Here is a 57,671-nt window from a genome sequence, read left to right as displayed (position 1 = left end):
TCCTAAACCAATATAGCTTAAGTTTTTTTTATCTGAAGCTTGCAATCCATTGTTATAATAGATTTTAGCAGAGTCTACAACAGATTGGTTTAAATAAACATTACCTAAAACAAAATTTGCTTCACCGTCTGAAGGTTTAGATTTAATAATCGATTTAAGTATTGTTTTTGCTTTATCAAACTGTTCTGCATCAATAGCTTTTTTTGCGTCATTGATGTCTTGCGCTGTTGCCGCAGTCGCCGAAGCTACTAATGCAAGACTAAAAATTTTAAATTTATTCATCTTTCTATCGTAATTAATTTATTCTTTATCTTTTATAATTTCATTTCTTATTTTAAGTTTTCTTCCTGGAGTTTTGTATGGAAGTAGACCTGATTTCAAAACGATTCTTTGTCCGATGTCACCAGCTATGAAAGAGGCAAATCCCATACCTAGTCCAGAGTAGCCCTGACAATTGATTATAAACAAATCACGTGCCAAAGGATATTTTCCAATTTCTAGGTCATTTTGAGTTGGGCTGTAATATTCATTACTGTTCAAACCTTTTACATAAAGAACGTTTATCTTATTAATTGTCTCCGTCATATCTGGAGTTGGCTGATAATACCAATTAATACCAATAACACCAATCATGCCTTCGTTTTCAGAAACAAATTTGATTACCTCATTATTTGTTTTAAATGAGAAAACTCCAGATTTCGGAACCTCTTTAACCTTTGCTAATTCTTTTATGTAACGAACTGTACTTGAGTTAGGATTATCAAAAACCAAACCTTTAATTTTTGGATCAGGTTTACCTTGAAGAAAATCGATTACACTTTTCAACGCAATAAGTGTATCATTATTGTTTTTACTCGAAATAAATGCAACAGCATCATGAGCAAAAGGTGTCACACGCGGATTTATTTTACTTTTTTCAAAGCGAGCTTTTTCTTCTGCGGTTAAATCTCTAGTTGTTATTGCTACTTTAGCCTTTTGATTCAACAGGTCATTAATCACTTCAGATTCCGATTTTGGTTTCACCGTAATTTTTGCATCATAGTAAGTCCCTTCAAAAACAGCAACCTGATCATCTACAATTTGTTTTACTGTTTCATCAACAGCAATATCAAGTGATCCTTTTAAAATGGTTTCTTTTTCGGCTTCATTCTTGTTTTTTTGGTTGCACATTACAAACAAAAAGACAAAAACTATCAACCCTAAAGCCTTACTATATTTTAACATACCTATTATTCTTTTGAATTAATTAATCTTAAAAATCTTATTGCAGAATATACGATAAGCAATCCTCCAAAAGCATATCTATATTTTGGTTCCATGTTAAGTGGGAGCTTTTCCCAAAACATAATCATTAAACCGAGTACAAGATAAATTAAAAAAAACAGTATTCCTAAAACAAGAAGAAATCGCTCTTTGAGCGATTTCTTCTGAATATTATTAAGCATATCTTTTAACATTATTCTGCAGATTGAATAGTAATAGGAAGAGAGTATAATACCCTAACTTTTTTACCATTTTGCTCGCCAGGAGTCCATTTTGGACATTTTTTAAGAACACGAATTGCTTCTGCTCCTGTACCGTAACCGATATCCCTTAAAACTTTAATGTCGGTTAATGAACCGTCTTTTTCAACTACAAACGTAACGTAAACTTTACCTTTTAATCCTTCTTCCTCTGGAGTTTTATAATTGTTTCCTACGAATTTGTAGAATTTATCAATTCCTCCTGGGAAATCTGGTTTTACCTCGATACCAGCTGTGTTATATACAGTGTTATCTTCTTGTACAACCTCTGATACTGGACCTTTTCCAACTGGCTCATCAACAGTTAAAACTGCATCTGGATCTCCTTTGATAGTTTCAGCACCAACTTTTTTGTCCTTCAAATCCACAATTTTTGGTGGATCTTCAGTTACTTCTTCCGCTTTTGCAACCACAGGTTTTACGAATTTAACCTGATCCACTTTTGGTGGTGGTGGTGGTGGTGGTGGTTGATTTGGTTTAATTTCCTCTTTTTTCTTCGGAGGTAATTTTACCGTTGCAATCTTAATATCGTTGTTTTCTTCCACTTCTTGAGAATCTGGTAAAAAACTCGCAATAAGAGGTGCAGCAACTGCGAAACTAAAAATAACAGAACCGATAATCAGTGCTTTCACTGTTGTTTTACCGTTCGATTTTCTTAGCTCGTATGCTCCATATATCTTATTACGTCCTTCGAATACGATATCAAGCCATTGATTTTTTATAATATCTAATTTCATATCTCTTGATTTTTAAGTTGATAAAATTTAAGATTGCTCTTACTTTTTATCAATCACTTTTGTCTCTTCTGGTGTAAACTCAGGAACGATAGCATAAGTATCTACGCCCGTAATTGCCATTTCATCCAAAATATCAACCAAATTTTTGTAATTTGATTTCTTAGTTGGTTTAATGATCACAATGATACCATTTTTAGGTTTCCCTAAACTTGCAGAATACGCTAAAACATTTTTCTTTTGTTTCAACAATTCTCTACGGATTCCATCTTTACCATAAGTAATGTCTTTAGGACCTACTTTAGGAGTAGCTAATAAACCCATATAGTAAACCATTTTGTTATCAGCACCTAACATTACTGTCATGGTACGATTCTCGTCTACTTTAGTGTCTTTATTATCTTTCTCATTCGGATCTTTATCTGGCAGAGACAAATCCATGGATTGAGGTTTTGACAACGAAGTAGTTAACATAAAGAATGTAATCAATAAGAATGCCAAATCTACCATCGCCGTTAAATCGACTTTTGAGCTTTGTTTTTTGCTTCTTACTTTACCGCCTTTACCACCACCGCCGTCGCCAGTATTTAATTCAGCCATTTTAGTGTATATTTTTTAATTAAAAGTCTCTACCTCTTTTACCTGTAACCAAGTTAAAAGAGTTGATTTTCTGATCTTGTAAGATATCCATAATTTTTTTAATTTTTGGATATTCTTCTTTAGCATCTCCTTTTATCGCAATCTGTAATTCTTTGTCATCCAAATCAATTGTAGCTCTTCTAGAAATAAGAAGCCATTCTTTCAATTGATTATCCAATGAATCCAAAGGAATTCCAGGTTGTTCTGCTTTGGTTCTGTCCGCCGCTTTCATGTCAATGATTTGCTTTAAACCTGCAATTGGCACACCAAAATCATCCATAAGAGAAAATTTCGTTTTATCTTCTTCTGTGAAGTTGATACCGTATTTTGCTCCCATTCCTTCAAGAGTTTTTTTACGAACCTCTCTACCTTTGATGTCAAAAAACACTTTTCCTTTTCCTACTGTAATAATAGCCAAATCTGTATCTGGCAATTTAGTTTGAGCAACAGAAGAAGGCATGTCTACAGGAAGTGCTTCTGGCACTTTAGCAGTAGCGGTCAAAATAAAGAACGTTAGCAAAAGGAATGCAACATCACACATCGCAGTCATATCTGTCGATGTCGACTTTTTTTTCATTTTTATTTTAGCCATTATCTTTTTATTTTATTTTTTTGATATTGAATATCAAAAATTAATTATTGTCTTAAACTTCCTCTGAATTTTCTGTAAGTATTCACGATTGTAGTACCAGCCTCATCGATAGAGTAAGTTAAATCGTCAATTTTAGCAGTAAAGAAGTTGTAAGAGATGATCGCTAATACAGAAGTAGAGATACCTGTTGCAGTGTTGATAAGTGCCTCAGAGATACCTGTTGCAAGAGCAGCCTGGTCTGGAGTTCCAGCAGAAGCTAACGCACCAAACGCTTTAATCATACCTGATACAGTTCCTAATAATCCTCCTAATGTTCCTAAAGATACTAAAGTAGAAATAATAGTCATGTTTTTCTCTAACATTGGCATTTCTAATGAAGTTGCCTCTTCGATTTCTTTGTGGATTACTTCAGAAGCTTCTTCACTGTTGAATCCTTCTTTTTTAACGTCTTGATATTTAATCAAAGCAGATTTAATTGCATTTGCAACAGAACCTTGTTGTTTGTCACATGAAGCGATAGCAGCCTCGATGTTTCCTTCCTTAATACTACCTTGAACATTTTTCATGAATGTATCTAAATTAGCTTTTCCAGCAGCTTTAGAGATAACAATAAATCTTTCAATAGAAAAAACAACAACCATTAAGAACATACCTAATAATGCTGGTACAATAAAACCTCCTTTGTATACCATTCCTAAAGTATTGATTGGGTGACCTGTTTCAGGATTCCCACCTTCAAAGTTAGCAGGAGAACCCATAACGAATTTCCAAATTAAAAACCCAACTAAGATACACGCTACAATAATGATCCCTGTAATCATTCCTCCCCCATTTGAAGTGCTCTCTTTTTTAACTTTAACGTTTGCCATTTTTTTTAATTTTAATAGTTTTAAATAATTTTTATTTTTTAGTTATATTTAACTTGTAGAGGAGCAAATTTATACGTTTAGTTTAAATAAAAAAACTTTTTTTAATTTAATTGACCGAAATTTAACTTCAATTTAAAAAATATCTCATTAAATTGGTCGCGTCATTTTTTAGATAAAACAAAAAATGCGACGATAATTAGAAAAATTACAACGTTTTAGTAAATATTCAAAGATTCCATTGATATCTTCTTAAAAAGTTGCGAATTTTTTTTTTATTAATTTTTCAATCAAAAAAGCCTTTTTCTTACTAAAAAAAACCATACTTAAAGTACCCAAAAACAAAGCTATACTTATATAATTACCTAAATTACAAATAAAAACATGAATAAAAAAGACAATTTTATTGAAGCTATAAAAACAGGGTATTCTTCAAAGGGTGATAATATCATCTTAGGAGGGGCAATACTTGACGGAGAGCCACTTGCAGAAGCACATGTTAAGATTCCGCTTAAAACTTTAAATCGCCATGGATTAATTGCTGGTGCAACAGGAACTGGAAAGACTAAAACAATTCAGGTTTTTTCTGAACAACTATCTAATGCAGGAATTCCTGTTTTAATGATGGATATTAAAGGTGATTTCAGTGGTATAGCTAAAGAAGGGAAAATACAAGACTTTATTACGGAGCGTCATACTAAAATGAACATACCTTATAATGTAGCTTCATTTCCTGTAGAATTAATGTCTCTATCAAAACAAAACGGAGTTCGCTTAAGAGCAACCGTTTCTGAGTTTGGGCCTGTATTGTTTTCTAGAATATTAGATCTTAATGACACTCAAGCTGGGGTTGTGGCGGTGATATTTAAATATTGCGATGATAATCAAATGCCTTTATTGGATTTAAAAGACATTAAAAAAGTCATCAATTATATTACTGAAGAAGGCAAAGATGAAATTGCTGCTAATTATGGTAAAATCTCAACTGCGACTACTGGAACAATCTTGAGAAAAATAATCGAATTGGAACAGCAAGGAGGCGATTTATTCTTTGGGGAATTATCTTTTGAAACTGATGATTTAATGCGAATCGATGAAAACGGAAAAGGCTATGTTAATATCATTCGCTTGACGGATATTCAAGACAAACCGAAATTATTTTCGACTTTTATGTTAAGTCTTTTGGCTGAAATTTATCAAAAAATGCCTGAAAAAGGAGATGCCGATCAGCCGGAACTGGTTATTTTTATTGATGAAGCGCATTTAATTTTCAACGAAGCAAGCAAAGCATTACTAGAGCAAATTGAAACTATTGTAAAATTGATTCGTTCAAAAGGTATCGGCGTTTATTTTGTGACTCAAAACCCAATGGATGTTCCAAGTGGTGTTTTGGCACAGTTGGGTTTAAAAATTCAGCATGCACTTAGAGCTTTTACGGCAAATGATCGTCAGGCAATTAAAAAAACGGCAGACAATTACCCTACTTCAGAATATTATAAAACAGACGAATTGCTTACCAGTTTAGGAATTGGCGAAGCTTTAGTTACCGCTCTAAATGAAAAAGGTATTCCGACGCCATTGGTTGCAACAATGATGCGCGCGCCAATGAGCAGAATGGATATTTTAACGAATGATGAAATAGACGAAATAAATACCAAATCGAAATTGGTTAAGAAGTATGCTGAAGAAATTGATCGTGAAAGTGCTTACGAAATATTAACTAAGAAAATCAATGAGGCAACTCAAGCTTCAGTTGAGCAAGAAGAACAGGCTCCTTCAAAATCTTCTAAAGCAGAACCAAGCACAGCAAGCGTTGTCGGAAAATCGGTTTTGAAAGTAGTTACAAGCGCTACCTTTATCAGAGGCGTTTTTGGTGTTTTGACTAAAATCTTTAAGAAATAAGAAAAAATTAAACCATATAAGTTATATAAGTCCATTTAATTTTACAAATACAAAACCCGACAGTTTAAAAAGCTGTCGGGTTTATTTTGCGTTTTATATTTACTTATATAACTTATATGGTTTAAAAATTTTATCTATTTTGTAATAATTCCAGAATCTTATTTTCGACTTCTGGCGAGTTCCATATATTTTCTATATTATCAAGTTTCAAAACTTCTTCCATAATTCCGTTTTGAAAATCACCAATTGCTAAAGCTTCTGCGTATGGTCTATCGCTAAAAGTGACACGGCTGTAAAGCGGAATCCATTTGTCTGGATGTTTATCTGAGAAAATTTTCTCTATTTTCTTTTGCAATAAGAATTTTTCATCGGCAGTTTTCGTACTCATTTCAAGAAAATTTCGATAAGAAAGCTCCGCAATCGCATCAGCATTTGGTTTTCTTGAAGTCTGATATTCAGCAAAAATCTTCTTCCAATCGTCTCCGTATTTTTCGATCATTTCATTCAGAACTGTAATATCCTCAAAACCCGCATTCATTCCTTGTCCATAAAACGGAACAATTGCGTGGCAAGCATCTCCAATCAAAGCAATTTTATTTTCAAAAGTCCAAGGAAAACATTTCATTGTAACTAAAGTACTGGTTGGATTTTTAAAGAAATCATTTGCCAGCTCTGGAATTACTTCTATAGAATCTGGAAAATTTTTCTCAAAGAAATCTTCTACCATTTTTCGATCCGTTAAAGATTCGAAAGAGTTTTTCCCTTCAAAAGGCATAAACAAAGTACAAGTAAAACTTCCGTCAAGATTAGGAAGTGCAATTAGCATATACTCGCCTCTTGGCCAAATATGGAATGAGTTTTTATCTAATTTATGTGTACCATCTGCGTTTGCAGGAATATTCAATTCTTTGTAGCCCATATTCAAAAACTCTTGCGAATAATTAAACATGCTTTGACGCTGCATTCTGTGACGAATTCTAGAAAAAGCACCATCGGCACCAAAAACCATATCAAATTTTCGTTCTTCCCACTCGCCTCTTTCACTTTCACCTATATGTAAGGTCGCATCGTTTAGCGTAACATCCCAAACTTTCTGTTCAAAATGAAATTCGGCTCCGGCTTCTTCAGCAAGATCAATCATTTTTCTGTTCAGCTTTCCTCTCGAAATGGAGTAAATCGATTCGCCTTCCTGTCCATAATTCTGAAAATTTAATTTATCTACCAAATGTATGGCGCGTTTGTCCATCGGAATTGCAATTTCACGAACCGAATCGCCAACACCAACAGCATCGAGCGCTTTCCAGCCACGATTGGACATCGCCAAATTAATGGAGCGTCCAGAGAAATTTATTTTTCTGATATCTGGGCTTCGATCATAAACATGAACAGTATGACCGGCTTTTTTAAGATAAATTGCTAACAGCGATCCTACAAGTCCAGAACCAACAACAGCAATTTTTAATGAAGTTTGCATCGAAGAAATCTAATATATTGGGACGTAAAAATAAGTAATAAATATAGATAAGCTTTAAAATAAGTAAATTATTTGCAGTAAGGACTCACAACCATTTCATTTTTTGTTAAGATTTTAAATGATTCTAAAAATATAACAAAATGTTATTTTATTCAATTTATTCGAATAAATTAAACATTTACTTTTGTTTTCACTTTTAACGCTATATTTAAGTCTACACCATGAACAGCGAAATTCTACAAACAGAAATCATTTTAGAAAACGAAAGAGTACTATTAATTCCATTTGAAAACCAAAGAAATATTGAACTCAAAGAAATAATCTTTGATCACGAAATTTGGAAATACATGGGAATGTATGTGAAAAATAACAACGACTTTGAAAACTATATCCAGAATACGTTAAAACAAAAAGCAGACGGAATTTGTTATCCGTTTTTAATTATTGATAAAGCAACCAATAAAGTTGCAGGCAGTACAAGGTATGGATATTTAAATCATGCGAGCCAAAAATGCGAAATTGGCTGGACTTGGTACGGAAAAGCGTTTCAAGGAACTGGTTTAAACAAGGCTTGCAAATTTGAATTGCTGCAATTTGGTTTTGAGAAAATTCAATTTAAAAGAATACAATTTAGTGCCGATCTTGAAAACGAAAGATCACAAAAAGCAATTGAAAAGCTGGGAGCGTTAAAAGAAGGTTTATTTAGAAATAATTATGTGGATTCTGAAGGAAAAAGTAAAGATGATGTTTATTACAGTATTATTTTAGAAGAATGGGAGAAAACTAAACGAGATTATTTTGGGAAGTTTCTATAAACCTCTCAATTAAAAATGTATTACTTTAGTCTACTATTTATAAACCTAAATAAAGCAGTAGACTAATTTAAAATGCAATTATACTCAGAACATTACGTAACTCAAAAAGCGGAAAGGTTTGTCAATAAAATTTGGTGTCTGGACAACAGCTTCGGCGAAAACCTGATTGAAAACAAACTCGTTTTACCAAACGGCTGTTTTAATCTCGCCATTGTTTCTGGAAATGCAATCGAAGTTCATACCAGTAAAAACAAATACCAAATGAACGAAGGCATTTACTTTTGCTCACAAATGACCAACAAAGTTCTAGTAAATATTCAGCCCAAAACTAAAGTTACCATCATTCAATTTCACGCTTGGATACTTTCCTTTTTTCCAAAATATGATTTGAGTAATTTTTCAGATTCGATTATTAAAATTGATGCTGAAGAATTACCCTTTAAAATTGATATTGAGTCTGAGATTGAAACTTTATTGAAAATGATAAACCTTTATTTTGACGATTTAGCGGCTTTGAATCCAAACAAAAATATAATAGAAAAAATCTGCGAAATCATTAGAATCAATGAAGAAGAAATCTCCGTTCTAGATATTAGCAAAACATTAAAATCTTCACAGCGTTTACTTCAAATTAAATTTAAAACGGCAACTGGACTTACTATTAAAAATTATATCCAAATTCTGAAATTCAGAAAATCGGTCGATCAAATGGTGAACGCGGATCTAGAAAAAATGACTTTAACCGAAATAGCACTTTACAATAAGTATTTTGATCAATCTCATTTTATAAAAAAGTTTAAAGACGTTACCAAAACGACTCCAAAAATGTTCGATCCTGATTTGTATTTTCTATCGCAAAAAAGATAAGATTTCGCTTTTGTACAATTTTAGGAATCTTGATTGGGTTATTTTTGTAAATCATCAATCAATCATAAAATGAAAATCAATCACATTCATTTTCAATTAAAAATTATCTTAATTGGAATAGTAGCTTTCTCTTTTCAAACTGCTTTTTCGCAAGAAGAAAAAAACTCCGAATTGTACAAAACCATTATGTCTAAAGACAGTCTTCTTTTTAATATTGGCTTTAACACTTGCGATATTAAACAATTTGAAAATCTGTACACCGAAGATTTTGAATTTTATCATGATAAAGACAGTATTTCGGATAAAATTAGATTTTTAAAAACGTTGAAAAACGGAATCTGCTCTCCATCAAGAAAATATAATTATCGACGAGAACTAATTGATGGAAGTACCGAAATTTATCCGTTATCTAAAAATGGAATATTATACGGTGCTATACAAATGGGAACGCATCGTTTTTATGAAAGTTCAGCTGGTAATAATGAGCAGGCTGGCAGTTTTGCCAAATTCACACATTTGTGGCTCTTAAAAAATAAAGATTGGAAATTAGCACGATCTCTTAGTTATAACCATCAAATGACTAGTTCTACCGCCAATAAATCAAATCTTTTTGACAATGATGAGGAAACTGAAAAATGGCTAAAAGAAAACAATGTTCCTACTTTAGGTCTTGGAATTATTTCTGACGGAAAACTGAAACAAGTTAAGGTTTTTGGCAATATAAAAAGAGAGGTTTCTGCCCCGTACAACACGATTTGGAATGTTGCTTCCCTGACCAAACCCGTCACAGCAATTGTAACTTTAAAACTTGTTTCGCAAGGTAAATGGGATTTAGACGAGCCGCTTTTCAAATATTGGACTGATCCAGATATTGCGAAAGACCCAAATCTTAAACTATTAACGACAAGAATTGTTTTAAGTCACCAAACAGGCTTTCCTAATTGGAGATATTTTAATGAATCGGGAAAATTGGATTTTAAGTTTAAACCGGGAACAAAATACCAATATTCAGGTGAAGGATTTGAATATTTAAGAAAGGCTTTAGAGAAAAAATTTCACAAAACTTTAGATCAGCTTGCATCAGAATTGATTTTTGAACCTCTAAAAATGCATGACACGCAACTTGTTTGGAATGACAAAATTGATCTTTCAAGATATGCCGTCAATTACGACAAAGATGGAAATGCTTACGAACTGATAAAAAACAAAACCGCAAGTGCCGCAGATGATCTATTAACGACTGTTGAAGATTATGGAAAATTTCTTTGCAGTGTAATGGATAGTGACGGATTAAGCAAAAAGGTTTTTGACGAAATGAATTCGCACCAAGTTTCAACAAAAAAAGACAAATATTTTGGTTTAGGTTTTGAAATCTACGATTTAGGAAATGAAAATTATGCCTTATCACATGGCGGCGCAGATAAAGGAGTACAAACCATTTTTATTTTACTTCCCAAAACAAAACAAGGTTTAATCATTTTTACCAATGTTGACGATGGCTATAAAATCTATGAAAATATAGTGGTGCATTATTTAGGAAAAAACGGCAGAAAAATAGTTGATATAGAAACGAAATAATCAAAAATCTACAACATTATAATTTCGAATAAATGATAAAGCTTTTTATTCTTTTATTATTGTTCTTAGGCAAATTCATCGCTTAATTAAACCAAAACGTTTGTTAGTTATGAGCATAGACCTTGCGTAAAAGCAGTTTGGGTCTATGCTCTAGTTTTTTTATAAAAAAAAATGAAAAATCTTGAAACCAAATCAAGAAACAGTCGTCTAAACTTTAGAACACAAATTAAATTCTAGTAAAAAAAATCGTACTTTCGATTCCCCTACTGAATATCATTTCGTTGCCAAGTTTCAATCATCAATCAAAAAACATTTCATTAATCCAAAACCATCATCATGAAAAAATCAATCAAACTCATTGCGCTCTTTGTAGTTTTTCAACTCTCTACACTGAGCATTTCGGCACAAGAAAAAGCAAAGCAAATCGAACAACTTTTGAATAAGTACAACGAATACGGACAATTTAACGGTTCAGCTTTGGTTTCAGAAAACGGAAAAGTAATTTTCAAAAAAGGATTTGGTTCTGCTAATATGGAATGGAATATTCCAAACCAGGCTGACACAAAATTCAGATTGGGTTCTATCAGCAAGCAATTTACAGCACTTTTGATTGTAAAATTGGCCGAAGAAGGAAAACTAAAACTAGACGTTCCAATCAGCACTTATTTACCAGATTATCCAAAAGAAAATGGAGATAAAATAACCGCTCATCATTTATTGACGCATACCTCTGGAATTCCAAATTATACTAATGCTCCAAATTTCTTTAAAGATAAATCTCGAAACCCATATACTCCAGCAGAATTTGTAAAAACGTTTTCAAGTTTACCGCTTGAATTTAAACCAGGAGAAAAATTCAATTATAGTAATTCAGGTTATTTTTTGCTAGGTTACATTATTGAGAAAATTACAGGTAAAACATATGAGCAATATTTACAGGAAGTTGTTTTTACACCTTTAAAAATGGTAAATTCTGGTTATGATCATAGTGATGTCATATTAAAAAACAGAGCTGCTGGTTACGAAAAACAGGGCAAAAAAATCGTAAATGCTGCCTATCTCGATATGAGTATTCCTTACGCGGCTGGATCATTGTACTCGACTGTAGAAGATTTGTATTTATGGGATCAAGCACTCTATACCAATAAATTGCTTAACGAAAAAAGCATCGAATCGCTATTCAAACCTTATATTTCTGCAGGAAGAGCTTTTTATGGTTATGGTTGGTTTATCGATGATGTTGATAATGGCGACAAAGAAAAACTAAAAACGATAGGACATGGAGGCGGAATTAACGGTTTTAATACGATAATCTCTCGTTATCCTACAGATAAAAATCTAATCGTTTTATTGAATAATACTGGGGGAACTGTTTTAGGCGAAATCAATGATGCCATTCGTGCTATACTTTACAATAAGCCATTTAATCAGCCTAAAAAATCTCTTGCTCTAGATCTGTTGGATATCTATGACACAAAAGGTGCAGTAGCAGGAACAGAAAGCTACAAAAAGCTTAAAAATGATCCTACTTATGCTATTAAGGAAGGTGACATTAATAGAGTTGGATATCAATTACTGCAAGAGGGCAAAAAGAAAGAAGCGATTGAGGTTTTTAAAATTAATACCGAAACGTTCCCAAAATCTGGAAATGCTTATGATAGTTTGGGTGAAGCTTATTTAGCCGATGGAGACAAAAAATTGGCTATCGCGAATTATAAAAAATCAGTAGAACTTGATCCGACAAATGAAAATGGAAAAAAAGTCTTGGCAGAAATTTCGAAATAGACTTTTTAAAGGTTCATAGTGGCAAAATGACAAAGGTTCAGAGGTTTTATAATGAAACCTTTGAACCTTTTATAATTTTATAAAACTTAAAAACTACTTTCTCGGTTTAAAGACCAATTTAGTTGACGTTTTTATAATTTCCTCTTTATTCAATTTCATCTTTCTGAACTTTCCTTCGTTGTACATTTCTGCTTGATCGTCGTAATGCTTGCTGAAAGGATTTCCAGATTGCCCAGTTGGCAGAATACTCCAGCTGTTTTCTACATCTGCAAAATCTACAATTCTTCTGGTTGAAGGTCCGCCTTTGGTGTAATATTTTCCTTCATCATTAAATCCGAAAAATAAATTGTTAATCACTTCATTGGAGCCTGGCGAATCAAATGGTCCAACATTAAACAATCCTCTAAGCGCTGCTACTTTTCCAAGCGGATGTTCGTGTTCTACCGTATGAACTTTTCCCCATTTCCAATCGGAAATGTTTTCTCCTAATTGGCTCTGCAAAGCAATAACAGCGTCATGAAATGATTTTGAAACTATATCTTTTCTGGTTTCCTTTATATTTTTTGTTTTAATATTATCCCACCAAACCGAATTTTCGTTTTTAATTTGATTGGCAATCACTTGTTTTCCAAGAGAGATTCCGGTAAACAAGTTGAAATTTTCTTTACCCATTTCATCTTCAAATGTATTTTTCAGATATAAATAAATCCATTTGTTATAAATTGTTGGTGCAACATCTTCTAAATTTGTTGTTCCTTTCCAAGATTTTAAAACTGCAATTACTTCTTTTTCTTTGTTAGAAAGTGCTTTTGCGTCTAAACTTAAGATTAAATCTTTTACCACACCAACCGCAACATCAGAAGTATTATCATAAATCATTTTGCTAACCGCTTCTTTATCCCAATCTGATTTGGCATCTAAAAATCCTGAAATTCTTTTCGCTCGATCTTCAGGTAAGTAATATCCAGGATACAAATAACCATTATCAATTGCTTCTGGCTGATTATTAGCAGAATAAACATAGCCCCATTTCGGATTTTCTGCCGACGGATTTTGCTCAAAATCTAAAAACTTCGTAATATCATCTTTACCACTTGCGCCGTCTAAAATCAAATGGGTATTTACGCCTTCGTTGTGTCGATACAATTTCCCGCTTGCCCACCAAGCTACATTTCCTTTCGCATCGCCATACATCACGTTTAATCCTGGCGCCGCAATTAGACTGACTGCTTTTTTAAAATCGGTTGTACTTTTAGCATGCGAAAGTCCGTAAGCCGCATCTAAAATCTGTATAGGTTCTCTGGTATACGTCCACGACATTGCAATCGGATTTTTCTTTTCCAGACGTTCCATCAAATCATTCATAATTGGCCCGTGACGCGTCACTTTAAACGTCATAACCACATCTAAAGAGTCTTTTACTTTGATTGTTTTCTTTCTGATTTCGTATTTACTAAAACCTGTAGGAGTTTGATATTGAGTTACATCTCCCGTTTTATTTTTTTCCTGATAAAAGTCGATATCATCATTTTCAAACATTGTCAAACCATAGGCATAATCTCTGTTATGCGCCAAAAGCGGAAATGGAGTTCCAGCTAAATAACAACCGTACAATTCCTGTTTTGGCGTTACGATATGCGCTTCGTACCAAGTAGCAGGCTGAGAAAACCCAATATGCGGATCATTCGCAAAAATAACTTTTCCACTCTTCGATTTATGCGGTCCAACCACCCAACTGTTACTTCCAACAAATGGCGGAATCGGAGACTGATCCAGCATAGCCGAAATTGATTTTGAAATCTCGGTATATTCTTCTGTTTTCTCTTTTGAAATTTTGATTCTAGTATTATTAAATTCACCCTCAATTCCTAAATCTTTCAAGTAAGCAACACCATATTTGTTTTTAATATCTGTCAATAAAGGATCTGTTTTCTGAGCCATTGCAAAACTAAAAGACATATATCCGAAAATATTATAAACGTCTTTTATAGTAAACTTTTGCTTTTTTACTCCAACCAAAGTGAACTCAATTGGCGTTGCCCCTTCATCCAAATATTGATTAATTCCATCCAGATAAGCTTGAGTTAATTGATAACTTGGACTGTTTTTATCCAATTTCGCTATCGCTTTTGCCGAAGCTTCTTCGATACCAATTCCGGCAAAAAATTTATCATTTTTAAGTGCTACTCCTCCAAAAATTTCAGACAAACGTCCCGGCGCAATTCGGCGCAATAATTCCATTTGCCATAATCTTTCCTGAGCGTGTACATAACCTAATGCTATCATGGCGTCTTTTTCAGAATCGGCATAAATGTGAGGAATACCAAAATCATCAAAATAAACCGTCGTTTCTTTTTCTAGATTTTTCAATTGTAATTCACCTTCATATTTTGGTTTTAAATGAAAAACATACGCAAATAAACCAATGGAAATCAAAACAATAATAACCAGTAAGGTCAGCAGGATTTTTTTAATTATTCTCATATTCTAAAAACATAAAAAGGGTAAAAAATTCGTAATGATATAACTTTTCTTTAAAATCTTATAAAATAAAACGCTCTTTAAAAGTCTAAATTTATGTATTTAAAATTAATACTATAAATGTCAATCTATAAAAAAATAGCGATCGGAGTAATTTCTTTACTTGTAATTTTACTTCTGGCGAATGTCGGATTGAATTATTGGATAAAAAAACAGCTTCCGATTATCATTCATGAGAAAAACAAAACCGCTTACAACATCAATTATGAAAAGATTGAAGTTTCGCTTTTTTCTCGAAATATCTACGCTCAGACCTTATTAGTCAATCCGAAAAACGAACCTAAAGACAGCAAAAACGGACTTTTTTCTAAAATTGAATCCATTACCATAAAACACTTCAACATTTGGGATTTGGCTTTTCGCGATATTATTCAGGCAGAAAGTATCATCATCAATAAACCACGAATGATTTTATATAAAAAAGGCGAAAAATTAATCAATGACAGCAAAAGTATTCAAAAAGAAATTGTTGATCCCTTTCGTAAAATTGTTGCTGTTTCTAATATTTATTTAAACGATGGAACAGTTGATGTAGTTTCTTTAGACACTCAAAAACCAATTTTTAGCATTAAAAAAATCCTTTTAAAACTTGAAGGAATTTTAATAACCGATGCCACTTTAAAAGAGAAAATTCCGATTCAATACAAAAGTTATGCTTTGGTAATTGACAGTTTATTTTACAGACCAAGCGCTTTTTATCATATTAATATTGGAAAAATAAGCACGGAAAAAAACTTTCTAAAAATCAATAATTTTTCTAATATTCCACAATTTGATAGACCCAATTTTATAAAACGATTAGAAAAAGAAAAAGATATTTATACGTTGAAATTTGATTCTGCACAAGTGTACAAAATGGATTGGGGTTTTAAAAATGATCGTTTTTTCTTCAAAGCAAACTCATTAGTAATCAATCATTTTGACGCCAATATTTATCGCGGAAAAATGCCGAAGGATGATTTGAGCAAAAAATATCTTTACAATCATTTGTTGCGAAATATTAAATTCCCGTTGCAAATTGATACACTTCAAGTTCTAAAATCTAAATTGGTTTATGAAGAAGAAATTGATTTCTCCAAAGGTCCTGGAATTTTAAATTTTGATAAATTCAATTTACAGGCAACGAATCTGCGAAGTGGTTTTGGATTGAAAAAGACAACTGATGTAAAAATCAAAGTCAATTGTATTTTCATGAAAACTTCTCCTCTTAGTGTGGACTGGAGTTTTAATGTTTTAGACAAAAATGATGGTTTTCATATTCAGGGCGTGATTTCCAATTTTGATGTTAGGGCGATGGGACAATTCAGCAAGCCATACATGAACGCGTCCTTTACTGGAGTTTTCAATAAATACCGTTTTAATTTCTACGGAAACGACAATATTTCTAAAGGAAATGCTTCTTTAGATTATGACGATCTGAAAGTGAAATTATACAAAAAGAAAAGTCCTGAAAAAGAAGCTAAACTAAAATCGGCAATTGCTAATTTATTGGTCAAAAACGACTCAAAAGATAAAGCCAAAACAGCAGAGGTCGAAATCGAAAGAATTCAGGAAAAATCATTCTACAACTTTTTATGGAGAAGTATTGCAGAATCTTTGAAGAAGATTTTGATTTAAAACATTTATCAACATAGCCTGCGGTTTCAACCGCAGGAACGCAACACATTTTCCGCAAAGAAATCCCATAACGTTTACAATACGTTGCCCGTGGTTGAAACCACGGGCTATGTTATTTTTGATTCGTAGCTTTCCACATATTTTTGTCATTCCGAGGAACGAGGAATCGCACAAGAACTCCGTACAGCATATCGCCAATCTTTGTCGATTCTCTAGTGCGATTCCTTGTTCCTCGGAATGACAAGATTGTGGGAATTTCCACTAATTATTTTTTAAAATCCTTCGAATAAAAATTAGTGGAAATTCGTGTAATTCGTGGCAAACAATCCACAAACCTGATAATTATCAGCTTTTAAAAAAAATTATTGTTTTTCATTTGTCTCTATTTTAATCTGAATACAAATGACAAAAAAAAATCTGCATACTTTTCATATTCCAGTAATGGGATTGGCCTATACGATAGACAGTCCGATACGAGTGGCGCAATATGGGATTTCGTCTGTTGTGGCTCTCGCTGATGATGATTTAATTGAGAAGATGCGTAATTTTTATAGCACTAAATTCAATATTCCGTACGAAGAAATCACACAGAAATTTCACGACTATCGCGCTGTAAGAATCACCTCTTATCTTAATTTAGTTGACAAAATTGTAAAGGACAAATTCGAAAATTTTAAAACAGAATTAGCCGAAAGCAAAACCGCTTTGGATAATTTCATGTCGATGCTTCCTAATACTTCTGACATTAAAAAAGGCTTCCAGAATTTATTGGATGATGGAATCACTTTCAAAGAAAACATTCAGAACTATATCGAAACACATCTTTTTCCGGGGGAAATTGATGTGAATATCATGACGAAACTGGACAAAGATAATTTTGTAAAAAACAAACAGCTTCCAATTGAGTTCAATGATGCTCATGCAGCTTTAAGAGGTTTTGCAAATAGCAATCTGGAATCGTCTGTTGTACTTTCTGCAGGAATGAATCCGAGATTATTCGGTTATTTCGAAAACTTCAAAGACTTTTTTCCGAATGAAAATAACGAACTTAAAAAGAAAATCATTCTTAAAGTAAGTGATTTCAGATCGGCAATGATTCAGGGAAATTTCTTGGCAAAAAAAGGACTTTGGGTTTCAGAATACAGAATTGAGTCGGGATTAAACTGCGGCGGTCACGCGTTTGCAACTGACGGACTCTTATTAGGCACTATTTTAGAAGAATTCAAGCAGAAAAAAGAACAACTGGTACAATCGGCCCATGATTTAATAATTAAAGCTTTACAGCTGAAAAATCAGCACTTTCCAGAAAACCCTTTAGAATTAAAAATTACCGTTCAAGGCGGAGTTGGAACTTCAGACGAACACAATTTTTTACTTGATGAATACAAAGTAGATTCTGTCGGCTGGGGATCGCCATTTCTGCTAGTTCCTGAAGCTACTTCTGTTGATCAGGAAACTCGAAATTTATTAATGAATGCCAAAGAGGATGATTTTTATTTAAGTAATATTTCACCTTTAGGAGTTCCTTTTAACACCTTAAAAGGAACAACCAATGAATTTTTAAAGCAAAAAAGAATTCACGAAAACAAAGCAGGAAGTTCTTGCCCGAAGAAATTTTTGGCGTTAAGCAAAGAATATGATCCGCATGGCATTTGTACGGCTTCTAAAAAATATCAGGACATTAAACTGGAAGAACTAGAAAGCAAAAAAGATATTTTATCAGCTGAAGAATTCGAAAAAAGCAAAATCAAAATAACAGAGAAATCGTGTTTATGTGTTGGTTTGGCAAATGCCTCTTATCTTGAAAATGATATAAAAGTAAAAGGTCAGGCGCAAGGCGTTGTGATTTGTCCAGGTCCGAATTTAGCTTATTTTGATCAGGAAGTTTCTTTAAAAGAAATGGTTCATCATATTTATTATGGAAAATCAATCATAAGAACAAATGACCGTCCGAACTTATTTATAAAAGAGCTTAAAATGTATGTTGCTTATTTTAGGAATGAAATCCAATCTATTTCTGGAGAATATACAACAGCACAGCTTAAAAAATGGAATACCTTTAAATCTAATTTGCTAGATGGAATTGAGTATTATAAAAATTTATTTGAATCGACAATTGTCTTTGAAGGCGACCTTGATCAACTCGATTCTTGTAAATCAGAATTAGTTGACATTAAAATTCCCGTTTCAGAGTTGGTTTAAAATTAAGAAACCCCAAATTAGAAATAATTTGGGGTTTCTTTTTATTTATAGAAAAACTATTCTTTCTTCTTGTTTTTACTGTCAATAACAGCACCAGTTCCTGTACCTAAGGCTGCTCCAGCTAATCCGCCAATAATGGCACCTTCACCTTTTTTCTTACTAACGATTGCTCCAGTTGCAGCACCAACTCCGGCACCAATTACAGCACCTTTAGCGGTGGAGCTCCAGCCTTTCTTTTTTGTAGTAGTTGTCGTTGTATTTCCATTAGCTGCCTGCTGATGCACTACAACAACTTTTTCTTTTTGAGATTCGACTCTTTGTTCTTCTTTTAACTTAGCCATTTCAGTCTTCATTGAATCGATAACACGTTGTTTGTTAATCTCAACTTTCATTGAATCAATACTGGCTTGCTTGGCTTTATTTATATCTTCTTTACTCTGTTGTTGTTGGCAAGAAGTTATAAATATTACCGTCAATAAAATATATAAGCCTTTCATGATTGTAGTTTTTAAAATTATACACTACAAAATACGGAATATCTGCCATAATGTTTGTTACAGAATTTTTTGGAAAGTTTATAAAATTAGAAGATTTTTGACAAAGTTTCCATAAAGTTTGTCATTTCGAGGAACGAGAAATCTCCACGAGAAGCTCGACAAAGATTGGCTTATTGGAACGGAGTTACTTGTGGAGATTGCTCGTTCCTCGAAATGACAAACAGTATCTTAATAAAGCATTACTTCCCTAAAATTCCTTTTTTCAGGATTTGCCCGAAATCGTACATATCCTCATAAGAACAATACAAAGGAACTGGTGCCAAACGAATTACATTTGGTTCACGCCAGTCTGTGATTACTCCATTTTTCATTAAATAATCGAATAAACTTCTTCCTTCTCCATGTAAAAAAACCGACAATTGCGAAGCTCTTTCTTCAGGATTTGAAGGCGTAATAATTTCAAAATTACCCGCAACTTCTTTGTCAATTTCGTGGAGAATAAATTCTAAATAGGAAGTAATATGATCACGTTTTTTAATTAAAGCATCCATTCCAACCTCAGCAAACATTTCTACAGATGCCAAATATGGCGCAAGAGAAAGAACCGGAAGATTACTAATCTGCCATCCGCCTGCTCCGTGAACGGGATCAAAGTTAGGTTCCATTTTAAAACGGCGTTCTTTATTATGTCCCCACCAGCCAGCGAAACGAGGTAAATCTGGATCGTTATGATGTCTTTCGTGAACGAAAACTCCAGAAGCATTTCCTGGTCCTGAGTTCATGTATTTATAACTGCACCAAGCAGCAAAATCTACATTCCAATCGTGAAGTTCTAATTTTATATTTCCTGCGGCGTGCGCTAAGTCCCATCCTACTTTTGCTCCGGCTTTTTGTCCAGCTGCCGTAATGGTTTTTATATCAAAAACTTGACCCGTATAATAATTTACTCCGCCAATTAAAACTAAAGCTAGCTCATCGCCAACTTCTTCGATCTTTGCTAAAACATCTTCAAGGCGAATGTTATGTTCTCCCTCTCGGCGTTTGATTTCTACAATGGCATCTTCTGGTTTATATCCATGAAAATGAACTTGACTTTGAAACATATATTGATCTGATGGAAACGCTTTTTCTTCGCAGATAATTTTATAACGTTTGCCTTTTGGCTGATAAAAAGAAACCATTAACAAATGAAGGTTTACAGTCAACGTATTCATAACCGTAACTTCTGATGGAAGTGCACCAACAATTTTACTCAATGGTTCTGCAAATCTTTCCTGATAATCCCACCAAGGTTTTTCTGCGTAAAAATGACCTTCAACAGCCAATTCTGCCCAGTCATTCATTATTTCGTCAATATAAGCTTTGGTTCGTTTTGGCTGTAATCCTAATGAGTTTCCGGTAAAATAGATTACTCGTTTGTCATTAACTTTTGGAAAAATGAATTGTTCCTGATAGTGGTTTAATGTGTCTTTCGAATCTAGCTCTCGTGCAAATTCGCGTGTATTTTGAAAAGTCATTGTGTTTTTGTTTTGTCTGCTAAAATAACAAATTTTGTTTGTTTTGTTTCAGGTTTCTTTCGAAGCTTCGGGATCATGTTTATATACTTTGTGTTTTTTAACCGCAAAGGTCGCAAGGTTTTTTATTCATTGTGTTTGCCAAATGCATAAGTCCGCAAAGCTTTGCGTACTTAGCGTTTGTAAACGTTAAGCTTGATAAAAACTCTTTGCGAACTTTGCGGTTAAATTTCTCAACAAAAGTTAACCCTGAAACGTGAAACCATTAAAAAACAGAAAACCCGACAGATTCTAAAAAATACTGTCGGGTTTTTACTTTTAATATAATTCTAATTAAAGAATTAACATTGCGTCTCCGTAAGAATAGAATTTGTATCCTTCTTTGATCGCTTCGTCATATGCTTTTTTCATTAAATCATGTCCACAGAAAGCAGAAATCATCATTAATAATGTTGATTTTGGTGTGTGGAAATTTGTAATCATACAGTTTGCAATACTGAAATCGTGAGGAGGGAAAATAAATTTATTTGTCCATCCTTCGTAAGGATTCAAAGTATTTGCAGAAGAAACAGAACTTTCAATTGCACGCATAGAAGTTGTTCCTACTGCACAAATACGTTTTTTCTTTGCTTTTGCTTCGTTTACTATATCACAAGCTTGTTGATTAATGATCAACTCTTCTGAATCCATTTTGTGTTTAGATAAATCTTCTACCTCAACTGGGTTGAAAGTTCCTAAACCTACGTGTAAAGTTACTTCAGCAAAATTTACTCCTTTGATTTCTAGTTTTTTCAAAAGGTGTTTAGAGAAGTGTAAACCAGCAGTTGGTGCCGCTACAGCTCCTTCTTCTTTTGCATAGATTGTTTGGTATCTTTCAGCATCTTCAGCAGTAACTTCTCTATTGATGTATTTAGGAATTGGAGTTTCTCCAAGTTCTGTCAATTTGTTTCTGAATTCTTCATAAGAACCATCGTATAAGAAACGTAAAGTTCTTCCACGAGATGTTGTATTGTCGATTACCTCAGCAACTAATGAATCATCATCACCAAAATAAAGTTTGTTTCCAATACGGATTTTTCTAGCTGGATCTACTAGAACATCCCATAAACGTTGCTCTGAATTTAATTCTCTTAATAAGAAAACTTCAATTCTAGCTCCAGTTTTTTCTTTGTTTCCGTACAAACGCGCAGGGAAAACTTTTGTATTATTTAAAATTAAAACGTCTCCGTCATCAAAATAGTTGATAACGTCTTTAAACATTTTATGTTCGATAGTGTTTTTTTGACGGTCAATTACCATTAAACGAGATTCATCTCTATTTTCTGCCGGGAATTCAGCTAAAAGTTCTTTCGGTAAATTGAAATTGAAGTGTGATAATTTCATATTTGAAGTTAGATTTTAAAATATCAATCTTAGACTTTTTTATCTAAAATTTTAAATCGCCTGCAAATATACGATTGTGAGATAGGCGTTGTCAAGTGTTTTGACATTTATTTTCAAAAGTCCTTGATTTTGTGGTGTTTTAAGAACCATTAAAAGTTCTTTTTTTAACCTTTCTTCAACCATATAAGTTATATAAGTTCATTTAATTGGATTCTCAAATGCTGTTTAAACCCGAAATGCTTTAAAAACCTCTCAGGTTTGCTTCAAAATGTGCATAAAAAACCTCTGGTTAAACCAGAGGCTATGTTTATTTAGCTTTGCAGTGCGCTTTCATTTAAATGAACTTATATAACTTATATGATTCAAAAACTACAGTTCTGAGATTTGAAAGTTTAAAGCTTTTAAATCATTCCAAAAATCTGGGTATGACTTTGAAACTACTTCTGCATCGTCAATAATAATTGGCACTTTGATTGCCAATGGCGCAAATGCCATTGCCATTCTGTGGTCATTATAGGTTGCAATATGAATATCATGTTTAATATCTTCAGACTTTACTAAAGTTAAGCTGTCATTTGTTACCGAAATATTGGCTCCTAATTTTGTCAACTCCGTTTTTAAAGCTTCAAGTCTATCTGTTTCTTTAATTTTTAAAGTGTGAAGACCTGTTAAATGGCATCCAATTCCTAAACCTAAACAAGTTACTACAATTGTTTGAGCGATATCTGGTGTGTTATTTAATTCAAAATTTACATCTTGATAATTAAATCCTGCCACTTTTTCCAAAGTCATTTTATTGTTTTGAAAAGTCGTTTTCACTCCCATTTTTTCATAAAGAGAAACCAGTTCTGAATCTCCCTGAAGACTATTTTCTTTGTAACTGCTTAAAGTAATTTTTGCAGCATCAGATAATGCTACTAAACTAAAGAAATAAGAAGCCGAACTCCAATCCGATTCTACAACCATTTCTTTTGTTTCAACTGCTTCTTTTGGGAAAACTTTAATTACGTTTCCTTCAAAACTAGTTTTAATATCTAAATCAGCCAACAAAGCCAAAGTCATTTTGATATACGGAATAGAAGTAATTTCTCCTTCTAAAGTCAGTTCCAAACCATTATCTAATTTTGAAGCCACTAATAAAAGTGCCGAAATATACTGGCTGCTTACATTTGCTGCCAAGTTTACTTTTGAAGCGGTAACTTTTTTCCCTTTAATTCTAATTGGCGGATAACCCTCTTCTTTTTCATAAGAGATTTCAACACCTAATTGTGTCAAAGCTTCAACCAAAATTTTTATCGGACGTTCCTGCATTCTACTAGAACCTGTTAAAACTACTTCTCTACCTTCATTAACTGAAAAATAAGCCGTAAGAAATCGCATGGCTGTTCCGGCGTGATGAATGTCGACAATTTCGTCATTTCCTCCCAAAGCTTTTTGCATTACTTCGCTGTCATCTGAGTTTGAAGTATTGGCTAAAGTAATATTTGGAAATAATGCTTTTAGTAACAATAAACGGTTCGTTTCGCTTTTTGAACCCGTGATATTTAGTTGCGAATCCTCAATGGTGAAAATTGAATTCGTGCTTAATTTTAAATTCATTTTTTTAATTGTAAGTTGTGAATTATGAATTATGAATGATTAGAAACATAATTCAGCCCCGCAATTTACCACTCCCCATTCATAATTCAAAATTCAAAACTCATAATTCAAAACTTATGAGTGATATTTCACAATTATTTCAATTTATCATTGTTTTTGTGACGATCTTTATCTCTAACCGATTTTAAATCCATTTTCTTGTCAAAAGCAGCTTGTAAATCGATTCCGGTTTGATTCGCCAAACATAAAACCACAAAAACAACATCGGCTAATTCTTCGCCTAAATCTTTGTTTTTATCGCTTTCTTTTTCTGATTGTTCTCCATAACGGCGTGCAATTATTCGGGCTACTTCTCCAACTTCTTCTGTTAATTGAGCCATATTGGTCAATTCGTTAAAGTAGCGAACGCCATGTTCTTTTATCCAAGTATCTACATCTAACTGTGCATTTTTCAAATCCATCTTCTAGGTCTTTTTAAGAATTATTTTGTCATTTTGAATTTCGATTATTCTCTGAAAAAAATCTTTTATCATATCGTAATCTTCAGCCGCAAAGATAGCTTTACTTATTTCTTGCGTCACTTTAATTTGTATTTGATTTTCATCAGACATAATGTTCATGGTGTAAGAAGCCGCTTTGTCTTCCATTACAATTCTTATAGGAGAAGGCAGCGATTCTACGACATAACCTTCTGGTATTTGCAAAAACAAATTAAATTTTCGCTGTTCTGGAAAGCCAAAATAAATTGGCATTTGTCTTTTTTCTAATTTAAATGGATTGCTCTTATAAGAAAAAAACAATAGCGGATTTACAAATAACTTACCACCAATAACATCATATGCTTTATCAATACTGAAAGATGCTTTTTCCGTAACTGGTCTCGACAAATCTTGATTATCAGCTCTATAATCTTCTATTGCTATACCATTAAATTGCTGTTCCAATTTTTCAATATTACTCGCATTTGTTTTAGTGCCAAATTTCTCTCTAAAAATTAAAGCATTATAATCTGTTTTTTGCAAAGACAAACTTCCTTCTAGCTTTGCTTCTTGGGGCTCGATAAATGCACTTACCGTATTATTGATTACAGAAAATTTAGTCGGAATTAATTCTACTTCCTCACTAGTTCCATTTTCTTTTATTAATCGTCCTTTCCAATTTAAAACATTTAAAGGAAGAATATTTGGAACTGTAAACTTACTTGTAGCGTCTAGCAGAATCTGTTCACCATCTATTTGCGCCGCAGCTATAAGATAATTGAAAACCGTTCTATTAGGAAAAACCGGAACTCCATTTTCTATTGTACTAACCAAAACAGGAGATACTTGTATTTTTGCGGTCTTCAGCATAGAAATCAGCAACAAATTAATTTCTGCCGTATTTCCTGTTTTTTCTTCATAAGCTTTTTTTACACCTTTATCTACGTAATAGCCTTTCTTTTTGTTCCAGTTCATTCTATTCTGAACAAACTTAAAAATAGTATCTAATCGATGTCTAGGGGAATTTACGTTCAATAAAAGCTTCTTTAAATCTTCTTCGTAAAAGCTTCTATTACTTAGTTCTTTTGCAAAATCAGCATCTTTATAAGTTGACTCTGCTAGCCCTTCCCATGTTTTGGTGTAGTTGACAACTGGTTTATCTGGAAATCTTTTTAACTCTAACTCATTTTGAATCGAGCCTTTAAAATTGTTTATGTTGTTAACAAAATTCTCTTCTTGAAGTGCAGGAACATCAACTCCAGAATAAAAACTATTAATTTGCTTGTAATTACTGCCGTAAATCTGTTTGATAGGTTCAATATCGGCATTCATCTCTGGTTTGTATGTTCCAACGAGAAGTGTTTTATAAATAAAAAATTCTGGGATTTCAGATTTGTATTCGAAATAATTTACTGGAATTTCATACTGAAAATCAAAATCAGGAAGACGAACCAAATCTTCTGACTTTAAAGTATATTTAAATTCGATTACCGAACCCACTTTTACGTTGGGCAAAGCAATTGAAGCAACATTCCAATTCTTATTTACTTTTTCTTTAAAACTACCTTCACTATTCAGTTTTGTTTTTATTATTGCTCCATTTTCAAGATTGTAGGTAGCAGCATCAGAAAAAGTTACTTTATCGTCTCTTAAATTTTCGTAACCAACATAATAGGAAACTTTTTGAGTGGCCCAGCTTAATCCTTCTTTTTTATAAATTTTTACTCGAAACTCATAAACATGATTGGCAAGAAAACCGCTTTGTTCATTGTAAGTAAAAAAAGTCCTTCCTTTCTTAAATAAAATCGCGGCTGGCGCAGAAGTATCTTTAGGATTCTCCTTTTCCTTCAATTCCTCAACTGTTACTTTTCCTAATTCAAACTTCTGAGCATTAATTTCTGTAAAAGAGAAAACTAAAAAAAAGAAAACAGCAAGGGAACGAGAATTCATTGGTTATATTTTTTTGAGAATGATTTTTTGATCTAGACTAATGATCATTTTTTGGAAAAGCATTTTTAATGAATCATAGTCTTCTGAAGCAAAAATACTACTGTTTATGTCTTTAGAAAAACTAAACTGAATTTTGTTACCATCTTTTAAAATATTCATCAGTAAAATAATAGAATTGTCCTGAAACACGTACTTTGCTGGTTTAGGAAGCGTTTCAACATCATACCCTTCCGGAATTTCTAAATTGACTATAATCTTTTCTTGACTTGGATAACCAAAATAAATTTCCATTTGTCTTTTTTCTTGAACGAAAGGATTTTTCGTTTTTGCATAAAACAGTAATGGATTGATAAATAACTTTCCGCCAATGCTTTCAACAAAATTATTAGTTTCAAAAGCAAAAGTTTCCAAAATTGGATCTGAAAGATTGGTGTTTTTATTACTTATTGAATAGTCCGAAATTTTTAAATCCTAATTGCTGCTCTAGTTTTTCGATATAATTCTCCTGATTTTTAGCCGCATTCTGAACTCTAAATCTGTACGCATCATAATCCGTGCGCTGAATTCTGATTTTTCCATCTATTTTCCGATTTGCATTTATTATAGCCACTATATTAGAAATTTCTTTTGAGGCTTTAGTGGGAACCAGATCAATTTCTTTCGAACTGCCATCACTTTTAATTAATCTTCCTTTCCAATTTAAGACATTCAACGGAAGAATATTGGGTGATGTATATTTTTTGGAAGCGTCCAGCAAAATTTGTTTTCCATTAATTTCTGCAGAAGCAATTAGATAATTAAATCCAGTTCTAGTAGGATAAACAGGAATACCATTTTCAATTGTACTAACTAAAACTGGATTAGCATCTACGCCAGCCAATTTGAGCATATTTAATAGTATGAAATTAATTTCGGCAACATTTCCTGTTTGTTCTTTGTATGCTTTTTCAACGCCTTTCTTTGCGAAACAACTATTAATCTCGTTCCAATTCATTTTATTTTGAACGAACTTAAAAATGATGTTGGTCCTTTCTTCTAATGATTCTACATTACCGAGCAACTTTTTTACATCTTCTAGAAGAAAATCTCTTTTACTAAGTTCTTTTCCAAAATTTTCATCTTTAAAAATTGTTGTGGCAACACCTTCCCAAGTAATGGTAAAATCTTTAACTGGCTGTTCAGGCATCCTGATACGTTCCAACTCATGTTTGATAACGCCTCTGTAATTTTCTAAATTATCAACATAAGGTTCTTCTCTTAAAGCGGGAATGTTTTTTCCTGAATAAAATGCATTAATTTGTTTGTAGCTCAATTTTCTTGTTTGCCCGTACTCGTTATCAAAACTCTGGGTTCCGCTTCCAAGTTTCGCGTCACTTTCTATTTTATTTTTCCCTGTAAGAATGGTTTTGTAAATATAAAACTCAGGAAATTCTGTTTTGTATTCAAAATAATCTACCGGAATATCAAATTGAAAAGCAAAATCGGGAAACTCTCCAATATTTTCAGATTTTAAAACGTATTTGTATTCTATAATAGATCCAACTTTGACATTTGGAAGTGTTATTGTTTTTTCACTCCAATATTCATTAATTTTTTTCTTGAATAATCCTTGGCTTTCAAGTTTCGTTTTCTGCACTTTACCATTTTCCAAATTGTACGTCACTGCATTCGAAAACTCTAACATATCTTCTTTTAAATTCTGATAGCCGACATAGTAATGCACTTTTTGATCTGCCCATTTCAGTCCTTCTTTTTTATAAATTTTAATTTTAAATTCATAAGTATGAACAGCAGAAAAACCTACTTTTTCATTATATGAAAAAACGGTTTTTCCTTTTTTAAATAAAATTGCGGCAGGAGCCGAAGAATCTACTGGATGTATTTTTTCTTCTAACTCGGCAATGGTAACTTTTCCAAGCTCATTTTTCTGAGCTTGGATATTTATTGTACTACAAAATAACGCAATACAAAACAGCAGAGATCTTAGCCTCATATTTATATGCGTTTTAGAACAATTTTTTCTGTTTGTTTAGCAATTACTCCTTTGTAGTATTCTTTCAGCATTTCATATTGTTCTGTACTGATAATAGCCTCATTAATCTGATTGACAACCATTAACTGCAAAACATTCTCATTTGCCAGAATATTAAACTTGAAGCTTCCCAGATTATTTTCCATATTGTAAGCAACAGCTTGCGGTAATGTTTCTACTGCAAAACCATCTGGAATTTTTATTGTAATATTGAATTTATCTTGAAATGGATAACCAAAATCTACTGGATATTCGCGTACCTCCTGTTTAAACGGATTTTTTTCCTGAGCAAAAAACAACATTGGGTTTACATATATTTTTCCTCCAATAATCTCTGCTAAGTCACCTCCTTTAAAGGAATAAGTTTCAATTGTTGGCGATAATAATTCTTTTTCGTTTGTTCTAGAATATTCGCTTACTTCAATTTTTCTATTATTATTTTCAAGTTTTTCCAGATACTCATCTTCTTTCAATTTTTCGAAGTTTTCTCTGCTAAGCATAGCTCTGTAATCTGTACATTGCCTTCTGGTTTTCCCTGTTACTTTTCCATCGGCATCAATATCATAATTCATAAAAACAATATCATTTGATGTTTTATGCGGCATCAAATCTATTTCTTGAGAAGAACCATCTTTTCTGATCAGTCTTCCAAACCAATTTAAAGTTCTAAATGGAAGAACGTTTGGTAAAGAATATTTATAAGTTGCATCTAATAGAATATAACCTTCTGGAGTTTCAACAGCAGAAATAACATAATTAAAGGCATTTCTGTTTGGAAACAAAGCAATTCCGTTAGAACGTGTACTTACCAAAACCGGATTGGCAGTTAAACCCGCAGAGCGCAGCATTGCAGTAAGCATTAAATTGATATCTGCTATGTTTCCCGTTTTGTCTTTGTAGGCTTTTTTCACTCCATTGTCGCAGCTAAAACCACTGTAGCCATTCCATTTTACAGTACCTTTTACATAATTTAAGATCGTCCAAATCTTTTCATTTTGATTAGTAGTTCCTCCTAGAATTTTTTTCAAATCTTCTTCAAAATAACCTGTTTTGTTTAATTCTGGACCAAAATCTTCATATTCATAAATTGTTTTTACAACAGAATTCCAATCGGTAGAAAATTCTTTGATTGGTCGATTTGGAAAACGAACTAACGATAATTCATGTTCAACACTTGAAGTGTAATTGTCTATGTTATTTACATAATCTTCATCCTTTAAAGCAGGAAAATCTTGTGCAACATAAGTAACTTCTGTTTCAACATAATCTATTTTATCGTTATAAAATTCTGTTCTAGAAACAAGCCCAGTCCCTCTTTCTTTACTATTTATAGTAAGACTTTTAGAATTTTTAGTGGTTGTTATTTTTGGAAATAAATATCCCTTTTGTCTTGGTTTAAAAACATAATACTCTGGATAAGCAACTTTAAACTCAGAATAATTAACCGGAATAGAAGTTTGAAAATCCCAATCGCGAATAATATTATCGCTAGGACATCTTATAGAATAGTGGTATTCTATAACAGAACCTTCTTTTACATTTGGCATGGTAATTTTTTTCAGACCTCTAAATTTAGAAAGAACCTCATCAAAAGAACCATCGCTTTTCAGTTTGGTTTTTTCTATCTTTCCATTTACCAGATTGTAAGTAACAGCATCCGAAAAAAACACTCTTTCTTTCAGGTTGGCATAATTGTAATACCAAACATTCTGATTCGCCCACTCGTATCCTTCTTTTTTATAAATCTTAATACGAGCTTCTACATCTGTAACGATCATAAAACCTTCATTCTGGTCAAATTCCATTCTAGATAATCCTTTTTTGTACAAAATGGCAGCGGCTGCTGAAGAATCTTTAGGATGAACTTTCTGCTCTAATTCTGCAATGGAGACTTTTCCTAATTTAAATTCCTGTGAAACCGCTTTGGGGGCGACCAACAGGATCCACGACAAGCTAAGTAGTTTAATAATTTTCATTGGTAATTTTTGGTTTGTTTTTGGTTATGATTCGCTTTAATTTTTGGTTAGTATTATTTTGGCATTATCATTTCTAGAAACTTGTTCCATAAATAAACGGTACTCATCATAATCTTTATTAGAGTATTTGCCTTTATTTAAAAACATCGATCTTTTATAAGTCAGTTTGTTATTTTCTTTTTTGATGATTTCGGTTTTGTATTCTCCAAACTTACCTTTGAGTTCGTAATTTGAAGGAAGAAATTCGATACTGAAACCTTCTGGAAGATTTATTTCGATTTCATCATTATCTAAATAACCGCGTTGAATTTGGAATGGATTTTTTCGATTTCTTATACGTTTAATATTTCCCGAAGACTGATTAAATGCATCAACTACAAAAATCATTTTATTACCCGAAATAGCACCATAATTTGAAGCGCTTAAATGAACATCTTCTGTAAAACGAATATTTTCTTTATCGTTGTTAAAAGTTATTTTACCCAATTTCAAATTATTGATGTTATCCCAATATTCTTTATAATGTTCTTCTTTTTCATTAGGCTGAAAAGTTTCAACTCTTGATTTTTGAGCATATTGACTTCCTTCTGAAACTATGGCTAAAGTTCCAGAAAAGTTTCCATCTTTATCAATTGAATAATTTCCTTTGGCTAGCTGTTTATTTCCTTTATCATCATAGATTTTAGTCCTAACAATTTCTCCACCCTCAGGTTTTACAACTAGAACATCTCGATCATCTGTAAAAACTCCCTGATATCCAAAAGGATCGTCTTGGCTCGTACATTCTAGCCAAACATAATTGTCACCTGATGGAATTGCAAGAATCATATGATTGCCCTGCATCGAAACAAAATCTGATTGAATATCTGTCTTATATGGATTTCCATACAAAATAGTATTGTAAGACGGAACATCTACAACCTGCAAAAGTGCTTTAGTGTAATTTGATAAGGCTTTACAATCTCCATAACCTAAACGGTCTACATCGTTGGCAAGCATAGGTTTCCAGCCGCCAATACCAACTGCAATATTTACATATCTGGACTTTTTCTGTACGTAATCGTAAATAATTTTAGCTTTCTTAATTGGATCTTTTTCTTCTCCAACAAATGCTTTTATTTTGACTTTGGTTTCCTCTGGTAAATTTGTTGTTCCAGTCAGAATTTTATCGCCATACCATTTACCAAATGCTTCCCAAGTAGTTGCTTTCCCGTCGACACCTTCCAAATGAAAATTTTCTAATCCCATCATCACTTTCGGAAAAAGGTCTCCATAATTTGGACTCATATCTTCCGGTTTTTGAGCCCGAATATTTGTCGCCACGTAACTTAATTGCGTATCTGTTTCGACTGTTTTCTTTATAGTAAAGTCTGACAAACGAAATTCTTTCTTTTTAAATCCTAATTCTTTAGGAAAAGTAACATTCAAAATACATTTCTCCACGCTTAAATAATAACCTCTCAAAAAATATTCTTGAGGTATAAAAGCTGTGTTTGAAGTCTCAACTTCACAATTATAAACAATCGTAAAAGGATATGAAATTGGGGTGTAATCTAAATAGACAACGCGATTATCAGAAAAAAGAGTGCTTCCGCTAACGGCACTTTGATCTCTAAAATCTTTTTGTTTTATTTTTTTGATTTCTTTTCCAAAAGCGTCGTAAACTATCGCTTCTATATTTTTTATTGAAGTCGATTTATCATAATGCTGATAGGCATCAACGTCATCAAAACCTTTCGCATTAAAGACCGATACGATTCTTTGCTGCTTTATATTCATACTTCTTTGAGAAGCAATAGTAATATCTGTCTGATCTAAACGGACTACAGCATTGGCATTATCTTTTATACTATCAGAAATAGAAAATACTGAATAATCATTCTTTTGTGCAGACGAATTAACGATAAAAAGGAGAAAAAATAACGCGCAAAAAAGGTTTTTCATTAGTAAGTTTTTTCTCCAAATATATATTATTTTGAGAAAATCTTAACAAATGTTTAGTAATTTTTTACTCTCTATTTTTGCTGTCTATTAAAATGGTAACAGGCCCGTCATTTAGCAGGCTAACTTTCATATCTGCACCAAAAATTCCAGTTTGAATTTTCTTTTCAAATTCCTTTTCTAATGTCTGAACAAATTTTTCATACATTGGAATTGCGAAATCTGGTTTTGCCGCTTTTATGTACGAAGGACGATTTCCTTTTTTGGTAGAAGCGTGAAGTGTAAATTGGCTAACAACGATAATATCTCCGTTAATATCTTGAACGGAACAGTTCATGACGTCGTTTTCGTCGCCAAAAATTCTCATTTTTATGATTTTACCAGCAAGCCAATCAATATCTTCTTGAGTATCGGCATCTTCAATTCCGACTAGAACTAATAATCCTTTTTGTATATCTGCTGTTTTTTGACCATCAACAGTTACTGATGCTTGGGAAACTCTTTGAAGAACAATTTTCATTTTTATTTTGATCTAATGCGGCGTAGTTTATAGGCCACAGATTACACGGATTAAACAGATTTTAAATTCTAGCGTTAGATGCACCGCAGTGCATCTCTACATTTGAATATGTTGTTTTTATTGGAAATTTGGACTCGAGCGATAGCGAACAGGCGAAGCAATTTAAAAAATTGGAATTTCTTTTTTTATTTTCTCGTTTCATCGCTCGCTGCACGATCTTCACCGTAAGTATCGGTTCTGTAATGCTCTTCATCACCTTCCAGAATTTTAAGATAACTGTTGTAGCGGGACCAAGCGATTTCATCTTTTTCTAAAGCTGCTTTGATGGCACAATGTGGTTCTTCTTTATGCAAACAGTTATTAAATTTACATTGATCTTTTAATTTGAAGAATTCCGGAAAATAACCGCTAATTTCGGATGGTTCCATATCCACGATTCCGAAACCTTTAATCCCTGGAGTATCGATAATTCGGGCATCAAAAGACAAATCATACATTTCGGCAAAAGTAGTTGTATGCTGTCCTTGTTTGCTTTGTTCTGAAATTACAGTAGTTTTTAAATGAAGACTTGGTTCCATTGCATTTACCAAAGTCGATTTTCCAACGCCAGAATGACCAGAAAACATACTCACTTTACCAATCATCATTTCTTTCAATTTGTCAACTCCTTTATTTTCTGTTGAAGAAATTCTCAAACATTTATATCCAATTTCCTGATAAATATGCTGTAAATAAAGCTGATCGTCTAAAGTTTGGTCGTTTAAAGTATCTATTTTATTGAAAATCAAAACCGCTTCAATTCCGTATGCTTCTGCAGTAACCAAAAAACGATCTATAAAACTGGTTGTTGTTGGCGGATTATCAATCGTAATCAGTAAAAAAACCTGATCGATATTAGAAGCAATAATGTGAATCTGCTTTGATAAGTTGACCGATTTACGAACGATATAATTTTTTCTTTCGTGAATATTATGAATCGTTCCCGTAATGGCATCCGAAGTTTCATCCAATTCATAATCGACAATATCTCCTACAGCAATTGGATTGGTACTTTTTATACCTTTAATTCTAAATTTCCCTTTCATACGGCATTCCACAAAATCACCTTTTTCAGATTTTACGGTGTACCAGCTTCCTGTAGATTTATATACGATTCCTGTCATTCTTTAATTTTAGATTTCTGATTTTAGATTCAACCTTAAAACCTCTGCAAAGATAAATGAATAATTTTAACCATATAAGTAATATAAGGTAATATACGGGAGGTGTATATCGAAAATAAAAATCCCCATCACTTCTTTCAAAGTAATAGGGATTTTAAAAAACAATCTAATTTTAAAATGCGTGATATAATAAAACTTTGAAATACTATTTTGTAAAACTAAAATTAACTTATATCACTTATATGGTTTAAAGAAAATTATGCGTTGAAAATTTTCTCTTGGTGACCAATACTTTCTTGGTGAATTGCTTTGAACATTTTCAAAACGAATTCTTCAGTAAGACCTTTTTTCTCACCTTCCAAAATCATTTTTCCTAAGATTTCGTTCCAACGGTTGTTTTGAAGAATCGCTACGTTTGCATCTTTTTTCACCTGACCAATTTCGTCAGCAACTTTCATACGTTTTCCTAATAACTCTAATAAGTTAGCATCCAAAACGTCGATATTAGCTCTTAATTTTGTCATTTTTTGGCTGTACTCATCTGTAGTATCATCCGTTTTTCTGATAGTCAAATCTTTAATGATTTGTTTCAAAGAGTCTGGAGTAACTTGCTGTGCAGCATCAGACCAAGCGTTATCTGGATCGTAGTGCGTCTCGATAATCATACCATCGTAGTTCAAATCTAAAGCCTCTTGCGTTACTTCAAAAATCATTTTACGATCTCCAGTAATGTGAGATGGATCGATGATTAATGGTAAATCAGGGAATTTATTTTGCAATTCGATAGCAATTTGCCATTCTGGAATGTTTCTGTATTTTGTTTTCTCGTAAGTAGAGAAACCTCTGTGAATAACTCCTAATTTCTCGATTCCAGCCATGTGTAAACGCTCAACACCACCTAACCATAAGGCTAAATCTGGGTTTACTGGATTTTTAACCAAAACGATTTTATCAGTTCCTTTTAAAGTATCAGCAATTTCTTGAACCGCGAAAGGGTTTGCAGTTGTACGAGCACCAACCCATAAAACGTCGATATCATGTTCTAAAGCTAGTTTACAGTGTGCTGCAGTTGCAACTTCAGTACCCATTAATAAACCAGTTTCAGCTTTTGCTTTTTGTAACCATTTCAAACCAATTTCTCCAACACCTTCAAATCCTCCTGGACGTGTTCTTGGTTTCCAGATTCCAGCTCTGAATACACTAACTTTTGAATCTTTCAATTCATGAGCAATTTTCAATACTTGATCTTCTGTTTCTGCACTACATGGTCCTGCTATCACAAGTGGGTGATTTAAATTGAAATCTTCTAACCACTTTCTCATTTCTTTCTTATTTTCCATCTTTATTCTAATTTACTTTTTAGTTGTTGTTAATCCGTTTAGTATTTCTTTTATTTTATTTGTGCTTTCCATTTCTTCAAAAATGGCATTATAATCTTCTTCTTTCAGCAAATCCCTAAACCGACTTAGGTTTGAAATATATGCTTCTAATGTTTCCAGAACGTGTTCTTTATTCTGCTTAAAAATCGGTGTCCACATGGCGGGCGAACTTTTTGCTAAACGAACGGTGCTTTCAAATCCACTTCCCGCCATATCAAAAATATCCTGTTCGTCTTTTTCCTTATTCATTACCGTTTTACCGAGCATAAACGAACTAATGTGCGATAGATGCGAAACGTAAGCAATGTGCTTATCGTGTGAAACGGGATCCATATATCGAATTCTCATTCCGATTGAAGTAAAAAGATTCAATGCTTTCTCCTGCAATTTAAAAGCTGTCTTTTCGACTTCACAGATTATGTTTGTCTTTCCTTGAAACAAACCTCTTATTGCTGCCGATGGTCCAGAAAACTCTGTTCCTGCTATTGGATGTGTAGCAATAAAGTTTCTTCTCTTAGAATGATTGGCAACCGCATCGCAAATTGGTTTTTTAGTCGATCCAACCTCAAAAACAATTGTTTTATCTCCAACTGCATCCAAAACTTTTGGCAAAACTGTTAGCGCCACATCTACTGGAACGGAAACAATTACAAAATCGGCTTTTTGCAAATCTTCAAAACTTCCTGCTTCGTCAATAACTCCTAATTCAATTGCCTGCTTTAAATGCTCCTCATTACTGTCGATTCCTAAAATAGTCGCATCAGGATAACGTCCTTTGATGTCTAACACCATCGAACCACCTATTAACCCTATTCCTATTACGTATACTTTCATAATTTTTTAAAATTCCAAGTTTTAAATTCCAAATTCCAACTAGAAAGGCTTCGACTTCGCTCAGCCTGACAATAGTTAAGGAGTCTTGGCTCTTGGTTCTATAATCTTAATACTAAAATCGGTCTATCGCTTCTTGTACTTTTTCTTCTTTCACACACAATGAGAATCTGATATATCCTTCGCCATTGCTTCCGAAGATTGTTCCCGGTGTAATGAAAATATGTTTCTGGTATAATATTTCGTCAATGAACTTTTCTGCTGATTCAATTCCTTCTGGTAATTTCGCCCAAACGAAAAGTCCAACTCCTTCTTTATACACTTTGCAGTTTAATTTTTCTGCTAGTTTCTCCGTCAATTCTCTACGGCGTCTGTAAATTTTGTTTTGATCTTCAAACCAAGATTTATCACATTTTAACGCTGCAATAGCTCCTTTCTGAATTCCGTAGAACATTCCGCTGTCCATGTTGCTTTTTACTTTTAGAACCGCATCGATAATTTCAGCATTTCCTAAAACCATTCCGACTCTCCAGCCAGCCATGTTGAACGTTTTACTAAGCGAATTCAATTCTAAAGCCACCTCTTTTGCTCCTTCAACCTGCAATAAACTCATCGGATTATCATTCAAAACAAAACTATATGGATTGTCGTTGATCAATAATATATTGTGTTTTTTAGCAAAAGCAACCAATTTTTCAAATAACGCTAAACTTCCTCTCGCTCCTGTTGGCATGTGCGGATAACCCAGCCACATAATTTTTACTTTCGAAAGATCTAATTTTTCAAGAGCTTCAAAATCTGGTTCCCATCCATTCTCTTCTTTCAAATCATAATAAACCGGAACTGCTTGAACCAAATTGGTTACCGAAGTATAAGTTGGATAACCTGGATTCGGAATTAAAACGTGATCGCCTTCATTTAAAAATGCTAACGAGATGTGCATAATTCCTTCTTTCGAACCCATAAGAGGTAAAATCTCATTATTCGGATTCACTTCAACACCAAACTGATCACGATAAAAATCTGCCATCGCCTGTCTCATTTCCGGTAATCCCTGATAGCTTTGATAACCATGTCCGTTTTCATCTTGAATTGCCGCAGCGACTGCTTCAATTACTGCTTTTGACGGACTCAAATCAGGGCTTCCAATTCCCATATTGATGATCGATTTTCCTTCAGACATCAACTGACGAACTTCTCTCAATTTTGATGAGAAGTAGTATTCTTCAACTGTGTCTAATCGTTTTGCTGTTGTAATCATTTCTATTTTTTATTAAAAAATGCTTTAGGCTTTAGGCCTTAAGCTTTATGCTCATTTTAACTTTCTAACTTTGCGGGCTTCTCCCGAAGCTTCGGGATCGCTCAGCCTGACAATTGGAATTTGGAATTTTAAAAAATTGAAATTTCCTCTTTATGGTCTCGTATTCTTATATTCTCCTAATACTTTAAAATACTCTGCCATGATATTTAATAACGCTTTGGCTTTTGCAAAATCTTCGTATTTCTCAAATGTCACATCTACGAAGAATGAATATTTCCAAGGTGTTTCAATTTTTGGAAGCGACTGGATTTTTGTCAAATTCAATTTGCAATCGCTCATTACATTCAAAACTGCTGCTAAACTTCCTCTTTTGTGATCCAATTCAAATTTGATTGACGCTCTATTGATTTCGCTTTCTGGCAAAAATGAATTTTGCTTTTTAATGATTACGAAACGCGTCATATTGTTTTTAATTGTTTGAATTGAAGACACAATAATATCTAAATTATACATTTCAGAAGCCGTTACACTTGCAATTGCAGCAATTCCGGTTAATTGTTTCTCCTGAATTCTTCTCGCTGTTTCAGCTGTATCTTTATCTTCAATCAATTTGATGTTTGGATATTGTTTCAGGAAATCCATACACTGCAAAAGTGCCATTGGGTGCGAATGAACTTCTTTTATATCTTCAATTTTCTGACCTTTTAAAGCCATTAAATTCTGCTGAATATTTAAATAATGCTCTCCAATGATGTGTAAATTATTCTTGTCAATCAAAGCATAATTCGGAATAATTGGCCCTGCAATAGAATTTTCGATCGCCATAACGGCCTGATCAGATTTTCCGGCAATAAGGCTGTCGATCAATTCTTCAAAAGACAAACATTCATCAATATCCACATTTTCAGAGAAATACTCCTTCACAACCTGATGATGAAATGATCCTTTAATACCTTGTATTGCAATTTTCGTTGTCATATATTCAAAAAAAAATCCTGATTTGCATCAGGATTGTATATTAGTTTTATTTGTCTTTTATATTTTTCAAATAACCATAGCACAATCCTCACTTCTACTAAAGAAGAAATAAAAGTTGTTGCTAAAATAAAAACGGTTAGTTGCCATTTTGTTTGTGTTATTTTGTAAATTCTCTGCGAATGTATAAATTATTTTTAGTGCACCAAAAAAAAGATTGCATTTTATGAAACAAAAAAGGATTTCTTAACAAATTTAGCAGGTTTTGTATGATAATATAAAAATATGGGCTTAAAATGAGAATATTGAATTGAGGTTCTGAGGTTCTGAGATGCTAAGGGACTAAGGTTTTTTCGCCACGACCCGAGCGATAGCGAATAGGCGAAGCAATTCAAGAATTAGCCCAAATCTCTGTGCAATTAAATCTAATTTCACAGATTACTACGTGTTTTTGTCATTTCGACTGAAAGGAGAAATCACACTCGTAAATCGACAAAGATTGGCAATATACTATGTAGAATTTCTAGTGTGATTTCTCCTTTCAGTCGAAATGACAAGATTGCAATTATGCAAACAACCCTGAAACCGGTTTATTCGAAATACCAATTTTAGCATAATCGAAATTCATTTTTTCTTTTAATAAAGAAGCGTACACACTTCTAAAATCTATTTCATATTTTAAATCGCCGTTTTCTAAGTCTGCAAGATTTGGATTTTTGCCTAAAATTGTTCCTTTATTATTTCCTCCTATAATAAACATTGGCGCAGCAGTTCCGTGATCGGTTCCGTTACCGTTATCTTTTACACGTCTTCCGAATTCAGAGAAAACGACTACTGTAACATTTTGCAATAACTTCGCTTCTTTTAAATCAGAATAAAAACTAAATAAAGAATCGTTTAAATCTGTCAGTTTTCGTTCGTGAATGGAAAGCTGATTGTCGTGCGTATCAAATCCGTTCAGAGACGTATAATACACTTTTGAATTTAGATTTCCTTTTATCAATCGCGCAATCCATTCTAGGTTTTTAGATAATTCTGTTTTCGGGTAACTGATTTCTGTTTTAGATTTTGCCAAAGCTTTCTGGATTTCATCTGAACCTTCGGTAACCGAATTGGCAATTTTTCGAACAAAATCTAAATGCGGATTTTTAGATAATGTCACATTCTCTTCTTTTGATTTTACCTTAAAACGATCTGGATCTTTTACCGTTATAAAATTCGGTTCGACTCCTTTTAAAGCCAGATTATCAATTGAATCTAAATTGATTCCCGCCGTTGCCTGATGTCCATTGCATTGCAAATCCAGAAATCTTCCGAGCCAGCCTTCATTTATATATTTATTAGAATCCGTTGCAGTCTGCCAAATTTCCTGACTTCTAAAATGCGAACGAATCGGTTCTGGATAACCCACATTCTGAATTACCGTTAAATCTCCGTTTTGCTGCATTTGGGCAAAATCCTTTAATGAAGGATGAAATGCCATTCCTTTATTCTTCCCGACAACTGCATCTTTATTTAAAGCAATCTTAGTTCGCAAATCATAATATAAAGGATCATCGTATGGAATAAAAGTATTTAAACCATCGTTTCCTCCATTTAACTGGACAAAAACAATGCATTGTTCTCCCACAACCAAATTGTTCTGAGAACCAAAAGCGTGTAAAAAATCAGGAAGTACAAGCAATCCGCCTGTAAAAGTTCCTGTCAATGTTAGAAAATTTCTTCTGTTCATGATTACTGCTTTTTAGATTAATTGATATTCTGGAAGTTTAGTGATGTAATTAAAAAGTCTCACCACTGCAAAATTGGCGTGTAGATCTTTGGGATCAAAATCGTATTTCAAAAGATTTTCCATATCTTTTTGAGCCGATTCGTTAACATTAAATAATAAACGGTCTGACAATTCAGAAATAATGGTTTTGTTATTTCCGTCCGAATCAAAAACGACTTTTACAGGAGTTTTTTCATATTCTGACTTTTCTTTTTCAACTCCGTTTACCATTGTTTTCAAAACTCTTCGGTTTAGGCTTTTTCCACTGCATAATAAATCGGCTGTATTGTTTCTTTGAAGATAAATCTGCGAAGTCAGCCAAGAATTCCCACCGTCCCAGCCTTTTACATTTACTTGATTGTACAAATCCATTCCCTGCTGTTTTATAAAAGCCATAATCGCGGCATCATTCACATTCTGAATTTGCAATTCGTCGCAAAGCTGTAAAATATAAACCAGCGGATTTTTGATTTTATTTCCAGAGTTTTCCTTTTTAAATTCTTCTGTAAAGATCTTAGTCAATAAAGGTTCGATTTCAAACTTTTGCTTTCGAAAATAATCCCCATAATAAACTACTAAATCTTCGGGCGGATTATCATAAATAAACCATTTCAGAATTTTTCTGGTAATGAGATACGGAATATTTTTTTGTTCGAAAATAATATCGACGAGATCATCTACTTTCCAGTTTCCCGTTTTTCCGAAATAGGTTTTATCGCTATTATCTTCTATATTTTTTCTGTAAACTGCTCCTTCATCTCCAACATTTAAACCAGCCAAAGCTTTTGCGCCGTTTTTAATATCTTCTTCGGTATAATTTCCAATTCCGATTGTGAATAGTTCAAGTAATTCACGACTTAGGTTTTCGTTTACTTTTCCTTTTTTATTGTCACCATTGTCGAGATACCGAACCATGGCATTTGATTTTAAAATCTGCTTGGTTAATTCTTTAAAATTGCCAAAAGCATTTTCACGTAAAATCATATTATGCTTATAAATCCAGTAATTGATTTTTACTTTTTGAGAAGTAGAAACAAAATGATTGTGCCAGAAACAAACCATGTTTTCGCGCAACGGAAATTCATCATTACGCATTTTGGCAATCCACCATTTTTTGAATTCGGCAGTCGCTTGATTTTCTTTTTTCTGAATTTCCTTTTTGGTTTCAGGATTTGAATTTTTGATGATTTCCCGAACTTGCTTCAACTCTAAAGTTGTTTTAGGCTGATCTTGCAGAAAGTCTGGTAGTGTTTTATCAAATTTCGAATTATAAGATTGCTTTAGAAATTTTTCTAAGCCGAGTTTTTCAATTTGCGAAGTTTGTTTTCCTGAAAAACCTAATCGTAAGGACCAAAGACTGCTTTTTTTCATCGTTCAGAAATTATTACAATAAGACTCTAGTTTCTTTTAAAGGTTTAATTTTTTAAAAGATACTATCCCAATAGCTAATCGGGACTAAGATTCTGAGGTGCTGAGATTTTAAAGTCTTTGGTAATAATTAGAACGGGGAATTTTTGGGGATATTGTTTTCACAATATTAAAGAATCAGAATCAAACATAGCCCGTGGTTTCAACCACGGGGAAACGTATTATGGAAAAGCATGTGTTCCCGTGGTTGAAACCACGGGTTATACTATTAAAAATTCATCTATGAATTCTTTGTTTTCATTAACATAAAGAAAATAGTTCCCAGTCTTTTTTTCATCTTTGGAAAGTCTAATTTGATTTCAATACAAGGAGTCGTAATAAAGTCATGATCAATTAAAATTGAAATTGATTTTGAAACAATATTATCAAATTCAATATCTTGATACTCCTCTGAATTTATATTATGAAAATATTCCAAACCGAGATTGTAAAACGCTTTTTTATTATGAAATGCTTTTTCTAATAAATCCATTATTTTAATTATAATTTAATTGAAAGTTCTAAGTGTCCTCCCAATCCAAGCTCTACAATTTTTTGAAGTGTCGAAAATTTGACTTCTTTTACGTTATTCTCAATCTTAGAAATATATGATTTTGTTGTTCCTGCTTTTACAGCAAGTTCTTCCTGAGTCATTCCTTTTTGAAGTCTCGCTTCTTGAAGCAAAACTCCAATTTTAAAATTTTCATAACCTGCTTCTAGCTCGTCACGTTTTGGCGTTCCAATTTTTCCGTAATGTTGTTCTACAAAATCTTCTATACTAACCAAATTTTTATTTTTCCCTTTCATAATCTTTCTTAATTTTCAACGCTTTTTTAATTTCTTTCTTTGGTGTTTTTTGAGTTTTCTTTTGGAATCCATTAGCCAGAACAACTAATCTTCCTTCATCAAAAAAACAGAACACCCTAAATATATTACTTCCTAGCTGGATTCGAATTTCAAAAAGTCTATCTGTATTTTCAATATGTTTTAAGTATGTTGATGGGATTTTTTCAACATATTCAATTACTCTTATTATCCAGATTATTTTTGCTTTAACTTTTTCCTCTTGATTATCAAAAAACTTTTTAAAATAATCTTTAAAGAAATAAACAGACCTAATCTTTTCATTATTATTCATAAATGACAAATATATTAAAGTTGCACCAAAGTACAACTTATCAATTCAAAAAATATTTAAAACCAGTTAAACTTCCTCTCTATTTGCAATATTTCGCAAAGCATCAGTAATAGTCACGGAATTACTTCCTTCATAACCTAATGCAATAGCTATAGCCTCTAACGTACTAGGATGTTTATCTGATGAACTAACTGCCAATCCATTTTCTAAAATTTGATTTCTTTGTATTTGAATCGCTAATGATAAAATTTCAAAATCTGATAGTTTTGAATATTCTTCTTTTAATTACTGCGCAATCTGACTATAATCTTTAATTTCCGATTTCATATTTTGTATTATTTTTACTATTAAAAAAACCAAATATAGAATAAAAAAAGCAGCTATCATTACAATAACTGCTTTTCATATTTTAAAAATCTAAAATCTCAGATCTAAATTCTAAAATCATTAAGACCCACACATCTCACAATCTTCAGGACCTGCAGCTTGTGCTTTTAAAAGCATTGCTTTATAATCCTCAACACTAATTTCCTCTGTTTCTGCAACTAATGCTGGAGCTGTTTCTTCTTTTTTATCGTTGTTTAATGTAAATTTAATCGCATCTACAGCCGCTTTTGTTCTTAGGTAATACATTCCCGTTTTCAAACCTGACTGCCAAGCGTAGAAATGCATTGACGTTAGTTTAGAATAGTTTGCATCTTGCATGAACAAGTTCAACGATTGAGACTGGTCAATAAAATAACCTCTCTGACGAGACATATCGATAATATCTTTCATCGACATTTCCCAAACTGTTTTGTATAATTCTTTTAGGTCTTGCGGAATCACATCAATGTTTTGAACAGATCCGTTATGACGCATGATTTCTTGCTTCAATGTTTCGTTCCATAAACCTCTGTCTACTAAATCGTGAAGTAAGTGTTTGTTTACTACGATGAACTCTCCAGACAATACACGACGTGTGTAAATATTTGATGTATAAGGCTCGAAAGCTTCGTTGTTTCCAAGAATTTGTGAAGTTGATGCAGTTGGCATTGGCGCCACTAACAATGAGTTACGAACTCCATGCTCAACCACTTCTTTTCTTAATGAAGCCCAGTCCCAACGACCAGATAATTCTTCATCTTTCATTCCCCACATATTGTATTGGAACTCTCCTTGTGACATTGGCGAACCTGCAAATGTAGAATATGGCCCTTCTTCTTTTGCCATTTCCATAGAAGCGGTTACGGCAGCGAAGTATAAAGTTTCGAAAATTTCTTGGTTTAATTTTTTAGCCTCATCACTTGTAAACGGCATACGCAACATAATAAAAGCATCTGCTAAACCTTGAACACCTAAACCAACCGGACGGTGACGCATGTTAGAGTTTTCTGCTTCTTGAACTGGATAGTAGTTTCTGTCGATTACTTTGTTCAAGTTACGAGTTACACGTTTTGTAACATTGTAAAGTGCTTGGTGATCAAATTGTCCGTTTTCGATGAACATTGGCAACGAAATAGAAGCCAAGTTACAAACTGCGATTTCGTCTTTAGATGTAAACTCCATAATCTCTGTACACAAGTTAGAAGAACGGATAGTTCCTAAATTCTTGTGATTCGATTTACGGTTTGCTGCATCTTTGTACAACATATATGGTGTTCCAGTCTCGATTTGTGATTCAAGGATTTTCTCCCATAATTCACGAGCACGGATTGTTTTTCTTCCTTTTCCTCTAAATTCGTAATCTGTGTATAATGCTTCGAATTCATCTCCATAAACATCATACAAGCCTGGACATTCGTTCGGACACATTAAAGTCCAAGTTGTATCTTCCTGAACACGTTTCATGAACAAATCTGAAGTCCACATAGCAAAGAATAAATCTCTTGCACGCATTTCTTCTTTTCCTGTATTTTTCTTTAAATCTAAGAAATCAAAGATGTCAGCATGCCAAGTTTCGATGTAAATCGCAAAACTTCCTTTACGTTTTCCACCACCTTGATCTACATAACGAGCGGTATCGTTGAAAACTCTCAACATCGGAACAATTCCGTTTGAAGTTCCGTTTGTACCGCGAATATAAGATCCAGTTGCACGAACGTTATGAATAGAAAGTCCGATTCCTCCTGCCGATTGCGAGATTTTTGCTGTTTGTTTTAAGGTATCGTAAATTCCATCAATACTATCATCTTGCATTGCCAAAAGGAAACAAGAAGACATTTGCGGTTTTGGAGTTCCAGCATTAAACAACGTTGGCGTTGCGTGCGTAAAGAACTTTTTAGACATTAAATCGTACGTTTCAATTACCGATTTTAAATCGTCTAAGTGAATACCAACCGAAACACGCATCAACATATGTTGTGGTCTTTCTACGATTTTTCCGTTTATTTTAAGAAGATAAGAACGCTCTAAGGTTTTGAAACCAAAGTAATCGTAATTAAAATCTCTTGTATAAATGATATGAGAATCTAAAAAAGCAGCATTTTCCTGAATCACTTTAAATACGTCATCAGCAATTAACGGCGCGTCTTGACCGTTTCTTGGATTTACGTAGTGATACATATCTTTCATCGTTTCTGAGAAAGATTTTTTAGTATTTGAATGTAGATTTGAAATTGCCACACGCGCTGCCAATTGTGCATAATCTGGATGCGCAATAGTCATTGAAGCCGCTGTTTCTGCTGCAAGATTATCCAATTCAGAAGTAGAAACCCCATCATATAATCCTTCGATAACTCTCATGGCTACCTTTACCGGATCAACAAGTTCATTTAAGCCGTAACACAACTTTTTGATTCTTTCTGTAATCTTATCAAACATTACGGGCTCTCTGTGGCCATCTCTTTTTACTACATACATAAGCTTACCTTTTATAGTTATTGAAAAAATGAAAGTACTTAGAGAACGAGCTCTGGCACTTAAACATTGCGTGTTTTTAAATTAATTTTAGAGAATTACCAAATTCTCAATAGTTACTCGTTTCAAATTCGAAAATCGAATTTAAATGCGTCAAAAAATGCTATTGAACCTGCGACTTGGGGAAAGAGATTCAACCTTAAAAAAATAAATCTGTAATCTTTTTTTAGCGTTACTGGAAGATCAGGCGCTAAAAGTATTTTGTTACCTAAAAATCTGCATCGAATGAAATTTTCTGAGCATCGCTATCGGTGTTCATCACACCAGATTTTTGATACTCTGCAACACGTTTTTCAAAGAAATTAGTTTTTCCTTGAAGAGAAATCATGTCCATGAAATCGAATGGATTCGCTGATCCATACACTCGTTCACAACCTAGTTCCACCAATAATCTATCAGCAACGAACTCTAAATATTGTGTCATTAAAGTCGCGTTCATACCAATTAAACTTACCGGAAGAGATTCTGTTACAAACTGTCTTTCGATATCTAAAGCATCAACAATGATTTCTTTAATTCTTTCTTTTGGCACTTTGTTTACCAAATGATGATTGTGCAAGTGAACTGCAAAATCACAATGTACGCCTTCGTCACGAGAAATCAACTCATTAGAGAATGTTAAACCTGGCATTAAACCACGTTTTTTCAACCAATAAATTGAGCAGAAAGCACCTGAGAAAAAGATTCCTTCAACGGCAGCAAAAGCAATAAGTCTTTCAGCAAACGAATCAGACTCGATCCATTTTAAAGCCCATTCTGCTTTTTTAGCAATTGCAGGAAAAACTTCCAAAGCATTAAACAATTCTGTTTTTTCAGCTTCGTCTTTTACATACGTATCAATCAACAAAGAATATGTCTCACTGTGAATATTCTCCATCATGATTTGAAATCCGTAGAAAAATTTTGCTTCAGCATATTGCACTTCGTTTACAAAGTTCTCAGCCAAGTTTTCATTTACAATTCCGTCAGAAGCTGCAAAGAATGCTAAAATATGCTTGATGAAGTATCTTTCGTCGTCATTCAATTTATTATTCCAGTCTGTCAAATCTTGGTGCAAGTCGATTTCTTCGGCAGTCCAAAAACTTGCTTCCATCTTTTTGTACCATTCCCAAATATCATGATGTTTAATCGGAAAAATAACGAAACGGTTTTTATTTTCTTGTAATATTGGTTCGATTTGTGACATGACAGATTCTGTTAATTTTTTTATTGAATTTTTACTGATTCAGTAGACTACAAAGATTGTCAATTAACGTCAAAAATGAAAGTCAAACTTATTCACAATTTGATGTAGTTTTTAACAACGTTAAATTTTTGAAACATTTTTCACACAATAATCAATTTACTGTAAATGAAGCATTTAAATCAAACAATTATAGCTTGAAGCCCTGTAAAATATAGACTTTTTGAAATAAAAAGCAAGAAATTACAAATAGTTTTAAAAAGTTTTTTTTGAGCTAAAACTTTATTTTTTTGAGTTAAAAGAAGTAGTCAAAATGACTATAATTTTGAATGCTGATTTTACGAATTTTTATGTTCTTCTGCTACTTTTTCAAGTTCCAAATACCAGTCTTGTCCAAAACGACGGATTAGCGCTTCTTTTACAAATTTATAAACTGGAACCTCTAATTCTTTTCCTAACGAACAAGCATCATCGCAAATATCCCATTTATCATAATTCACTGCGGCAAATTCCGTGAAATCTTTTACGCGAATCGGATATAAATGACAAGAAACAGGTTTCTTCCAATCTACGATTCCTTGATTGTAAGCCTGCTCAATTCCGCAAAGCGCAGTTTTACCATCAAAAATTACATAAGCGCAATCTTTATTATCAATAAGCGGTGTTTCAAGATCACCATCGGTTCCGGTTACCCAAGTTCCTTGCGCTTCTATTGCAGCAATTCCCTCTTTTCTTAAAAAGGGTTTTACTTTCGGATAAATTTCTTCTAAGATTTTCGTTTCAGCCTCATTCAAAGGCGCGCCCGCATCTCCATCAACGCAACAAGCCCCTTTACAAGCTGACAAGTTGCAAACAAATTCTTTTTCCAGAATATCTTCTGAAATAATAGTTTTCCCTAACTGAAACATGATATAAAATACTGTTATTTATAAAGTGCAAAGATAGTCAAAGAAAGCACATAAAAAATGTACCGCAAAGATTCGCAGAAGTTTCTCGCAAAGATTCACAAAGATTCTCTTTTTTTATATACTTTTTAGAATATTACTTCGTGAATCTTTGCGGAAAATCTTTGCGATACTCTGTGACAAAAACTATAATTGTTACAAATATCACTTTTTTAACAACATAAACATGTTTTTATAACAAAAATACAGACTATCGAAAAATCACCTAACTTTATTAACTACTTTTGCAGCAGTTTTTTAAACCTTAAAAATCAAAGCGATATGTTAGATATAGACCTTAAAGAAATCGTTACCGTTAGTATGGTGCTTTTTGCAGTGATTGATATTGTAGGTTCAATTCCGATTATTGTCAATTTAAGAGCAAAAGTGGGACATATAGAATCTGAAAAAGCTTCTATTGTTGCCGGTGCTATCATGATTGTTTTTCTTTTTGTTGGAGAGGGATTATTAAACTTAATTGGCATTGATGTACATTCATTTGCCGTTGCCGGATCTTTCGTTTTATTCTTTCTAGCTTTAGAAATGATTTTAGGAATTAGAATTTACCGTGACGAAGAACCAGGATCTGCTTCTATCGTTCCTTTGGCATTTCCATTAATCGCAGGAGCAGGAACTATGACTACATTATTATCGCTTCGATCTCAATTTCACACTATTAATATTATCATTGCGATTTTACTGAATATCATTTTGGTTTATATCGTTTTGAAATCTTCTAAAAAAATCGAAAATTTGTTAGGAGAAAACGGACTTGGAGTCGTTCGTAAGACATTTGGTGTGATACTTTTAGCAATTGCTGTTAAATTATTCGCTGCTAATGTTAAAGGTTTGTTTGTCTAAAATTTATTTTTATAAATTTACCCCATAAAATATTCTAAAATATAACTCTTAGTCATTTTTAAGGAGTTCTACTTTATTATTTTAGACCAAACAGAAACAATCTTATGAAAATTTTTACTTCAATCTTAGTGCTTTTAGCATTAGCTTTAATTGTTTTTAATATTACGCTATTAGACTTTAAAAATCCTTTTCAAGGAGACAGTATTGTAGCTTTTATTGGAATCGCCGCTTCATTTTGCGCTGTTCTGATTCTTTTGATTTTTAGAATTTCAAAAAGAATCGAGGAAAAAATGAATGACAACAGATAATATGTTTGATGTTTTAATTATAGGCGGAGGAGTTTCAGGTATGTCCTGTGCTCTAGTTTTAGGATCCGCAAAAAACAAGGCATTTGTTACTGACAAAAATATCGGAATTTTTACCCACCAGAAAAATTCTTCTTTACAAGAGGCAATATTTTATAACGCTTACGGAATTACACCAGGAAAATTAGGTTCTGAACTGCTTACAGAAAGCACGCAGGATTTAGCGACTACTTACCCGCATATTACTCAAATTGCAAACGAAAAAGTAATTAGAGTTGAGGGCACTTATCCTGAATTTACTGTAGTTACCAACAAAAATTCTTACAAAACAAAAAACATCGTTGTGGGAATTGGTTCTGCAAATACTTTTGACATTGAAGGTTTAATGCAATTTGTTGAACCTCACAAAAAAGCACTTCCAGAAAAACAACGTATTCAACTTAAAAATGAAGATCATAAAGTTGCTGATGGCATTTATGCAATTGGAACTTTGGCAGGATGGAGAAGTCAATTGGCAATTGCCGCCGGAAGTGGCGCTGCTGTTGCAACAGACATTCTTACTTTATGGAATAACGGCGTGCAAACTCATTCGCACGATAGTATTAGATAAAATTATTAAACCATATAAGTGATATAAATTCATTTAATCTATACTCAAAGTATAATTTGAACTTATATCACTTATATGGTTTATTTTTTTTGCCTTTATTTAACCGAAACGATTTCTGTTACTTTAATATGATTTTCGTCTTCGGTTTTCCATTTTTCTCCTTTTACAGAAACGACATCACCAATTTTTAATTGTTTGTAGTTTTGAGGACCACCAACATTTACAATACTAATTGTAGCAAAATATACCTCTTTATTGTCTGTTGTAATTTTTGCTGTGTAACCGTCTTTTCCTCCTTCTATTGATTCTACTCTTCCTGAAACTGGCGCATTTGCATCGCTTTTCATAGTTGTACAAGAGATTGCAAAAGCCATTAAAATTACAAGTAGACTTATTTTCTTTAGATTTTTCATATATAATAGTTTAACCGCGAAGTTCGCTAAGATTTACGCGAGGTTCGCAAGGTTTATTTTAAGTTTATATTATTTATTGTTTCAAAATTTATGCCAGCTGAACGCAGCTTCCAGCAATTACTTTCAAATTTTTACCCGATTTTTTCCAGACTCTTATGTACTTGAAAACTCCGTTAATTGGATTATTATCGTAACTTCCTTTTAATGAAACACTAACTGACACCACTGCCGTGCTTTCAATTATATTTACAATTTGATCAGAAGCTTCCAAAAAATCTATTTTCATTTTACCAGAACGATACGACTGCAAATCAAAATCTTTAGTTATGGTTTGTCCGTCGGGCATATTGAAAAGCAAATCATCATGAAGGATTGTTTCCAAAGCCAAAACATCCGATTTTTTAATGGCAGTTAGAAGTTCAATTTCTGCATCAATAACGGTTTCTATTTTCATGATATAAGAATTTGAAGTTATTTTTTCGGATTCAGAATTGTTTTAATCATGGCATCATCTTTCAAAATAACATCATAATAATCCAATTCTCCATATAGCTGACGAGCAAATTCAGCCGTGATATATCGGTTTACAAGCGCTTTGGTTTTATCCAATTTCAAATCTAAACCTGTCATTAAAATATAGTTTTTAAACTTTTTGAAATATAAATCTGAGTTCTTCATTTTATTTAAAAAGGTATTAAAATTATCTCCTTCAAAAATATCTCGATTTTTATCCAATTCTTCAAAAACAAAATGACCAACGATTCCTGTCTGTAATAAGTACGCAACATTCTCATTTCCGTGTTCTGCTTCCATCGGAACGAAAACATCCGGAACAATTCCGCCGCCACCGTAAACGATTTTGCCTTTTGGAGTTTTAAATTTTAATGAATCCGCTACTTTTATACTGTCTTTAGCATATAATTCGCCCGTTTTCAATCTTGCCTCAGATTCTTTAAAATACTCTTCATTTCCTTTTTTATAAGGTTTTTGAATTGATCTTCCTGTTGGTGTGTAATAACGTGCAACGGTCAATCTTACCGCCGATCCGTCATTGAAATCCATTTCTCTTTGAACCAAACCTTTTCCGAAAGAACGTCGCCCAACAATAGTTCCACGATCATTATCCTGAATTGCTCCAGCTAAGATTTCGCTTGCAGAAGCACTATTTTCATTTATTAAAACATATACTTTTCCAGTTTCGAAACTTCCTGCTTTTGTCGCATATGTTTTCTCTGTCGAACCGTTTTTACTTTTCGTAAAAACAATTAGCTGTTTATCTTTTAAAAATTCGTCTGCAATAGCTATAGCCTCTTCCATGTAACCACCGCCGTTATCACGAAGGTCAATTACAAGCGACTCAATTCCTTTTTGTTTTAATCTCGTTAAACCCGTTTTAAATTCGTTGAAAGTAGTTTCTGCAAAACGATTAATTTTGATGTAACCGATTTTATTTCCAAGCATCAAAGAAGCATCAACGCTCTTAATCGGAATAACATCTCGTTTTACTTTAAACTTAAGTTTCTTTTGTTCTGATTTTCTAAAAACCGTCAATTCAATTTCAGAACCTTGAAGTCCTTTTAATTTCGAAAATAAACTATCTGAAGGCAATCTTCTGCCGAACAATTTGGTTTTTCCCGCATACAGAATTCGATCACCAGATTTTAGTCCTGCCTTTGCTGAAGGTCCGTTTTCGACTGGTTTTATAATCGCTACAGAATCTTTATACATATAAAAATTGATTCCGATTCCGACAAAATCACCTTTCATACTTTCGGCAACTTCCGCTTGTTCACTTGGCGGAATATATACCGAATGCGGATCTAATTTAGAAAGTATATTATCAACCGTAAGGTTTACAATAGAATCTGTGTTTACACTATCAACATATTCTGTATTGATAAAATCAATTAATTTATTAAGTTTGGTTTTCGAGTAATTTTTAGCCAAAAGCTGGTCGTTTGCGGGAGCACTCATAAAGCTTCCTGCAATTGTTCCAAGAGCGAAAGTTGCTCCTATTACTATTGGTAAATATTTCGAATTAAATTTCATCCTCTTCTAAAACAGGAACATGTTCTACTTCAACACCTGCTTTTATTAAAAATTGAATTCCGGAATCATCACGATACCCATCTTTATAAACTACTCTTTTAATCCCTGATTGGTGGATTAATTTACTGCATTCCTTACAAGGCGAAAGCGTAATATATAGCGTTGCTCCTTCGCAAGACTGTGTTGATCTGGCTACTTTAAGAATGGCATTTGCTTCAGCATGTAATACATCCCAACGCGTTAATCCTTCTTCATCTTCGCAGCAGTTTTCGAATCCAGATGGAGTTCCATTGTATCCATCAGAAATGATCATTCTGTCTTTTACGATAATGGCTCCAACTTTTTTACGCTTACAATAAGAAAGCTGTCCCCACTCTTTTGCAATTCGCAGATAAGCTTTATCGTATTTATTCAATTTTTTTACTTCCATTAATTTATCTGTTCCAAATTGGACTTTCTATAATCATCGGAATAACAACTCCAATGATGAAAGCCGACATTACAAGCGCCCAGTCACGTTTTGAAAAACGGAAAACTGTCTGCACTATATATGAAATTACCAAGACAACAAAAACCACTACAAGTTGCGCCGCTTCAATTCCTAACGCAAACTCTCCCAAAGGTAACAATTTTGACGTTGCAGAGCCTCCTAAAATTGTTTTGAAATAATTAGAAAATCCTAAACCATGAATAATTCCAAAGAATAAAGTTATAAAAAACACCAGATTAACACCATCGTTTTTAGAAGTCTTTCCTGCTGTAAATAAATGATAGAGCGCTGTTACCAAAATTGTAATTGGAATAAGGAATTCTACAAGATTTACTTTTATGGTTATGATACCGTAAACAGAAAGAATTAAAGCCAATGTATGTCCGATTGTAAATAAAGAAACGAGTAGAAATATTCTTTTCCAGTCTTTAAATAAATACGGAACAGTTAGGGCGATTAAAAAAAGAACGTGATCGTAAGCATTGATATCTAAAACGTGTTTTAATCCTATTTGAAAATAAATCCAAAATTGTGACATAGGTATAATGTAATTAAATAATTAGGGGCTGTAAACTTACAATTAATTTTCAAACTTAAAGATTTAAAGCCGTCAAATCCTGCATTAAAAAAAGTTAAATTTTATGAGAAATTTAAAATTAATAATTTAAAAATAGGACTATATTTGTTCTTTAAAAACTAATTAATTATGCCATTTTCAGAATTATTTGATAACGAATTCAAACAAAGAAACAGAGGTCATTTCTCTGCAATTGTGCGTGTAGCATTTGCTGACGGAAAAATCAACCAACAAGAACAAGAGTTTTTGAATAAAATTGCTTCAACATTACAAATTTCAGAAGAAGAATATAAAGAAATACTTTCAGACCCTTGGAAACACCCAATAAACCCTCCTTATTTATACACGCAGCGTTTAGAGCGTTTGTATGACTTAGCGAGAATGGTGCATGTTGACCATCATTTAGGAGATTTACAAGAAGTAATGTTAAGACGTATGGGATTAGCTTTAGGGTTTACTCCAGGAAACGTAGATTTTATTGTTTCTAAAGCACTTTCTTTAGTAGACAAAAAAGTAGATTTGGATACTTTCCTTTTCGAAATGGAGAATATGAACAAATAAAAAAAGTTTTCAGTTTTCAGTTTTTAGTATTCAGTTTTATACTGATACTAAAATTGAAACTAAATTTTATAAATCCGATAGATTTAAAAAAATCTATCGGATTTTCTGTTTTTACATTCTACATATCCAATCAAACCTCAATCGTCAACCATTAACCGTCAACCGTCAACCGTCAACCATCAACCGTAAAACATTAACCGTTAATCACCAAATATCAACCGTCAACTGGACTGAAGTCCAGCCCTACAATATGGATCGAGCCAAAGGCTCTTTTACAGTTCCGAAGGAACAAATTATATTGTAGAGCTGGACTTCAGTCCAGTTTAAATAATTAATTAAATCAAACAAAAATTAAACCGCCAAAACCAACCTTCAAGCGTACTGAAGTCCCTCCCTACAATATGGATCGAGCCAAAGGCTCTTTCACAGTTCCGAAGGAACAAATTATATTGTAGAGCTGAACTTCAGTCCAGTTTAAATAATTAATTAAATCAAACAAAAATTAAACCGCCAAAACCAACCTTCAAGCGGACTGAAGTCTCCTACAATATGGATCGAGCCAAAGGCTCTTTTACAGTTCCGAAGGAACAAATTATATTATAGAGCTGGACTTCAGTCCTGTTTAAATAATTAATTACATCAAACAAAAAAACCCAACAAGTATTAAAAACCTGTTGGGTTTGCTTTATCTGAAAACTGAAACTGAAAGCTGAATACTTTTATTCAGCCGCCATAAATTCCTCTGCTTTTTCTACCATATTATAACTTCCGCAGAAAAATGGAACTCTTTGATGCAATTCTGTCGGTTGGATTTCCATAATTCTTCCAAAACCGTCTGTTGCTTTTCCTCCTGCTTGTTCTGCTAGAAACGCCATCGGATTACATTCATATAACAAACGTAATTTTCCTTTTGGTGCTTTTGAACTTGTCGGATAAATATAAACGCCACCTTTAATCATATTTCTATGAAAATCGGCAACCAAACTTCCAATGTATCTTGAAGTATAAGGTCTATCGCCTTCTTCGCGCTGGCAGTATTTAATGTAATTTTTTACTCCCTGCGGAAAATGAACATAATTCCCTTCATTCACAGAATAAATATTTCCATCTTTTGGAAATTTCATGTTTGGATGCGAAAGGTAAAAAGTTCCAATCGCTGGATTTAACGTAAATCCATTTACTCCAAAACCTGTAGTGTAAACCAACATAGTTGAAGTACCATAAATTACATAGCCTGCTGCAACTTGATTGATCCCCGGTTGTAAAAAATCCTCGCTTGTTACCGGAGTTCCAATCGGAGTAATTCTTCTAAAAACAGAAAAAATAGTTCCGACCGAAACATTTACATCAATGTTTGAAGATCCATCAAGCGGATCCATTAAGATCACGTACTTATTATTATGACAGTTGTCGCTCCCCTGAACTGTAATAAAATCGTCGTTTTCTTCAGAAGCAATACCACAGACAATCTCACGGTTTATTAACGTCTGGATAAATACTTCGTTTGCATAGACATCTAATTTTTGCTGATCTTCTCCTTGAATATTTTGTTCGCCCGCGGCGCCAATTATATCCACAAGTCCAGCTTGGTTTACTTTATGATTCACAACCTTGGCTGCCAATCTAATAGAGTTGATAATTCGGGAAAGCTCTCCCGAAGAATACTGAAATGCTTTTTGGTTCTCAATAATAAACTCTCCCAGTGTTTTATTGCGTTCTTCCATTTCTAAATCGTTATAGTTTTGTTTTTAAGTCACAAATATCGCTTATTTTGTGAGAATGATTCAAAAATTATTTTGTTAGTTTGCTACTATTGTATATTTGCTAATAATATGCGAAAAGCAACAACTAAAAAAATGCTTTTTTAGATAATAAATACTTAAAAATACGAATACAAAAAATTGTTTCTTATATATATTCGCAAGAGCAAATCTAATAAAGGAAAAAGCGATACTATAAAGGACAAAAAGTAAAATGAATTGATTATGAATATTAGAAAAGGGAATCCTGAAGACATGAAATCGGTGTTGGGACTTATTCAGGAGCTGGCGATATTCGAAAAAGAACCTGAAGCAGTTGTCATTACGGAGGAGGATTTAGTGCGTGACGGTTTTGGCGAAAAACCATTATTTCACGTTTTTGTGGCAGAGATTGAAAACGAAGAAAAACAAAAAGAGATTGTTGGAATTGCATTGTATTATTACCGCTATTCTACCTGGAAAGGAAAAACAATACACCTTGAAGATTTAATTGTAAAAGAGAAAATGCGCGGTACTGGTTTAGGTTCTGCTCTTTATGCTGAAATTATGAAACAAGGAAAAAAAGACGGCGTAAGAAGAGTTGAATGGAATGTTTTGGCATGGAACACTCCAGCAGTTAACTTTTACAAAAATTCTGGCGCAAAAATTCTTGAAGATTGGCAAGTTGTGCAAATGGATGAAGCTGGAGTTAATTCGTTCTTAGAAAAATTATAAAAAAATTAGCTTGCCACGAATTACACTAATTCACACAAATTAATTCGTGAAAATTCGCGGAATTAGTGGCAAAAAAAAATAAATTATTAGGATTTCGCCTCAAATCTGAAATCTAGAATCTAAAATCTATAAATTAATAATGAGAGTATTTAAATTTGGAGGAGCATCTGTAAAAGATGCAGATGGAATTAAAAACGTATATGACGTTTTGCAAAAAGTAGGTTACGAAGACGTAATTCTTGTAGTTTCGGCTATGGGAAAAACAACAAATGCTCTTGAAGTTGTTATCAAGAATTATTTTGAAAAATCGACAGAATTGAATTCTTCTGTTCAAGAAATAAAAAAATACCACAATCAAATCTTATTAGATTTGTTTGAAGAAGAAAAACATGAAGTTTTTGCAGCAGTAAATGCTCAGTTTGCTGAATTAGAATATTTCTTAGCGCACAATAAATCGCCAAACTATAACTTTGTTTACGATCAGGTTGTTAGTTTTGGAGAATTAATTTCTACAAATATATTAAGCCATTTCATGAATTTTATGGGAATTCAAACGTCATGGCTTGATGTTCGTAATTTCATTAAAACCAATGCAAATTATAGAGATGCAGAGGTGGATTGGGAAACGACGCAACAACTTATCAGTAAAAACGTTCCAAGAAAACAGCTAAACATTACACAAGGATTTTTAGGTGCTGACGAAAATAATTTCACTACAACTTTAGGCCGTGAAGGTTCTGATTATACTGCTGGAATTTTTGCTTATTGCTTAAATGCCGAAAGCGTAACAATCTGGAAAGACGTTCCTGGAGTTATGAATGCTGATCCGCGTTATTTTGAAAATGCAAGTTTGTTGAATCAGATTTCGTATCGTGAAGCAATCGAATTAGCGTTTTACGGAGCAACGGTTATTCACCCAAAAACATTACAGCCTTTACAGAAAAAAGAAATTCCGTTGTACGTAAAATCTTTTGTGAATCCTTTATTAAAAGGAACTTGCGTTTCTAAAGGTGTAGATCTTGAACCGCAATATCCATGTTTTATTGTAAAAAGAGAACAGCTTTTAATCTCGCTTTCATCTATTGATTTCTCTTTCATTATGGAAGAAAACATCAGTGAGATTTTTGGATTGTTTCATGAATTTAAAATCAAAGTAAACTTGATTCAGAATTCTGCGATTAGTTTCTCTGTTTGCGTGGAAGATAAATTTGGTAATTTTCCAGAATTGAATGCTATTCTTTCTAAAAAATTCAAAGTAGAATATAGCGAAAATGTGACTTTATACACAATTCGTCACTTTACAGAAGAAGCGGCGCACACTGTTGAAGCTAATAAAGAAGTTTTATTGAAACAAG

At 33.1% G+C, this 57,671-nt stretch carries 52 protein-coding genes (2 of these 52 only partly in view); 13 read left to right on the top strand and 39 right to left on the bottom strand.

The features are described 5' to 3' along the window. The 7 genes in view from LL966_RS20425 to LL966_RS20395 are tightly spaced (at most 44 nt apart) and all read right to left on the bottom strand, a layout consistent with a single transcriptional unit that may run on beyond the window. Positions 1–282 carry the beginning of a tetratricopeptide repeat protein gene (locus LL966_RS20425; RefSeq protein ID WP_229355808.1) on the bottom strand. The gene continues 1,386 nt to the left of window position 1, outside the view, so 282 of the gene's 1,668 nt are visible here — the first part of the coding sequence; the start codon lies at positions 280–282; its stop codon lies off the left edge, out of view. 18 nt (positions 283–300) lie between these two features. After that, complete coding sequence (locus LL966_RS20420) at positions 301–1,224, bottom strand: PstS family phosphate ABC transporter substrate-binding protein (protein WP_229355806.1); 924 nt, start codon at positions 1,222–1,224, stop codon at positions 301–303. A gap of 5 nt (positions 1,225–1,229) precedes the next feature. Next, a complete protein-coding gene (locus LL966_RS20415) occupies positions 1,230–1,457 on the bottom strand; it encodes a hypothetical protein (RefSeq protein ID WP_095928219.1) in 228 nt (75 codons plus the stop codon). Further along, positions 1,457–2,260, bottom strand: a complete 804-nt coding sequence (locus tag LL966_RS20410) for an energy transducer TonB (protein ID WP_229355804.1) — start codon at positions 2,258–2,260, stop codon at positions 1,457–1,459. The genes LL966_RS20415 and LL966_RS20410 overlap by 1 nt, the downstream gene beginning before the upstream one ends. A 39-nt stretch (positions 2,261–2,299) precedes the next feature. Then, entirely contained in the window at positions 2,300–2,857 is a 558-nt protein-coding gene (locus LL966_RS20405) for an ExbD/TolR family protein (protein WP_229355803.1), read from the bottom strand. 19 nt (positions 2,858–2,876) lie between these two features. Next, positions 2,877–3,488 carry an ExbD/TolR family protein gene (locus LL966_RS20400; RefSeq protein ID WP_229355802.1) on the bottom strand — a complete coding sequence of 204 codons (612 nt, stop codon included), beginning with the start codon at positions 3,486–3,488 and terminating at the stop codon, positions 2,877–2,879. A gap of 44 nt (positions 3,489–3,532) precedes the next feature. Continuing rightward, positions 3,533–4,357: a MotA/TolQ/ExbB proton channel family protein gene (locus LL966_RS20395; protein WP_229355801.1), complete on the bottom strand. Its 825-nt coding sequence runs from the start codon at positions 4,355–4,357 to the stop codon at positions 3,533–3,535. A gap of 381 nt (positions 4,358–4,738) precedes the next feature. Between LL966_RS20395 and LL966_RS20390 the strand changes: the two genes are divergently transcribed. After that, positions 4,739–6,256 carry a helicase HerA-like domain-containing protein gene (locus LL966_RS20390; protein ID WP_229355799.1) on the top strand — a complete coding sequence of 506 codons (1,518 nt, stop codon included), beginning with the start codon at positions 4,739–4,741 and terminating at the stop codon, positions 6,254–6,256. A gap of 130 nt (positions 6,257–6,386) precedes the next feature. Here LL966_RS20390 and LL966_RS20385 read toward each other — a convergent pair whose 3' ends face one another. Then, the gene (locus tag LL966_RS20385) at positions 6,387–7,730 is read right to left on the bottom strand and encodes an FAD-dependent oxidoreductase (protein ID WP_229355797.1); all 1,344 of its coding nucleotides are present in this window, start codon (positions 7,728–7,730) and stop codon (positions 6,387–6,389) included. Positions 7,731–7,951: 221 nt separating this feature from the next. Here LL966_RS20385 and LL966_RS20380 point away from each other — a divergent pair, with 221 nt between their 5' ends. The 4 genes from LL966_RS20380 (at position 7,952) to LL966_RS20365 (ending at position 12,775) form a co-directional block, all read left to right on the top strand. After that, the gene (locus LL966_RS20380; protein WP_229355794.1) at positions 7,952–8,545 is read left to right on the top strand and encodes a GNAT family N-acetyltransferase; all 594 of its coding nucleotides are present in this window, start codon (positions 7,952–7,954) and stop codon (positions 8,543–8,545) included. 72 nt (positions 8,546–8,617) lie between these two features. Further along, positions 8,618–9,412, top strand: a complete 795-nt coding sequence (locus LL966_RS20375; protein ID WP_229355792.1) for a helix-turn-helix domain-containing protein — start codon at positions 8,618–8,620, stop codon at positions 9,410–9,412. Positions 9,413–9,481: 69 nt separating this feature from the next. Beyond that, the gene (locus LL966_RS20370; RefSeq protein WP_229355789.1) at positions 9,482–10,990 is read left to right on the top strand and encodes a class A beta-lactamase-related serine hydrolase; all 1,509 of its coding nucleotides are present in this window, start codon (positions 9,482–9,484) and stop codon (positions 10,988–10,990) included. Between the two features lie 336 nt (positions 10,991–11,326). Further along, a complete protein-coding gene (locus LL966_RS20365) occupies positions 11,327–12,775 on the top strand; it encodes a serine hydrolase (RefSeq protein WP_229355788.1) in 1,449 nt (482 codons plus the stop codon). A 93-nt stretch (positions 12,776–12,868) separates the two neighbouring features. On the opposite strand, the gene LL966_RS20360 is transcribed toward LL966_RS20365, so the two are convergent. Beyond that, the gene (locus LL966_RS20360) at positions 12,869–15,259 is read right to left on the bottom strand and encodes a penicillin acylase family protein (RefSeq protein WP_229355787.1); all 2,391 of its coding nucleotides are present in this window, start codon (positions 15,257–15,259) and stop codon (positions 12,869–12,871) included. Positions 15,260–15,376: 117 nt separating this feature from the next. Between LL966_RS20360 and LL966_RS20355 the strand changes: the two genes are divergently transcribed. Then, positions 15,377–16,933 (top strand): hypothetical protein, encoded by a 1,557-nt coding sequence (locus LL966_RS20355; protein ID WP_229355786.1) that lies wholly within the window; start codon positions 15,377–15,379, stop codon positions 16,931–16,933. A 402-nt stretch (positions 16,934–17,335) separates the two neighbouring features. Then, complete coding sequence (locus LL966_RS20350; RefSeq protein WP_229355785.1) at positions 17,336–19,135, top strand: hypothetical protein; 1,800 nt, start codon at positions 17,336–17,338, stop codon at positions 19,133–19,135. 56 nt (positions 19,136–19,191) lie between these two features. Here LL966_RS20350 and LL966_RS20345 read toward each other — a convergent pair whose 3' ends face one another. From LL966_RS20345 to LL966_RS20230, 24 genes are all read right to left on the bottom strand, one after another. Then, positions 19,192–19,632 (bottom strand): YMGG-like glycine zipper-containing protein, encoded by a 441-nt coding sequence (locus tag LL966_RS20345; RefSeq protein WP_229355784.1) that lies wholly within the window; start codon positions 19,630–19,632, stop codon positions 19,192–19,194. A gap of 239 nt (positions 19,633–19,871) precedes the next feature. After that, the gene (gene kynU / locus LL966_RS20340; RefSeq protein ID WP_229355782.1) at positions 19,872–21,149 is read right to left on the bottom strand and encodes a kynureninase; all 1,278 of its coding nucleotides are present in this window, start codon (positions 21,147–21,149) and stop codon (positions 19,872–19,874) included. A gap of 330 nt (positions 21,150–21,479) precedes the next feature. Next, positions 21,480–22,529: a tRNA preQ1(34) S-adenosylmethionine ribosyltransferase-isomerase QueA gene (queA, locus tag LL966_RS20335; RefSeq protein ID WP_229355780.1), complete on the bottom strand. Its 1,050-nt coding sequence runs from the start codon at positions 22,527–22,529 to the stop codon at positions 21,480–21,482. Positions 22,530–22,898: 369 nt separating this feature from the next. Next, a complete protein-coding gene (gene aroA, locus LL966_RS20330) occupies positions 22,899–24,128 on the bottom strand; it encodes a 3-phosphoshikimate 1-carboxyvinyltransferase (protein WP_229355779.1) in 1,230 nt (409 codons plus the stop codon). 134 nt (positions 24,129–24,262) lie between these two features. Continuing rightward, complete coding sequence (locus LL966_RS20325; RefSeq protein ID WP_012022600.1) at positions 24,263–24,589, bottom strand: nucleotide pyrophosphohydrolase; 327 nt, start codon at positions 24,587–24,589, stop codon at positions 24,263–24,265. A gap of 3 nt (positions 24,590–24,592) precedes the next feature. Then, a complete protein-coding gene (locus LL966_RS20320; protein WP_229355778.1) occupies positions 24,593–26,557 on the bottom strand; it encodes a DUF3857 domain-containing protein in 1,965 nt (654 codons plus the stop codon). Between the two features lie 3 nt (positions 26,558–26,560). Continuing rightward, a complete protein-coding gene (locus LL966_RS20315) occupies positions 26,561–26,968 on the bottom strand; it encodes a hypothetical protein (protein WP_229355777.1) in 408 nt (135 codons plus the stop codon). A 28-nt stretch (positions 26,969–26,996) separates the two neighbouring features. Further along, positions 26,997–28,550 (bottom strand): DUF3857 domain-containing protein, encoded by a 1,554-nt coding sequence (locus tag LL966_RS20310; RefSeq protein ID WP_229355775.1) that lies wholly within the window; start codon positions 28,548–28,550, stop codon positions 26,997–26,999. Between the two features lie 2 nt (positions 28,551–28,552). After that, positions 28,553–30,565: a transglutaminase domain-containing protein gene (locus tag LL966_RS20305; protein WP_229355773.1), complete on the bottom strand. Its 2,013-nt coding sequence runs from the start codon at positions 30,563–30,565 to the stop codon at positions 28,553–28,555. 36 nt (positions 30,566–30,601) lie between these two features. Next, entirely contained in the window at positions 30,602–32,509 is a 1,908-nt protein-coding gene (locus tag LL966_RS20300; protein WP_229355771.1) for a DUF3857 domain-containing protein, read from the bottom strand. A gap of 64 nt (positions 32,510–32,573) precedes the next feature. Continuing rightward, entirely contained in the window at positions 32,574–33,026 is a 453-nt protein-coding gene (gene dtd / locus LL966_RS20295; protein ID WP_229355769.1) for a D-aminoacyl-tRNA deacylase, read from the bottom strand. 185 nt (positions 33,027–33,211) lie between these two features. Further along, entirely contained in the window at positions 33,212–34,189 is a 978-nt protein-coding gene (gene rsgA, locus LL966_RS20290; RefSeq protein ID WP_229355768.1) for a ribosome small subunit-dependent GTPase A, read from the bottom strand. Positions 34,190–34,446: 257 nt separating this feature from the next. Then, positions 34,447–35,529 (bottom strand): bifunctional 3-deoxy-7-phosphoheptulonate synthase/chorismate mutase type II, encoded by a 1,083-nt coding sequence (locus tag LL966_RS20285; RefSeq protein ID WP_229355766.1) that lies wholly within the window; start codon positions 35,527–35,529, stop codon positions 34,447–34,449. 12 nt (positions 35,530–35,541) lie between these two features. Beyond that, a complete protein-coding gene (locus LL966_RS20280; RefSeq protein WP_229355764.1) occupies positions 35,542–36,402 on the bottom strand; it encodes a prephenate dehydrogenase in 861 nt (286 codons plus the stop codon). Positions 36,403–36,514: 112 nt separating this feature from the next. Then, positions 36,515–37,660 (bottom strand): pyridoxal phosphate-dependent aminotransferase, encoded by a 1,146-nt coding sequence (locus LL966_RS20275; RefSeq protein ID WP_229355762.1) that lies wholly within the window; start codon positions 37,658–37,660, stop codon positions 36,515–36,517. Between the two features lie 150 nt (positions 37,661–37,810). Then, positions 37,811–38,638 carry a prephenate dehydratase gene (locus LL966_RS20270; protein ID WP_229355760.1) on the bottom strand — a complete coding sequence of 276 codons (828 nt, stop codon included), beginning with the start codon at positions 38,636–38,638 and terminating at the stop codon, positions 37,811–37,813. A gap of 562 nt (positions 38,639–39,200) precedes the next feature. Next, positions 39,201–40,367, bottom strand: a complete 1,167-nt coding sequence (locus LL966_RS20265; protein ID WP_229355758.1) for a DUF1501 domain-containing protein — start codon at positions 40,365–40,367, stop codon at positions 39,201–39,203. Between the two features lie 12 nt (positions 40,368–40,379). Further along, positions 40,380–41,777, bottom strand: coding sequence for a DUF1800 domain-containing protein (locus tag LL966_RS20260; RefSeq protein ID WP_229355756.1), 1,398 nt, complete (start codon positions 41,775–41,777; stop codon positions 40,380–40,382). A gap of 277 nt (positions 41,778–42,054) precedes the next feature. Continuing rightward, positions 42,055–42,306, bottom strand: coding sequence for a hypothetical protein (locus LL966_RS20255; protein WP_229355754.1), 252 nt, complete (start codon positions 42,304–42,306; stop codon positions 42,055–42,057). Positions 42,307–42,314: 8 nt separating this feature from the next. Beyond that, positions 42,315–42,620 (bottom strand): helix-turn-helix domain-containing protein, encoded by a 306-nt coding sequence (locus LL966_RS20250; protein WP_229355752.1) that lies wholly within the window; start codon positions 42,618–42,620, stop codon positions 42,315–42,317. Beyond that, the gene (locus LL966_RS20245; protein ID WP_229355750.1) at positions 42,604–42,951 is read right to left on the bottom strand and encodes a type II toxin-antitoxin system RelE/ParE family toxin; all 348 of its coding nucleotides are present in this window, start codon (positions 42,949–42,951) and stop codon (positions 42,604–42,606) included. The genes LL966_RS20250 and LL966_RS20245 overlap by 17 nt, the downstream gene beginning before the upstream one ends. 447 nt (positions 42,952–43,398) lie before the next feature. Beyond that, the gene (locus LL966_RS20240; RefSeq protein WP_229355749.1) at positions 43,399–45,792 is read right to left on the bottom strand and encodes a ribonucleoside-diphosphate reductase subunit alpha; all 2,394 of its coding nucleotides are present in this window, start codon (positions 45,790–45,792) and stop codon (positions 43,399–43,401) included. A 265-nt stretch (positions 45,793–46,057) separates the two neighbouring features. Next, positions 46,058–47,035 carry a ribonucleotide-diphosphate reductase subunit beta gene (locus LL966_RS20235; RefSeq protein ID WP_229355748.1) on the bottom strand — a complete coding sequence of 326 codons (978 nt, stop codon included), beginning with the start codon at positions 47,033–47,035 and terminating at the stop codon, positions 46,058–46,060. A 335-nt stretch (positions 47,036–47,370) separates the two neighbouring features. Next, complete coding sequence (locus LL966_RS20230) at positions 47,371–47,940, bottom strand: DUF3109 family protein (RefSeq protein WP_229355747.1); 570 nt, start codon at positions 47,938–47,940, stop codon at positions 47,371–47,373. 318 nt (positions 47,941–48,258) lie between these two features. Between LL966_RS20230 and LL966_RS20225 the strand changes: the two genes are divergently transcribed. The 3 genes from LL966_RS20225 to LL966_RS20215 all read left to right on the top strand — a co-directional run bounded on the left by LL966_RS20225 (position 48,259) and on the right by LL966_RS20215 (position 49,752). Continuing rightward, positions 48,259–48,837 carry a MarC family protein gene (locus LL966_RS20225; protein WP_229355746.1) on the top strand — a complete coding sequence of 193 codons (579 nt, stop codon included), beginning with the start codon at positions 48,259–48,261 and terminating at the stop codon, positions 48,835–48,837. A 104-nt stretch (positions 48,838–48,941) separates the two neighbouring features. Next, entirely contained in the window at positions 48,942–49,145 is a 204-nt protein-coding gene (locus LL966_RS20220; protein ID WP_095954910.1) for a hypothetical protein, read from the top strand. Position 49,146: 1 nt separating this feature from the next. Further along, positions 49,147–49,752 carry an FAD-dependent oxidoreductase gene (locus tag LL966_RS20215; protein ID WP_229355819.1) on the top strand — a complete coding sequence of 202 codons (606 nt, stop codon included), beginning with the start codon at positions 49,147–49,149 and terminating at the stop codon, positions 49,750–49,752. A 95-nt stretch (positions 49,753–49,847) separates the two neighbouring features. Here the strand turns inward: LL966_RS20215 and LL966_RS20210 are convergent, their stop codons facing one another. The 5 genes from LL966_RS20210 to LL966_RS20190 all read right to left on the bottom strand — a co-directional run bounded on the left by LL966_RS20210 (position 49,848) and on the right by LL966_RS20190 (position 53,242). Next, positions 49,848–50,165, bottom strand: coding sequence for a hypothetical protein (locus LL966_RS20210; RefSeq protein WP_229355745.1), 318 nt, complete (start codon positions 50,163–50,165; stop codon positions 49,848–49,850). A gap of 88 nt (positions 50,166–50,253) precedes the next feature. Continuing rightward, positions 50,254–50,619 carry a nuclear transport factor 2 family protein gene (locus LL966_RS20205; RefSeq protein WP_229355744.1) on the bottom strand — a complete coding sequence of 122 codons (366 nt, stop codon included), beginning with the start codon at positions 50,617–50,619 and terminating at the stop codon, positions 50,254–50,256. A gap of 17 nt (positions 50,620–50,636) precedes the next feature. Continuing rightward, entirely contained in the window at positions 50,637–52,214 is a 1,578-nt protein-coding gene (locus tag LL966_RS20200) for a S41 family peptidase (protein ID WP_229355742.1), read from the bottom strand. Continuing rightward, on the bottom strand, positions 52,204–52,644 hold the full coding sequence (locus LL966_RS20195; RefSeq protein ID WP_229355740.1) for a deoxycytidylate deaminase: 441 nt from the start codon (positions 52,642–52,644) through the stop codon (positions 52,204–52,206). The genes LL966_RS20200 and LL966_RS20195 overlap by 11 nt, the downstream gene beginning before the upstream one ends. Positions 52,645–52,648: 4 nt before the next feature. Then, the gene (locus LL966_RS20190; RefSeq protein WP_229355738.1) at positions 52,649–53,242 is read right to left on the bottom strand and encodes a HupE/UreJ family protein; all 594 of its coding nucleotides are present in this window, start codon (positions 53,240–53,242) and stop codon (positions 52,649–52,651) included. 168 nt (positions 53,243–53,410) lie between these two features. Between LL966_RS20190 and LL966_RS20185 the strand changes: the two genes are divergently transcribed. Further along, on the top strand, positions 53,411–53,842 hold the full coding sequence (locus LL966_RS20185) for a TerB family tellurite resistance protein (protein WP_229355736.1): 432 nt from the start codon (positions 53,411–53,413) through the stop codon (positions 53,840–53,842). A 719-nt stretch (positions 53,843–54,561) separates the two neighbouring features. Here LL966_RS20185 and fbp read toward each other — a convergent pair. Further along, complete coding sequence (fbp, locus tag LL966_RS20180) at positions 54,562–55,566, bottom strand: class 1 fructose-bisphosphatase (RefSeq protein WP_229355734.1); 1,005 nt, start codon at positions 55,564–55,566, stop codon at positions 54,562–54,564. A 261-nt stretch (positions 55,567–55,827) separates the two neighbouring features. Between fbp and LL966_RS20175 the strand changes: the two genes are divergently transcribed. Both LL966_RS20175 and LL966_RS20170 read left to right on the top strand, forming a co-directional pair. After that, positions 55,828–56,316 (top strand): GNAT family N-acetyltransferase, encoded by a 489-nt coding sequence (locus tag LL966_RS20175; RefSeq protein ID WP_229355732.1) that lies wholly within the window; start codon positions 55,828–55,830, stop codon positions 56,314–56,316. A gap of 139 nt (positions 56,317–56,455) precedes the next feature. Further along, on the top strand, positions 56,456–57,671 hold the 5' portion of the coding sequence (locus LL966_RS20170) for an aspartate kinase (protein WP_229355730.1). 44 nt of this gene lie beyond the right edge of the window; the window shows 1,216 of its 1,260 coding nt (coding positions 1–1,216); its start codon is at positions 56,456–56,458; its stop codon lies beyond the right edge, outside the window.

Source organism: Flavobacterium chungbukense, assembly GCF_020805785.1.
Taxonomy (GTDB): Bacteria; Bacteroidota; Bacteroidia; order Flavobacteriales; family Flavobacteriaceae; genus Flavobacterium; species Flavobacterium chungbukense.
This window is presented reverse-complemented; position numbering and strand designations above follow the sequence as displayed.

What these genes read in the sequence shown, in the direction of transcription:
- LL966_RS20420 (WP_229355806.1), bottom strand. Translation starts at nt 1,224, where the DNA reads ATGTTAAAATATAGTAAGGCTTTAGGGTTGATAGTTTTTGTCTTTTTG.
- LL966_RS20415 (WP_095928219.1), bottom strand. Translation starts at nt 1,457, where the DNA reads ATGTTAAAAGATATGCTTAATAATATTCAGAAGAAATCGCTCAAAGAG.
- LL966_RS20410 (WP_229355804.1), bottom strand. Translation starts at nt 2,260, where the DNA reads ATGAAATTAGATATTATAAAAAATCAATGGCTTGATATCGTATTCGAA.
- LL966_RS20405 (WP_229355803.1), bottom strand. Translation starts at nt 2,857, where the DNA reads ATGGCTGAATTAAATACTGGCGACGGCGGTGGTGGTAAAGGCGGTAAA.
- LL966_RS20400 (WP_229355802.1), bottom strand. Translation starts at nt 3,488, where the DNA reads ATGGCTAAAATAAAAATGAAAAAAAAGTCGACATCGACAGATATGACT.
- LL966_RS20395 (WP_229355801.1), bottom strand. Translation starts at nt 4,357, where the DNA reads ATGGCAAACGTTAAAGTTAAAAAAGAGAGCACTTCAAATGGGGGAGGA.
- LL966_RS20390 (WP_229355799.1), top strand. Translation starts at nt 4,739, where the DNA reads ATGAATAAAAAAGACAATTTTATTGAAGCTATAAAAACAGGGTATTCT.
- LL966_RS20385 (WP_229355797.1), bottom strand. Translation starts at nt 7,730, where the DNA reads ATGCAAACTTCATTAAAAATTGCTGTTGTTGGTTCTGGACTTGTAGGA.
- LL966_RS20380 (WP_229355794.1), top strand. Translation starts at nt 7,952, where the DNA reads ATGAACAGCGAAATTCTACAAACAGAAATCATTTTAGAAAACGAAAGA.
- LL966_RS20375 (WP_229355792.1), top strand. Translation starts at nt 8,618, where the DNA reads ATGCAATTATACTCAGAACATTACGTAACTCAAAAAGCGGAAAGGTTT.
- LL966_RS20370 (WP_229355789.1), top strand. Translation starts at nt 9,482, where the DNA reads ATGAAAATCAATCACATTCATTTTCAATTAAAAATTATCTTAATTGGA.
- LL966_RS20365 (WP_229355788.1), top strand. Translation starts at nt 11,327, where the DNA reads ATGAAAAAATCAATCAAACTCATTGCGCTCTTTGTAGTTTTTCAACTC.
- LL966_RS20360 (WP_229355787.1), bottom strand. Translation starts at nt 15,259, where the DNA reads ATGAGAATAATTAAAAAAATCCTGCTGACCTTACTGGTTATTATTGTT.
- LL966_RS20355 (WP_229355786.1), top strand. Translation starts at nt 15,377, where the DNA reads ATGTCAATCTATAAAAAAATAGCGATCGGAGTAATTTCTTTACTTGTA.
- LL966_RS20350 (WP_229355785.1), top strand. Translation starts at nt 17,336, where the DNA reads ATGACAAAAAAAAATCTGCATACTTTTCATATTCCAGTAATGGGATTG.
- LL966_RS20345 (WP_229355784.1), bottom strand. Translation starts at nt 19,632, where the DNA reads ATGAAAGGCTTATATATTTTATTGACGGTAATATTTATAACTTCTTGC.
- kynU (WP_229355782.1), bottom strand. Translation starts at nt 21,149, where the DNA reads ATGACTTTTCAAAATACACGCGAATTTGCACGAGAGCTAGATTCGAAA.
- queA (WP_229355780.1), bottom strand. Translation starts at nt 22,529, where the DNA reads ATGAAATTATCACACTTCAATTTCAATTTACCGAAAGAACTTTTAGCT.
- aroA (WP_229355779.1), bottom strand. Translation starts at nt 24,128, where the DNA reads ATGAATTTAAAATTAAGCACGAATTCAATTTTCACCATTGAGGATTCG.
- LL966_RS20325 (WP_012022600.1), bottom strand. Translation starts at nt 24,589, where the DNA reads ATGGATTTGAAAAATGCACAGTTAGATGTAGATACTTGGATAAAAGAA.
- LL966_RS20320 (WP_229355778.1), bottom strand. Translation starts at nt 26,557, where the DNA reads ATGAATTCTCGTTCCCTTGCTGTTTTCTTTTTTTTAGTTTTCTCTTTT.
- LL966_RS20310 (WP_229355775.1), bottom strand. Translation starts at nt 28,550, where the DNA reads ATGAGGCTAAGATCTCTGCTGTTTTGTATTGCGTTATTTTGTAGTACA.
- LL966_RS20305 (WP_229355773.1), bottom strand. Translation starts at nt 30,565, where the DNA reads ATGAAAATTATTAAACTACTTAGCTTGTCGTGGATCCTGTTGGTCGCC.
- LL966_RS20300 (WP_229355771.1), bottom strand. Translation starts at nt 32,509, where the DNA reads ATGAAAAACCTTTTTTGCGCGTTATTTTTTCTCCTTTTTATCGTTAAT.
- dtd (WP_229355769.1), bottom strand. Translation starts at nt 33,026, where the DNA reads ATGAAAATTGTTCTTCAAAGAGTTTCCCAAGCATCAGTAACTGTTGAT.
- rsgA (WP_229355768.1), bottom strand. Translation starts at nt 34,189, where the DNA reads ATGACAGGAATCGTATATAAATCTACAGGAAGCTGGTACACCGTAAAA.
- LL966_RS20285 (WP_229355766.1), bottom strand. Translation starts at nt 35,529, where the DNA reads ATGGAAAATAAGAAAGAAATGAGAAAGTGGTTAGAAGATTTCAATTTA.
- LL966_RS20280 (WP_229355764.1), bottom strand. Translation starts at nt 36,402, where the DNA reads ATGAAAGTATACGTAATAGGAATAGGGTTAATAGGTGGTTCGATGGTG.
- LL966_RS20275 (WP_229355762.1), bottom strand. Translation starts at nt 37,660, where the DNA reads ATGATTACAACAGCAAAACGATTAGACACAGTTGAAGAATACTACTTC.
- LL966_RS20270 (WP_229355760.1), bottom strand. Translation starts at nt 38,638, where the DNA reads ATGACAACGAAAATTGCAATACAAGGTATTAAAGGATCATTTCATCAT.
- LL966_RS20265 (WP_229355758.1), bottom strand. Translation starts at nt 40,367, where the DNA reads ATGAACAGAAGAAATTTTCTAACATTGACAGGAACTTTTACAGGCGGA.
- LL966_RS20260 (WP_229355756.1), bottom strand. Translation starts at nt 41,777, where the DNA reads ATGAAAAAAAGCAGTCTTTGGTCCTTACGATTAGGTTTTTCAGGAAAA.
- LL966_RS20255 (WP_229355754.1), bottom strand. Translation starts at nt 42,306, where the DNA reads ATGGATTTATTAGAAAAAGCATTTCATAATAAAAAAGCGTTTTACAAT.
- LL966_RS20250 (WP_229355752.1), bottom strand. Translation starts at nt 42,620, where the DNA reads ATGAAAGGGAAAAATAAAAATTTGGTTAGTATAGAAGATTTTGTAGAA.
- LL966_RS20245 (WP_229355750.1), bottom strand. Translation starts at nt 42,951, where the DNA reads ATGAATAATAATGAAAAGATTAGGTCTGTTTATTTCTTTAAAGATTAT.
- LL966_RS20240 (WP_229355749.1), bottom strand. Translation starts at nt 45,792, where the DNA reads ATGTATGTAGTAAAAAGAGATGGCCACAGAGAGCCCGTAATGTTTGAT.
- LL966_RS20235 (WP_229355748.1), bottom strand. Translation starts at nt 47,035, where the DNA reads ATGTCACAAATCGAACCAATATTACAAGAAAATAAAAACCGTTTCGTT.
- LL966_RS20230 (WP_229355747.1), bottom strand. Translation starts at nt 47,940, where the DNA reads ATGTTTCAGTTAGGGAAAACTATTATTTCAGAAGATATTCTGGAAAAA.
- LL966_RS20225 (WP_229355746.1), top strand. Translation starts at nt 48,259, where the DNA reads ATGTTAGATATAGACCTTAAAGAAATCGTTACCGTTAGTATGGTGCTT.
- LL966_RS20220 (WP_095954910.1), top strand. Translation starts at nt 48,942, where the DNA reads ATGAAAATTTTTACTTCAATCTTAGTGCTTTTAGCATTAGCTTTAATT.
- LL966_RS20215 (WP_229355819.1), top strand. Translation starts at nt 49,147, where the DNA reads ATGTTTGATGTTTTAATTATAGGCGGAGGAGTTTCAGGTATGTCCTGT.
- LL966_RS20210 (WP_229355745.1), bottom strand. Translation starts at nt 50,165, where the DNA reads ATGAAAAATCTAAAGAAAATAAGTCTACTTGTAATTTTAATGGCTTTT.
- LL966_RS20205 (WP_229355744.1), bottom strand. Translation starts at nt 50,619, where the DNA reads ATGAAAATAGAAACCGTTATTGATGCAGAAATTGAACTTCTAACTGCC.
- LL966_RS20200 (WP_229355742.1), bottom strand. Translation starts at nt 52,214, where the DNA reads ATGAAATTTAATTCGAAATATTTACCAATAGTAATAGGAGCAACTTTC.
- LL966_RS20195 (WP_229355740.1), bottom strand. Translation starts at nt 52,644, where the DNA reads ATGGAAGTAAAAAAATTGAATAAATACGATAAAGCTTATCTGCGAATT.
- LL966_RS20190 (WP_229355738.1), bottom strand. Translation starts at nt 53,242, where the DNA reads ATGTCACAATTTTGGATTTATTTTCAAATAGGATTAAAACACGTTTTA.
- LL966_RS20185 (WP_229355736.1), top strand. Translation starts at nt 53,411, where the DNA reads ATGCCATTTTCAGAATTATTTGATAACGAATTCAAACAAAGAAACAGA.
- fbp (WP_229355734.1), bottom strand. Translation starts at nt 55,566, where the DNA reads ATGGAAGAACGCAATAAAACACTGGGAGAGTTTATTATTGAGAACCAA.
- LL966_RS20175 (WP_229355732.1), top strand. Translation starts at nt 55,828, where the DNA reads ATGAATATTAGAAAAGGGAATCCTGAAGACATGAAATCGGTGTTGGGA.